The organism is Pseudonocardia sp. Ae505_Ps2 (assembly GCF_001932425.1).
GTDB lineage: Bacteria > Actinomycetota > Actinomycetes > Mycobacteriales > Pseudonocardiaceae > Pseudonocardia.
Map to the genome: position 1 here is coordinate 2,942,918 of NZ_MCIP01000001.1, position 55,192 is coordinate 2,998,109.

General features: G+C 75.2%; 53 protein-coding genes and 3 tRNA genes (2 of these 56 cut by a window edge). 26 read left to right on the top strand and 30 right to left on the bottom strand.

All coding sequences use genetic code 11. The features are described 5' to 3' along the window. A protein-coding gene (glpK, locus tag Ae505Ps2_RS14105; protein ID WP_075307793.1) for a glycerol kinase GlpK crosses the window boundary here: on the bottom strand, positions 1 to 13 show its 5' portion. The gene continues 1,505 nt to the left of window position 1, outside the view; only the first 13 of its 1,518 coding nucleotides appear in the window; the start codon lies at positions 11 to 13; its stop codon lies off the left edge, out of view. Between the two features lie 55 nt (positions 14 to 68). Further along, positions 69 to 947 (bottom strand): MIP/aquaporin family protein, encoded by an 879-nt coding sequence (locus tag Ae505Ps2_RS14110; RefSeq protein WP_083695668.1) that lies wholly within the window; start codon positions 945 to 947, stop codon positions 69 to 71. A gap of 176 nt (positions 948 to 1,123) precedes the next feature. Here Ae505Ps2_RS14110 and Ae505Ps2_RS14115 point away from each other — a divergent pair, with 176 nt between their 5' ends. After that, complete coding sequence (locus tag Ae505Ps2_RS14115) at positions 1,124 to 1,882, top strand: IclR family transcriptional regulator C-terminal domain-containing protein (RefSeq protein WP_075553685.1); 759 nt, start codon at positions 1,124 to 1,126, stop codon at positions 1,880 to 1,882. Continuing rightward, entirely contained in the window at positions 1,879 to 3,396 is a 1,518-nt protein-coding gene (glpK, locus tag Ae505Ps2_RS14120; protein ID WP_084786274.1) for a glycerol kinase GlpK, read from the top strand. The genes Ae505Ps2_RS14115 and glpK (Ae505Ps2_RS14120) overlap by 4 nt, the downstream gene beginning before the upstream one ends. A 48-nt stretch (positions 3,397 to 3,444) precedes the next feature. On the opposite strand, the gene Ae505Ps2_RS14125 is transcribed toward glpK (Ae505Ps2_RS14120), so the two are convergent. Further along, a complete protein-coding gene (locus tag Ae505Ps2_RS14125; RefSeq protein WP_075307791.1) occupies positions 3,445 to 3,846 on the bottom strand; it encodes a MarR family transcriptional regulator in 402 nt (133 codons plus the stop codon). Between the two features lie 624 nt (positions 3,847 to 4,470). Continuing rightward, entirely contained in the window at positions 4,471 to 5,943 is a 1,473-nt protein-coding gene (locus tag Ae505Ps2_RS14130; protein ID WP_075307789.1) for a glycosyltransferase, read from the bottom strand. A 119-nt stretch (positions 5,944 to 6,062) separates the two neighbouring features. Here Ae505Ps2_RS14130 and Ae505Ps2_RS14135 point away from each other — a divergent pair, with 119 nt between their 5' ends. Continuing rightward, positions 6,063 to 6,962 carry a hypothetical protein gene (locus tag Ae505Ps2_RS14135; RefSeq protein WP_075307787.1) on the top strand — a complete coding sequence of 300 codons (900 nt, stop codon included), beginning with the start codon at positions 6,063 to 6,065 and terminating at the stop codon, positions 6,960 to 6,962. A 110-nt stretch (positions 6,963 to 7,072) separates the two neighbouring features. Beyond that, on the top strand, positions 7,073 to 8,077 hold the full coding sequence (locus tag Ae505Ps2_RS14140; RefSeq protein WP_075307784.1) for a TerC family protein: 1,005 nt from the start codon (positions 7,073 to 7,075) through the stop codon (positions 8,075 to 8,077). Positions 8,078 to 8,099: 22 nt separating this feature from the next. Here the strand turns inward: Ae505Ps2_RS14140 and Ae505Ps2_RS14145 are convergent, their stop codons facing one another. Next, positions 8,100 to 8,429, bottom strand: a complete 330-nt coding sequence (locus Ae505Ps2_RS14145; protein ID WP_020623433.1) for an antibiotic biosynthesis monooxygenase family protein — start codon at positions 8,427 to 8,429, stop codon at positions 8,100 to 8,102. A gap of 105 nt (positions 8,430 to 8,534) precedes the next feature. Here Ae505Ps2_RS14145 and Ae505Ps2_RS14150 point away from each other — a divergent pair, with 105 nt between their 5' ends. Continuing rightward, positions 8,535 to 9,512 (top strand): transcriptional regulator, encoded by a 978-nt coding sequence (locus Ae505Ps2_RS14150; RefSeq protein WP_075553686.1) that lies wholly within the window; start codon positions 8,535 to 8,537, stop codon positions 9,510 to 9,512. Positions 9,513 to 9,568: 56 nt separating this feature from the next. On the opposite strand, the gene Ae505Ps2_RS14155 is transcribed toward Ae505Ps2_RS14150, so the two are convergent. Both Ae505Ps2_RS14155 and Ae505Ps2_RS14160 read right to left on the bottom strand, forming a co-directional pair. Next, positions 9,569 to 10,528, bottom strand: coding sequence for an asparaginase (locus tag Ae505Ps2_RS14155; protein ID WP_075307780.1), 960 nt, complete (start codon positions 10,526 to 10,528; stop codon positions 9,569 to 9,571). Between the two features lies 1 nt (position 10,529). Beyond that, positions 10,530 to 11,162: a methyltransferase domain-containing protein gene (locus Ae505Ps2_RS14160; protein ID WP_158071458.1), complete on the bottom strand. Its 633-nt coding sequence runs from the start codon at positions 11,160 to 11,162 to the stop codon at positions 10,530 to 10,532. Between the two features lie 193 nt (positions 11,163 to 11,355). Between Ae505Ps2_RS14160 and Ae505Ps2_RS14165 the strand changes: the two genes are divergently transcribed. From Ae505Ps2_RS14165 to Ae505Ps2_RS14195, 7 genes are all read left to right on the top strand, one after another. Next, entirely contained in the window at positions 11,356 to 12,030 is a 675-nt protein-coding gene (locus Ae505Ps2_RS14165) for a GntR family transcriptional regulator (RefSeq protein WP_020626001.1), read from the top strand. Next, the gene (locus tag Ae505Ps2_RS14170) at positions 12,030 to 12,809 is read left to right on the top strand and encodes a 5-oxoprolinase subunit PxpA (RefSeq protein WP_075312188.1); all 780 of its coding nucleotides are present in this window, start codon (positions 12,030 to 12,032) and stop codon (positions 12,807 to 12,809) included. The genes Ae505Ps2_RS14165 and Ae505Ps2_RS14170 overlap by 1 nt, the downstream gene beginning before the upstream one ends. Beyond that, positions 12,806 to 13,453: a carboxyltransferase domain-containing protein gene (locus Ae505Ps2_RS14175; protein WP_158071459.1), complete on the top strand. Its 648-nt coding sequence runs from the start codon at positions 12,806 to 12,808 to the stop codon at positions 13,451 to 13,453. Before Ae505Ps2_RS14170 ends, Ae505Ps2_RS14175 begins: the two co-directional genes overlap by 4 nt. Further along, positions 13,450 to 14,397, top strand: coding sequence for a biotin-dependent carboxyltransferase family protein (locus tag Ae505Ps2_RS14180; RefSeq protein ID WP_084786276.1), 948 nt, complete (start codon positions 13,450 to 13,452; stop codon positions 14,395 to 14,397). The genes Ae505Ps2_RS14175 and Ae505Ps2_RS14180 overlap by 4 nt, the downstream gene beginning before the upstream one ends. An 11-nt stretch (positions 14,398 to 14,408) precedes the next feature. After that, entirely contained in the window at positions 14,409 to 14,882 is a 474-nt protein-coding gene (locus tag Ae505Ps2_RS14185) for a VOC family protein (protein WP_020625850.1), read from the top strand. A gap of 181 nt (positions 14,883 to 15,063) precedes the next feature. Beyond that, positions 15,064 to 16,395 carry an MFS transporter gene (locus tag Ae505Ps2_RS14190; RefSeq protein WP_075553687.1) on the top strand — a complete coding sequence of 444 codons (1,332 nt, stop codon included), beginning with the start codon at positions 15,064 to 15,066 and terminating at the stop codon, positions 16,393 to 16,395. Beyond that, positions 16,392 to 17,201 (top strand): DUF1445 domain-containing protein, encoded by an 810-nt coding sequence (locus tag Ae505Ps2_RS14195; protein ID WP_075553688.1) that lies wholly within the window; start codon positions 16,392 to 16,394, stop codon positions 17,199 to 17,201. Before Ae505Ps2_RS14190 ends, Ae505Ps2_RS14195 begins: the two co-directional genes overlap by 4 nt. A gap of 16 nt (positions 17,202 to 17,217) precedes the next feature. On the opposite strand, the gene Ae505Ps2_RS14200 is transcribed toward Ae505Ps2_RS14195, so the two are convergent. Together Ae505Ps2_RS14200 and Ae505Ps2_RS14205 are read right to left on the bottom strand one after the other, a co-directional pair. Further along, complete coding sequence (locus tag Ae505Ps2_RS14200; RefSeq protein ID WP_255407894.1) at positions 17,218 to 18,666, bottom strand: MFS transporter; 1,449 nt, start codon at positions 18,664 to 18,666, stop codon at positions 17,218 to 17,220. Positions 18,667 to 18,749: 83 nt separating this feature from the next. Next, complete coding sequence (locus tag Ae505Ps2_RS14205) at positions 18,750 to 19,667, bottom strand: alpha/beta hydrolase (protein WP_075307774.1); 918 nt, start codon at positions 19,665 to 19,667, stop codon at positions 18,750 to 18,752. A 91-nt stretch (positions 19,668 to 19,758) separates the two neighbouring features. Between Ae505Ps2_RS14205 and Ae505Ps2_RS14210 the strand changes: the two genes are divergently transcribed. Beyond that, positions 19,759 to 20,181: a MarR family winged helix-turn-helix transcriptional regulator gene (locus Ae505Ps2_RS14210; RefSeq protein ID WP_233147456.1), complete on the top strand. Its 423-nt coding sequence runs from the start codon at positions 19,759 to 19,761 to the stop codon at positions 20,179 to 20,181. A gap of 69 nt (positions 20,182 to 20,250) precedes the next feature. Further along, positions 20,251 to 21,291, top strand: a complete 1,041-nt coding sequence (locus Ae505Ps2_RS14215) for an amidohydrolase family protein (protein ID WP_020625856.1) — start codon at positions 20,251 to 20,253, stop codon at positions 21,289 to 21,291. Positions 21,292 to 21,381: 90 nt separating this feature from the next. Here Ae505Ps2_RS14215 and Ae505Ps2_RS14220 read toward each other — a convergent pair. From Ae505Ps2_RS14220 to orn, 4 genes are all read right to left on the bottom strand, one after another. Next, positions 21,382 to 21,457, bottom strand: a tRNA-Lys gene (locus Ae505Ps2_RS14220). A gap of 24 nt (positions 21,458 to 21,481) precedes the next feature. Continuing rightward, positions 21,482 to 21,554 (bottom strand) — tRNA-Lys (locus Ae505Ps2_RS14225). A gap of 49 nt (positions 21,555 to 21,603) precedes the next feature. Next, positions 21,604 to 21,676 (bottom strand) — tRNA-His (locus Ae505Ps2_RS14230). A 64-nt stretch (positions 21,677 to 21,740) separates the two neighbouring features. Next, positions 21,741 to 22,373: an oligoribonuclease gene (gene orn, locus Ae505Ps2_RS14235; protein ID WP_043280303.1), complete on the bottom strand. Its 633-nt coding sequence runs from the start codon at positions 22,371 to 22,373 to the stop codon at positions 21,741 to 21,743. Positions 22,374 to 22,452: 79 nt separating this feature from the next. On the opposite strand from orn, the gene Ae505Ps2_RS14240 reads away from it, so the two are divergent. Beyond that, a complete protein-coding gene (locus Ae505Ps2_RS14240) occupies positions 22,453 to 24,012 on the top strand; it encodes a helicase HerA-like domain-containing protein (RefSeq protein WP_075553689.1) in 1,560 nt (519 codons plus the stop codon). Here the strand turns inward: Ae505Ps2_RS14240 and Ae505Ps2_RS14245 are convergent. From Ae505Ps2_RS14245 to Ae505Ps2_RS14265, 5 genes are all read right to left on the bottom strand, one after another. Continuing rightward, on the bottom strand, positions 23,975 to 25,663 hold the full coding sequence (locus tag Ae505Ps2_RS14245; RefSeq protein ID WP_075553690.1) for a PH domain-containing protein: 1,689 nt from the start codon (positions 25,661 to 25,663) through the stop codon (positions 23,975 to 23,977). The genes Ae505Ps2_RS14240 and Ae505Ps2_RS14245 overlap by 38 nt on opposite strands. Then, positions 25,660 to 26,211 (bottom strand): PH domain-containing protein, encoded by a 552-nt coding sequence (locus tag Ae505Ps2_RS14250; RefSeq protein ID WP_075307768.1) that lies wholly within the window; start codon positions 26,209 to 26,211, stop codon positions 25,660 to 25,662. Before Ae505Ps2_RS14250 ends, Ae505Ps2_RS14245 begins: the two co-directional genes overlap by 4 nt. 156 nt (positions 26,212 to 26,367) lie before the next feature. Then, entirely contained in the window at positions 26,368 to 28,506 is a 2,139-nt protein-coding gene (locus tag Ae505Ps2_RS34015; protein WP_075307766.1) for a glycosyltransferase family 39 protein, read from the bottom strand. Then, complete coding sequence (locus Ae505Ps2_RS14260; RefSeq protein WP_075329753.1) at positions 28,503 to 29,789, bottom strand: bifunctional glycosyltransferase family 2/GtrA family protein; 1,287 nt, start codon at positions 29,787 to 29,789, stop codon at positions 28,503 to 28,505. Before Ae505Ps2_RS14260 ends, Ae505Ps2_RS34015 begins: the two co-directional genes overlap by 4 nt. Before the next feature lie 83 nt (positions 29,790 to 29,872). Further along, complete coding sequence (locus tag Ae505Ps2_RS14265) at positions 29,873 to 31,981, bottom strand: glycosyltransferase family 39 protein (protein ID WP_249265385.1); 2,109 nt, start codon at positions 31,979 to 31,981, stop codon at positions 29,873 to 29,875. Positions 31,982 to 32,273: 292 nt separating this feature from the next. Here Ae505Ps2_RS14265 and Ae505Ps2_RS14270 point away from each other — a divergent pair, with 292 nt between their 5' ends. Beyond that, a complete protein-coding gene (locus Ae505Ps2_RS14270) occupies positions 32,274 to 32,792 on the top strand; it encodes a GNAT family N-acetyltransferase (RefSeq protein WP_198932139.1) in 519 nt (172 codons plus the stop codon). Next, on the top strand, positions 32,789 to 33,574 hold the full coding sequence (locus Ae505Ps2_RS14275; protein WP_075553692.1) for an HAD family hydrolase: 786 nt from the start codon (positions 32,789 to 32,791) through the stop codon (positions 33,572 to 33,574). The genes Ae505Ps2_RS14270 and Ae505Ps2_RS14275 overlap by 4 nt, the downstream gene beginning before the upstream one ends. Here the strand turns inward: Ae505Ps2_RS14275 and Ae505Ps2_RS14280 are convergent. Then, the gene (locus Ae505Ps2_RS14280) at positions 33,571 to 34,509 is read right to left on the bottom strand and encodes a sucrase ferredoxin (RefSeq protein ID WP_075307758.1); all 939 of its coding nucleotides are present in this window, start codon (positions 34,507 to 34,509) and stop codon (positions 33,571 to 33,573) included. The genes Ae505Ps2_RS14275 and Ae505Ps2_RS14280 overlap by 4 nt on opposite strands. A 53-nt stretch (positions 34,510 to 34,562) precedes the next feature. Next, positions 34,563 to 36,233 carry an AMP-binding protein gene (locus Ae505Ps2_RS14285; protein WP_075307756.1) on the bottom strand — a complete coding sequence of 557 codons (1,671 nt, stop codon included), beginning with the start codon at positions 36,231 to 36,233 and terminating at the stop codon, positions 34,563 to 34,565. A 427-nt stretch (positions 36,234 to 36,660) separates the two neighbouring features. On the opposite strand from Ae505Ps2_RS14285, the gene speG reads away from it, so the two are divergent. Continuing rightward, entirely contained in the window at positions 36,661 to 37,200 is a 540-nt protein-coding gene (gene speG / locus Ae505Ps2_RS14295) for a spermidine N1-acetyltransferase (RefSeq protein ID WP_020626815.1), read from the top strand. Positions 37,201 to 37,565: 365 nt separating this feature from the next. Continuing rightward, positions 37,566 to 38,372 carry a MerR family transcriptional regulator gene (locus tag Ae505Ps2_RS30375; RefSeq protein ID WP_083695676.1) on the top strand — a complete coding sequence of 269 codons (807 nt, stop codon included), beginning with the start codon at positions 37,566 to 37,568 and terminating at the stop codon, positions 38,370 to 38,372. Here the strand turns inward: Ae505Ps2_RS30375 and Ae505Ps2_RS14310 are convergent. Genes Ae505Ps2_RS14310 through Ae505Ps2_RS14325 form a run of 4 tightly spaced genes read right to left on the bottom strand, consistent with a single transcriptional unit; the run spans position 38,358 to position 42,039 of the window. Further along, entirely contained in the window at positions 38,358 to 39,848 is a 1,491-nt protein-coding gene (locus tag Ae505Ps2_RS14310; protein ID WP_075307752.1) for a HAMP domain-containing sensor histidine kinase, read from the bottom strand. The genes Ae505Ps2_RS30375 and Ae505Ps2_RS14310 overlap by 15 nt on opposite strands. Positions 39,849 to 39,852: 4 nt before the next feature. Next, positions 39,853 to 40,593: a response regulator transcription factor gene (locus tag Ae505Ps2_RS14315; protein ID WP_060711037.1), complete on the bottom strand. Its 741-nt coding sequence runs from the start codon at positions 40,591 to 40,593 to the stop codon at positions 39,853 to 39,855. A 52-nt stretch (positions 40,594 to 40,645) separates the two neighbouring features. Then, positions 40,646 to 41,407 (bottom strand): siderophore-interacting protein, encoded by a 762-nt coding sequence (locus Ae505Ps2_RS14320; RefSeq protein ID WP_075307750.1) that lies wholly within the window; start codon positions 41,405 to 41,407, stop codon positions 40,646 to 40,648. A 26-nt stretch (positions 41,408 to 41,433) separates the two neighbouring features. Beyond that, complete coding sequence (locus Ae505Ps2_RS14325) at positions 41,434 to 42,039, bottom strand: TetR/AcrR family transcriptional regulator (RefSeq protein WP_020626810.1); 606 nt, start codon at positions 42,037 to 42,039, stop codon at positions 41,434 to 41,436. 50 nt (positions 42,040 to 42,089) lie between these two features. Here Ae505Ps2_RS14325 and Ae505Ps2_RS14330 point away from each other — a divergent pair, with 50 nt between their 5' ends. Further along, positions 42,090 to 43,061 carry an o-succinylbenzoate synthase gene (locus Ae505Ps2_RS14330; RefSeq protein ID WP_075307748.1) on the top strand — a complete coding sequence of 324 codons (972 nt, stop codon included), beginning with the start codon at positions 42,090 to 42,092 and terminating at the stop codon, positions 43,059 to 43,061. On the opposite strand, the gene Ae505Ps2_RS14335 is transcribed toward Ae505Ps2_RS14330, so the two are convergent. Next, positions 43,048 to 43,659, bottom strand: coding sequence for an MSMEG_1061 family FMN-dependent PPOX-type flavoprotein (locus Ae505Ps2_RS14335; protein WP_075553693.1), 612 nt, complete (start codon positions 43,657 to 43,659; stop codon positions 43,048 to 43,050). The two genes, Ae505Ps2_RS14330 and Ae505Ps2_RS14335, sit on opposite strands and share 14 nt — an antisense overlap. A gap of 74 nt (positions 43,660 to 43,733) precedes the next feature. Between Ae505Ps2_RS14335 and Ae505Ps2_RS14340 the strand changes: the two genes are divergently transcribed. From Ae505Ps2_RS14340 to Ae505Ps2_RS14355, 4 genes are all read left to right on the top strand, one after another. Next, positions 43,734 to 44,687 carry an FAD-dependent oxidoreductase gene (locus Ae505Ps2_RS14340; RefSeq protein WP_075307746.1) on the top strand — a complete coding sequence of 318 codons (954 nt, stop codon included), beginning with the start codon at positions 43,734 to 43,736 and terminating at the stop codon, positions 44,685 to 44,687. A gap of 178 nt (positions 44,688 to 44,865) precedes the next feature. Further along, positions 44,866 to 46,353, top strand: coding sequence for an FAD-linked oxidase C-terminal domain-containing protein (locus tag Ae505Ps2_RS14345; RefSeq protein WP_249265270.1), 1,488 nt, complete (start codon positions 44,866 to 44,868; stop codon positions 46,351 to 46,353). Between the two features lie 59 nt (positions 46,354 to 46,412). Continuing rightward, complete coding sequence (locus tag Ae505Ps2_RS14350) at positions 46,413 to 47,996, top strand: CHAD domain-containing protein (protein ID WP_084786277.1); 1,584 nt, start codon at positions 46,413 to 46,415, stop codon at positions 47,994 to 47,996. A gap of 10 nt (positions 47,997 to 48,006) precedes the next feature. After that, positions 48,007 to 49,041, top strand: coding sequence for a PHP domain-containing protein (locus tag Ae505Ps2_RS14355; RefSeq protein WP_075307742.1), 1,035 nt, complete (start codon positions 48,007 to 48,009; stop codon positions 49,039 to 49,041). 10 nt (positions 49,042 to 49,051) lie between these two features. Here Ae505Ps2_RS14355 and Ae505Ps2_RS14360 read toward each other — a convergent pair whose 3' ends face one another. Next, complete coding sequence (locus Ae505Ps2_RS14360; protein WP_020624207.1) at positions 49,052 to 49,453, bottom strand: cupin domain-containing protein; 402 nt, start codon at positions 49,451 to 49,453, stop codon at positions 49,052 to 49,054. A 375-nt stretch (positions 49,454 to 49,828) separates the two neighbouring features. Between Ae505Ps2_RS14360 and Ae505Ps2_RS14365 the strand changes: the two genes are divergently transcribed. Next, positions 49,829 to 50,776, top strand: a complete 948-nt coding sequence (locus tag Ae505Ps2_RS14365) for a glycoside hydrolase family 16 protein (protein WP_139318784.1) — start codon at positions 49,829 to 49,831, stop codon at positions 50,774 to 50,776. A 67-nt stretch (positions 50,777 to 50,843) separates the two neighbouring features. Here Ae505Ps2_RS14365 and Ae505Ps2_RS14370 read toward each other — a convergent pair whose 3' ends face one another. Continuing rightward, positions 50,844 to 51,854, bottom strand: coding sequence for a carbohydrate kinase (locus Ae505Ps2_RS14370; RefSeq protein WP_075553694.1), 1,011 nt, complete (start codon positions 51,852 to 51,854; stop codon positions 50,844 to 50,846). A 97-nt stretch (positions 51,855 to 51,951) separates the two neighbouring features. Here Ae505Ps2_RS14370 and Ae505Ps2_RS14375 point away from each other — a divergent pair, with 97 nt between their 5' ends. Further along, positions 51,952 to 52,953 carry a GTP-binding protein gene (locus Ae505Ps2_RS14375; protein WP_020625845.1) on the top strand — a complete coding sequence of 334 codons (1,002 nt, stop codon included), beginning with the start codon at positions 51,952 to 51,954 and terminating at the stop codon, positions 52,951 to 52,953. 17 nt (positions 52,954 to 52,970) lie between these two features. On the opposite strand, the gene Ae505Ps2_RS14380 is transcribed toward Ae505Ps2_RS14375, so the two are convergent. From Ae505Ps2_RS14380 to idi, 3 genes are all read right to left on the bottom strand, one after another. Next, positions 52,971 to 53,543 (bottom strand): hypothetical protein, encoded by a 573-nt coding sequence (locus Ae505Ps2_RS14380; protein WP_020625846.1) that lies wholly within the window; start codon positions 53,541 to 53,543, stop codon positions 52,971 to 52,973. A gap of 164 nt (positions 53,544 to 53,707) precedes the next feature. Continuing rightward, positions 53,708 to 54,733: a small ribosomal subunit Rsm22 family protein gene (locus tag Ae505Ps2_RS14385; RefSeq protein ID WP_075553695.1), complete on the bottom strand. Its 1,026-nt coding sequence runs from the start codon at positions 54,731 to 54,733 to the stop codon at positions 53,708 to 53,710. A 24-nt stretch (positions 54,734 to 54,757) separates the two neighbouring features. After that, positions 54,758 to 55,192, bottom strand: the 3' portion of a protein-coding gene (gene idi / locus Ae505Ps2_RS14390) for an isopentenyl-diphosphate Delta-isomerase (protein WP_043281743.1). 105 nt of this gene lie beyond the right edge of the window; the window shows 435 of its 540 coding nt (coding positions 106–540); its start codon lies off the right edge, out of view — the gene reads right to left on this strand; it ends in the stop codon at positions 54,758 to 54,760.

Genomic DNA, 55,192 nt, shown 5'->3' on the forward strand with positions numbered 1-55,192 from the left:
CGAACTCGGCCATGAGTTCTCCTGTGTGTCTCGAGCGGGTGGATCGGGGATGGGAGCGGTGGGTGCGCTCAGCGCATGTCGCCGACCTCCTGCGGAGCGTCCTCGACGGGGATGTACCGGTCGATCAGCAGCTTGAACAGGCCGCCGCCGACGAGAGCACCGATCACCGGCGCGACGATCGGCAGCCACCAGTAGGGCGTGCCGTCGCTCGTCACCCAGGCGGTGTCGTAGCCGGTGATCCAGGAGGCCAGCCGCGGCCCGAAGTCGCGGGCCGGGTTGATGGCGTAGCCGGCGTTCGCACCCCAGGCCATGCCGATGCCCACCACCAGGATGCCGATCATGAACGGGGCCATGTTGGCCAGCGGGCCCTTGTTGCGCGGGTGGACCAGCGCGAAGATCACGAACACCAGGATCGCGGTGCCGACGACCTGGTCGAAGAACGCCGTCGTGATCGTCGTCGGGGTGCCCGGCGAGGTCGAGAAGATGCCCTGGGTCTCGGTCAGGTTCGGGTCGACCGAGCGGATGAAGTCCGCGTAGACGAACCGGACGATCAGCGCCGCGACGAACGCGCCGAGGGTCTGGGCCAGGACGAACGGGGCGACCTTGCGCCACGGGAAGCCCTCGTACACGGCGAAGGCCAGCGTGACGGCCGGGTTGAGGTGTGCACCGGAGATCCGGCCGGCGACGTAGACGCCGAGCATGACGCCGAATCCCCAGGCCCAGGCGATCGAGTCGTGCCCGCCGTTGCTGCCGTCGGGCGTGGTCACGACCTGTGCGACGACGCCGACGCCGAACAGGATCAGGATCATCGTCCCGGCGAACTCGGCACTCAGCTCGCCGAGCAGCGACGGCGCCTTCTCGGCGGTCGCCGGGGTCGCCCGTGTGGTCTCCCGTGTGGTCGTTGCCGCGGGTGCGGGATCGCCCGCGCTGGTCTCGGAGCTCGTCATCGAACCCCCTCCTGGTGAGTCCCCCTCGCGGGACCGGGCGGCCCCGCCATGTGCTGCGCGACGCTAGGAGCGTGCGCGCCGGCGGGCAACGCGATCCGTTCGACGATGCCGAACGTTGCGGGTCGATCGGCCCATGATCGAGTCCGCCGGGCCCCCGGACGGCCTACGATCGCTGCGTGGCACGGGCGATCCAGTCGGTGGAGCGGGCGGCGGCGCTGCTGCGGCTGCTCGGCGGCGCGGGGCGTCCGCTGGCGCTGGCCGAGCTGGCGGCGGCGCTGGACCTGCCGCGCCCGACGGCGCACGGGCTGCTCCGCGCCCTGCGGGAGGAGGGCCTGGTGGCGCAGGAGTCGTCGGGCCGCTACCTGCTGGGCGAGGGGCTGGGGCGGCTGGGCACCCCGTGGGACCGGCACGACCTGCGCGCGCGGGCGATGAACTGGGCCGACGCGCTGGCGGCTGGCACCGGCTGCGCGGTCTACCTGGGCGTGCCGTCCGCCGACGGCGCCGGGGTCGACGTGGTGCACCACGTGTTCCGGCCCGACGACACGCCGCAGCGGTTGCGGACCAACACCACCCAGCCGTTGCACGCGACGGCGTGGGGGCGGTGCTTGCTGGCGTTCGCGCCGGCATCGGTGCGGGCGGTCGAGCCGCTGGCGGCCTGGACCCGGGCGACCGTGACCGACCCGGCGGCGCTGGCCCGCGAGATGACCGCGACGCGGCGGCGCGGCTGGGCGGCCGACGCCGGCGGCTGGGAGCCGGGCGTCGGCGGGCTCGCGGTGCCGGTGCGCAGCGGGGGCGGGCTGACCGTCGCGGCGCTGGGGGTCGGCGCCCCGGTCGAGGAGCTGTTCGCCGCCGACGGCCGCGCCCGGCCGGAGGTCGTCGTCGAGCTGGTCGCCGCGGCCGCCGAGATCGCCGACGGGCTGGAGGGGCTGACGTGAGCGGCCTGTCGGCGGGGGAGCGGGTGGTGGCCGCGATCGACCAGGGGACGACGTCGACGCGCTGCCTGCTGTTCACCCGCTCGGGCCGGATGGTCGCGGTCGCCCAGCGCGAGCACCGGCAGCACTTCCCGAGCCCGGGCCGCGCCGAGCACGACGCGTCGGAGATCTGGCGGGCGGTGACCCGGGTGGTGCCCGCGGCGCTGCGCCGGGCCGGGCTGGGCCCGGAGAACGTCGTCGCGCTCGGTATCGCCAACCAGCGCGAGACGACGGTGATCTGGAACCGGCGCACCGGGGTCCCGCTGGCGCGGGCGATCACCTGGCAGGACACCCGGACCACCGACATCGTCGCCGGGCTCGCCGCCGACACCGACGCCGCCCGCTGGGCCCGGATCAGCGGGCTCGGCCCGGCGACGTACTTCGCCGGACCGCGGCTGCAGTGGCTGCTCGACCATGTGCCGGGCGCGCGCGAGGGCGCGGAACGCGGTGAGGTCCTGTTCGGGACGATGGAGTCCTGGCTGATCTGGAACCTCACCGGCGGCCCCGACGGCGGCGTGCACGTCACCGACGTCACCAACGCCAGCCGCACGATGCTGATGGACCTGCGCACGCTGGAGTGGTCCGACGCGCTGTGCTCGGCGCTGCGGGTGCCGCGGGGCATGCTGCCGACCATCGTCCCGAACGCCCGCGTCTACGGCCGGTGCGCGGGCCTGCTGGACGGGGTGCCGGTGGCCGGTGCGCTCGGCGACCAGCAGGCGGCGCTGGTGGGCCAGACCTGCTTCGCGCCCGGCGAGGCGAAGTGCACCTACGGGACGGGCGCGTTCCTGCTGAAGAACACCGGCTCGCGGATCCCGGGTTCGGAGGCGGGGCTGATCCCGACCGTCGGGTACCTGTTCGGTGGCCACCCGGTCTACGCGCTCGAGGGCTCCATCGCGATGACCGGCTCGCTGGTGCAGTGGTTCCGCGACGCGCTGGGCATGATCTCCACGGCGGCCCGGATCGAGACGCTCGCACTGACCGTCCCGGACAACGGCGGCTGCTACGTCGTCCCCGCCTTCTCCGGTCTCTACGCCCCGCACTGGTACCCCGACGCCCGTGGCGTGATCGTCGGCCTGACCTCCTACATCCACCGCGGACACCTCGCCCGCGCGGTGCTGGAGGCGACCGCGTGGCAGACCCGCGAGGTGCTCGACGCGATGAACGCCGACTCCGGCCTGCCCGTCACCCGCCTGAAGGTCGACGGCGGCATGACCGCGAACCACCTGCTCATGCAGTGCGTCGCCGACGTCCTGGACCTCACGGTGGAACGTCCCCTGGGCTCGGAGGCTGTGTCGCTCGGCGCGGCCTACGCCGCCGGCCTGGCCGTCGGCTACTGGCCGGAACCGGAGGTGCTGCGCCGCAACTGGCATCGGGCGGCCGCCTGGGAGCCGACGATGGACCCCGGCCTGCGCCGCCGCGAGCACGACAACTGGCGCCGCGCGGTGCAGCGGAGCACGGGGTGGGCGCGGTCGGACTGAGCCGCGACGGGCCGCACCCCCGGTGCCGTGTCCCCCGTGCCGCGCGCCTCAGTGCTCCGCGGCCCGCTGCTGATGCCGCCGTCGTCGGACCTGGTCCCGGTGCTCACGGTCGCGCATCTCCTGGGTCCGGCGCACGGCGACGTCGAGGATCCGCCCGGCCACCGGCCGGAACCAGTCGACCCACTCCGCCGGGACGCCGGTCACCATCCGCCGGGCACCGGTGTCGGTGACGTCGCCCCAGAGGATCTCGTGGGCCCGGGTGGTCACCAGGACGAGCAGCCGGCGACCGTCGTCGGGGTCCGGCTCGCGCTCGATCAGGTCGCGCTCCTCCAGCCGCGCGAGCAGCCGGGTTGTCCCCCCGGTGGCGAGTCCCACGGTCTCCGCGACCTCGGCGCCGGTCATGGCACGGCGGGCGAGCAGCAGCTCGGCGAGCACCGTGTACTCGTGCACCGTCAGCCCGAAGCGCTCGGCGACGGAGCGGATCCGGTAGAAGCCGAGCAGCTCCGCTCGGGCGAGGAGCGGTCCGAGCGCCTCCGCGGTCTCGGCTCGCGTCCGCCGGTCCTCCTCCGGCCCGGTGGTGGGGCCGGGGCTCCCCGGAGGGGTCTCCCGCCGAACTCGCTTACCGGGTAAGCGAATTCGGTCGGCCTCCTCACCGGGAGGCGGGGTCGGCGGGGGCTCCGCGCCTGGCCGTTCGGACCCGGCCCCGTGACCGCCGTGATCGCCCTGGCCGCTGTGATCGCCGTGGCCGCCGTGGCCGAGTGTGGCGCCCGGATCCGGCGGTGCCCCGCCGTGCGACGGCCCCGGGGACCCGGTTCTCGGAATTCGCTTACCCGGTAAGCGAGTTCGCGGAACAGGGGTGTCCCTCAGATCCCGGCCGGGTCCGTCGCCTGCCGTGGAGTGGTCCGTGCCGGTGGAATGGTTCGTGGCGGTGGAATGGTCCGTGTCGCGCTGCACGGGCGAAGCGGTAGCAGCCCGGTCGGACCGCCGCGGCGGATTCCGCGTGAGCGGTTCGCGATCGTGGCGCCGCTCGGCGGGTGAACGCCTAGGTGTAGGCCCGGACGGCGTGACGTGCCCTCAGCGCCCCTGCCGCGGGGTGATGACCCAGGTCCGGTCGCCCGTGAGCTCGCGCAGCTGCGCGACCCGGGCGACGACGTTGCGCAGCTCGACGTAGAGCGGGGAGAGCAGCAGGTACCCCAGGAACCAGCCGGGCCGGCGCAGCTCCGGCGGCGCCGCCCGCCAGGCGAGCAGCGTCTGGCCCGGGCCGACGGCGAGGGTGTAGACCGTCGTCGCGAGCAGCAGCGGCACGACATCGCCGGGGCCGTGGTGGTGCAGGCCGAACGCCAGCACCGGCACCATCGCCAGGGTCACCCACGGGCACAGCTCCCGCCAGCCGAGCAGGAACAGCAGTCCGAGCCGGGCGCGCGCGGGCAGCCCGCGGGTGCGCAGCGCGGTGCGCAGGTGCCGGCGCGAGACCTGGAACCAGCCCTGTGCCCAGCGCAGCCGCTGGTGCCACCAGGCGCGCACGGTCAGCGGGGCGAGCTCGCGCGAGAGCAGGCCCGGGTCGACGACGCAGCGCCGCCCGGCCAGCAGCGCGCGGACCGATGCGTCGATGTCCTCGGTCAGCATCTGTGCCTGCATCCGGGTCGCGCGCAACGCCTCGGTCCGCCAGTACCCGTTGGAGCCGCAGAACAGGCCGAACCCGAACAGCCCGGCCCGCCCGGGGTGGCTCACGCCGTAGATGCAGGTGAACTCCACCGAGACCGTCCGGGCGACCCAGGACGCCGTGCCGTTGCGGACGCTGCAGTGCCCCTGCACGACGTCGGCACCGTGCGACAGCGCCCGCCAGGCCCGGCGCAGCGCGTCGGGTGCCGGGTGGTGGTCGGCGTCGAGGATGCCGGTGACCTCGCCGTCGGCGGCCCGCAGCGCCGCGTTGACGTTCTGTGCCTTCGTGGTGGAGTCCGCCACCTCGACGACGACCAGCCGCGGGTCGGCCGCGGCGAGGGTCCGCAGCTGCGCCTCCACCGGCTGCGGCCCGGGGGTGTTGTAGGCGACGACGACGGTCAGCGGACCGGGATAGTCCTGGGCCAGGGCGTGCGAGACGGTGTCGAGGATGGTCCCGGCCTCGTTCGGCAGGTACGCCGGGACGACCAGCACCGCGGGCGGCCACGGCGCGGCGGGTGCTGCCGGGGGACGGTACGGGCGCAGTGCGCGCAGGCCCTCCAGCCACACCGTCGTCGCCGTCATGACCAGTGCCGCGACGACGACCAGGTACGCCGGCCTGGTCAGGTCGGTCCCGAGCCGCCAGGCCGCGTCCAGTACCAGCAGCGGGAGACCGACCCCGGCCGCGGTCGTCGCGAGGATCTGGACCGGGGTGCGGAGCAGGTCGCGCAGCCGTCGGCGGGCCACGGGCGCCGGCCGGTGCGCCGGGCGCCGGCCGCCGTCGGACGGGACCGGCGGGACCGGCGGGGCCGGCGGAGCAGCCGGTGCGGCGGGGCCGGACGCGGGGAGCGGCGGGTCCGCGGGCCGGTCGTCGAGGGGCGGGGGCATGGCCCGGCCACGCTAGCCGGGAGACACTTTGCGTGATGATCATGTCACGCAGAGTGTGTCCGTGTGGGTGAGCCGGCACTGCTCGGCATCCTCCGATCCTCCCGACTAGCGTCGCGGTCATGAACGACACCGCCGTCGCCGCCGGGCGTCTCGCCCGAGGGCTGGAGCCACTGCACTCCCAGGTCTACTTCGCCGTCGAGGCCGAGCCGGCCTACACCGCCGCGGGGCTGGAACCGGGCCGGATGAGCTACTTCGCCCCGCGCGCCGCGCCCATGGGCGCGGTCGGACCGTCGGTGGTCACCGCGACGTTCTACAACTTCTCCCCGAGGCTGGTCGCGAAGTCGGTCCCGCGGGCCTGGGAGCTGGCGTCCCCCTCGGATCTGCTCGACGTCCGGTTCGCCGTCGCCGACGCCTCGCTGCGCCGCACCCTGGGCGACGACACCGTCGCCTCGCCGGAGATGGCCGAGGCCGCCGGGCTGGCCCGGACCGCGGCCGAGGCCGTCACCCCCGACGGGCGTCCGCTCGCCGCCGGGCACCTCGACGTGCCCTGGCCGACCGCGCCGCACCTGGTCCTCTGGCACGCGTTGTCGATCCTGCGCGAGCACCGCGGCGACGGGCACATCGCGCTGCTGGTCGAGGCCGGGCTGTCCGGGCTGGAGGCCCTGGTCACCGCGACCGCGACGGGCACCGGGTTCACCGTGGCCTTCGCCCGCGGCAGCCGCGGCTGGTCGGCCGCCGAGTGGAACGCCGCCGTCGCCGGACTCGCCGACCGCGGCCTGCTGCAGCCGGCCGACACGGCCGGGGACGACGCCGTCGAACCGGTCCTGACCGAGGAGGGCACGGCGCTGCGCAAGCGGATCGAGAACGACACCCACCACCTCGGCGCCGCGCCGTGGACGGCACTCGGCGCCGACGGGGCCGCGCGGCTCGGTGAGCTCGGCGGGGCGTTCGTCCGGACTGCTCTGGCGAACGGCGCGTTCCCCGCCGAGGGGGTCTTCGCGGCGCGTCCGAAGGGCTGATCGTCGTCCGCGCCCGGCCTCACGACGGGCGCGGTGTCCTGACTGCCCGATATGGTGCGCTCCGCGACCGGCCACCGTGGCCGGCGCGGTGACCTGCAGGAGGACCTCCGGTGCTCGAGATCAGCGGCCTCGAATGGGCCGTCACGATCGGCGTGATCGTCGCGCTGCTCGCGTTGGACCTCGTCCTGGGCTGGCTGCGGCCGCACCGGGTGGGATTCACCGAGGCCACCGCGTGGTCGGTGTTCTACATCGCGATCGCGATCGTGTTCGGGCTGGTGTTCGCGACGATGCACGGCTGGGACTTCGGCACCCAGTACTTCACCGGCTACATCGTCGAGAAGAGCCTGTCGGTCGACAACCTGTTCGTCTTCGTCGTGATCATGACGACGTTCGCGGTCCCGGAGGAGCACCAGCACAAGGTGCTGACCTTCGGCATCGTGCTCGCCCTGATCATGCGTGCGATCTTCATCGCGGTCGGGGCGACGCTGCTCAACCTGTTCTCGTTCATGTTCCTGGTCTTCGGTCTGCTGCTCCTGTGGACCGCGGTGCAGCTCTACCGGCACAAGGACGAGGACCCCGACATCGAGGACAACATGGTCGTGAAGGGCGCGCGCAAGCTCTTCCCGGTCACCGAGGAGTACCACGGCGGGAAGCTGTTCACCCGGGACAACGGCCGCCGGGTCGCGACCCCGATGTTCATCGTGCTGGTCTCGATCGGCGGCATCGACCTGCTGTTCGCGCTGGACTCGATCCCCGCGGTGTTCGGGGTGACGCAGGAGGCGTTCATCGTCTTCACCGCCAACGCCTTCGCGCTGCTCGGTCTGCGGGCGTTGTTCTTCCTGGTCAAGGGCCTGCTGGACCGGCTGGTCTATCTGTCGGCCGGGCTCGCGGTCATCCTCGCGTTCATCGGCGTGAAGCTGATCCTGCACTGGCTGCACGTCGACATCTCACCGGCCGTGCCCGAGATCCCGACCATGGTCAGCCTCGTCGTGATCCTGGGGATCCTCGCGATCGTCACCGTCGCCAGCCTGATCAAGACCAAGGGCGACCCGACGGCGACCGCGCACGCCGGGTCGCTGCGGGCCCGCAAGGAGCGCCCCGAGCAGCACGACTGAGCCGGTCCGGCCGGCCCGGCGCTCAGCCGGGCAGGCCGGCCAGGCCGGGCCCGCCGAGCGGGGTGACCTCGATGTAGTCCGGCGGCGCGGTGAGCAGCGCCAGCACGTCGCCGAGCCCGCTCTCGCCGATGTCGCGGCTCAGGGCCGCCTCCGACGACGCGGCGTCGGACCACATCTCGGTGACCCAGACGACGTCGGGCTCGTCGGGGGTGGCGTTCACGACGTAGGCGAGGCAGCCGGGCTGGGCGGCCATGTCGTCGGCGACCCGCAACAGCGCGCCCGCCAGCTCGGTCCCCTGTCCCTCCAGGGCCACCATCCGCACGTACCGGCCGACCCGCTCGCTCGTGTCCACGGCGGCGACCGTAGACGGCCGGTCCGGGCACCCCGGGGTCGGGGCGGGCTCGCCGACCCGCATCCAGGACAGGAACCGACCGCGATCGGGGGCACACTGGTCGTCGTGATGGGGACATCGGCGCGGCTGCTGCGCCTGCTCGGGCTGCTGCAGGTGCCGCGCGACTGGACGGGGCCCGCCCTGGCCGAGCGCCTGGAGGTCGACGTGCGCACCGTCCGCCGCGACGTCGACAAGCTCCGCACCCTCGGCTACCCGGTGCACTCCACACCCGGGGTGACCGGCGGCTACCGGCTCGGCGCCGGGGCCGCGCTGCCACCCCTGCTGCTCGACGACGACGAGGCCGTCGCCGTCGCGGTCGGGCTGCGGACCGCCGCGGGCGGGTCGGTCTCGGGCATCGAGGAGACCTCGGTCCGGGCCCTGGCCAAGCTGGAGCAGGTCCTGCCGAACCGGCTGCGCCGGCGCGTCGCCGCGCTGGGCACCGCGACCTCGACACTCGCCGCGCGCGGCCCGACCGTCGACGCGGACGTGCTGTCCGCGCTGGCCGCCGCCTGCCGCGACCACGAGGTCCTCCGGTTCGACTACGTCGCGGGGGACGGGACCGAGACCCGTCGCGTCGCCGAGCCGGAAGGGCTCGTGCACACCGGGCGCCGCTGGTACCTCGTCGCCTGGGACACCGGCCGCGACGACCGCCGCACCTTCCGGGTGGACCGGATGCGCCCGAAGCTGCCGGCCGGGCCGCGCTTCACCCCGCGCCCGGAACCGGAGGGCGGGATCGCCGCGTTCGCCCAGCGCGGCATCTCCTCCGGCGCCTACCCGCACCGGGCGCGAATCGTGTTCCACGCCCCGGCGGAGCGGATCGCCGAGCACGTCACCCCGGCGTCGGGGATCGTGACCGACCTGGGCGGGGACCGCTGCGAGCTCGCGGCCGGGGCCTGGACGCTGGAGTCGCTGGCGGTGTGGCTGTGCTTCTTCGGCGTCGACTTCGAGGTGGTCGAACCGGTCGAGCTGGTCGAGCACCTCGGCGCGGTCGCCGCCCGCCTCGGCCGGGCCGCGGACCACGCGCGTACGGGCGGCGCGGGCTGACCCGGTGCCCGCGCAGGAGCGGGGGGCCGGGGTGTCCCCGGAGCGGGGCGGGCGGCTCAGAGCAGCGCGCGGACCGCGCCCACGGGCGTGCCGTGGCCGAGCACGTCGGTCCGGGTCGCCCCGGTGAGCGCGGCCGACCCGGCGCCGAGGGACTCCAGCACCGCGCGGGCGACGACCGGCAGCGGCCGCGGCGACCCGTCCAGCACGGTGACGGCGAACGCCCGCCCGTCGGGCAGCGCCGCGGCCAGCACGCCCTCGGCGCCGTCCTTGGCGACCAGGCCCGGCACCGCGCCGGCGAGCCGGGTCACCGGCCGGTCCGTGCCGCCGACCCACCACGGGTGCGCGCGGACCGCGGCCCCGACCCGCCCCTCGACGGTGTCCGGGGCGGCCGTCGCGAGCGTCGCGAAGGCCCGGGCCAGCCCGGCCGGGGTGCTGCCGAACAGCGGCGCGCCGCAGCCGTCGACGGTGGTGACCCCGACCGGCACCCCGGTCAGCTCGGCGACGGTGTCCCGGACCAGCCGCTGCAGCGGGTGCGCGGGATCGCGGTAGCCGGCCGTCGGCCAGCCCGCGGCCACACAGGCGGCGAGCATCCCGGCGTGCTTGCCCGAGCAGTTCTGCAGCACCGGCGACGGCGACGTCCCCGCCGCGCGGGCGTCCGCGGCGGCCGCCGTCCCCAGCGGCAGGTCCGGGGTGTTGTCCAGGTCGGTCTCGTCGAGTCCGGCGCCGGCGAGGATGCGCCGCACACCGTCGACGTGGTCGGGCTCGCCGGAGTGCGAGGCGCAGGCCAGCGCGAGCAGCTCTCCGTCGAGGTCCAGCCCGGCCCGCAGCATCGCGACCGCCTGCACTGGCTTGAGCGCCGAGCGCGGCAGGAACACCACGTCCGGGTCGCCGTGGCCGGTCACGGTGCCGTCGGGGTGGTGCACCGCCACGGTGCCCAGGTGCACCGACTCGACGGTGCCCTGCCGCTCGACGACGGCCAGCGGGACGGCGGCGGCGACCCCGGGCGGGACGACCATGTCAGCTCGCCGAGCGAGTGTCCTGCCCGCCGAGGGAGTTGAACTGGGGGAGCGGTCGCCGGCACAGGAAGGTGCGGGCGGGCGGCGGGTTGCGCCACTCGGTCGCGGTCTCCACGACCTCGTCGAAGTGGGTGTCGAGCAGGTCGCGCAGCACCCGCACGCGGTTCGGCAGCGCCATCCAGGTGATGATCATGCTCATCACCCCGCCCGGGGTCAGCCGGCGCGCGATCGTCCCCATGACCTGCAGGCGCAGGGTCTGCGGGAACACCGCCCACGGCAGGGTCGAGACGAACGCGTCGACCTCGGTGATGCCGGCCTCGTCGAGGATCCGGTCCAGGTCGGCGACGTCGCCCTGCACGACCTCCAGCCACGGCTTGTGCCGGCGCAGGTGGGCGACCAGCTCCTCGTCGATCTCGATCGCGAGGTAGCGCGCGTGCGGGCCGAGGCGCTCGCGGATCGGCTCGGCGAGCACGCCCGGCCCCGCCCCCAGCTCGACGACGACGCCGTTCGTGCCGCGCGGCACCACCCCGGCGAGCTGGCGGCACAGCCGCCGCCCGGTCAGGAACGGGGTCGCGAGCTGGTCCATCTTCGAGAACGAGCGCTTGAAGAAGACGGCGTGGTCGGGTCGGGCCATGCGCACCATCGTGGCGGCCGCGGGCTCCGCGGTCATGTCGGGGCGACCCGGGTCACTCCGCCGCGGCCGCGGCGACCGTGTCTCCTGCCGTGTCTCCTGCCGTGTGTTCCTGCTGTGTGTTCTGCGGTGTCGGTCCTGTTAAGCGCGACGGCAGGGGCTTTCGTACACGCTGGATCCACCGTATACAGAACGCATGGCATCGGATGACGCGCTGGTCGACGCCCTGCGTCGCGCGATCGTGGAGGGCGTGTACCCGCCCGGTCACCGGCTGGTGCAGGAGGAGCTCGCAGACCGCTACGGCGTGAGCCGCATCCCGCTGCGGGAGGCGCTGCGCACCCTGGTGGGGGAGGGGCTGCTGCGCAGCGAGCCCGGCCGCGGCACCTTCGTCACCGAGCTGGACCTGGCCGAGATCGACGAGATCTACGACCTGCGCCGGATGGTCGAGCCCAGCTTCGCCCCGCACGTCGCGGAACGGGTGTCGCGGCGCGACGTCGCCCGCTTCGACGGCATGGCCGGTGAGATGGACCGGGTCACCGACACCGGTGCCGCCGCCTGGTCGCGCACCAACCTCGCGTTCCACCTGGACATGTACCGGCTCGCCGGGTTGCCGCTGCGCTACGAGCTGATCTCCCGGCTCTACCACCGCCTGGAGCCCTACTCCCGGTTCTACGTGCACGGCACCGGCGCCTACGACCGTGTGCAGGACGAGCACCGCGGGATGGTCCAGGCACTGGCCGACGGCGACGCCGACGAGCTCCGCCGTCTCGTGCTCGCCCACATCGACGGCGGCCAGGACGGCCTGCACGCGGCCTGGTCGGCCGACCGCGGCGAGCTGTCGGCGTTCTGGGCCGGACGGGACGCGCGGTGATCGCGCTGAACACCGACGTCGGGGAGGGCTTCGGCGCCTGGGTGCCGGACGACCGGCCGCTGCTCGACGTCGTCGACGCCGCCAACGTCGCCTGCGGCTTCCACGCCGGCGACCCGGACGTCATGCGCCGCACCTGCGACGACTGCGCGGCGCGCGGCGTGGCGGTCGGGGCCCACGTCTCCTACCGCGACCTCGCCGGGTTCGGCCGCCGCTTCGTCGACGTCGCCCGCGACACGCTGGTCAACGACGTCGTCTACCAGATCGGCGCGCTCTCGGTGTTCGCCGCGGCGGCCGGCACCCGGGTCGGGTACGTCAAGGCGCACGGCGCGCTCTACCACGCCACCGGCACCCACCCCGACCACGCCGACGCCCTCGTCGAGGCGGTCCGGCTCGTCGACCCGGGCCTGCCGTTGCTGTGTCTGCCCGGCACCGAGGTGTGGGATCGCGCGCTCGCGGCCGGTCTCGGCCCGCGCGCCGAGGCGTTCCTGGACCGCGGCTACACCGCGGCCGGGAGTCTCGTCCCGCGCGGACGGCCCGGTGACCTGGTCCGCGATCCCGCCGAGGCCGCCGCCCGCGCCGTCTCGGTCGCCCGCGACGGGACGGTCACCGCCGTCGACGGGACCGTCGTCAGCGTCCGCCCGCCCGGCGGCGCGGTCGCCGCGCTGTGCGTGCACGGCGACACCCCCGGCGCCGACGCACTGGCCCGCGCCGCCCGCGACGCCCTGTCCGCCGCAGGGATCGGCTGCGGTGCGGCCCCGCTCGCAGGGGCGGCCCGGTGACCGCGCCCGCCGTGCACCGCGCCGGCGACCGGTCCTGGATCGTGGACTGCCTCCCCGGGACCGTGCGCGCGGTCGCCGACGGCGCCGTGACCGACGGCTGGGACGCCTGGGTGACCGACGTCGTCCCGGCCGCGGCCACCGTGCTCGTCGTCGCGCGCCCCGGCACCCGGATGGCCGCGCTGCGCCGCCACCTGCGGACCCTTGCCGTCGGCGCCGCCGCCACCACCGTCACCGATGCGGGCGCCCCCGTCCCCCCGGCCCGGACGGTCGAGGTCGGCGTCCGCTACGACGGCGCCGACCTGCCCGCCGTCGCCGACCGGCTCGGGACCACCCCGGCCGAGGTCGCCCGGGCGCACGCCGCCGCGACCCACCAGGTCGGCTTCTTCGGCTTCGCCCCCGGTTTCGCCTACCTCGACGGGCTCCCCGACGCGCTGCGGCTGCCGCGGCTGTCCACCCCGCGGCCCCGGGTGGAGGCCGGCGTCGTCGCGATCGCCGGGAACCAGACCGTGGTCTACCCGGGCGGGACGCCCGGTGGCTGGCACCAGATCGGCACGACCACGGCGGTCCTCTGGGACGTCGACGCCACCCCGCCCAACCGGCTCGGGCTCGGCGACCGCGTCCGCTTCGTGGAGGTGCCCGCATGACCGCGCTGCTCGACCCGCCCGCCCGCGCCGCCACCGTCCCGCCCGCCGCGGGACCCGGACCCGGCCCGCGGCTGCGGGTGCTCGACGCCCGGCCGGGCGCCAGCGTGCAGGACCCGGGCCGCCCCGGGCTCGCGCATCTCGGCGTCACCGCGTCCGGGCCGGTCGACCGGGCCGCCTTCGCGACGGCGAACCGGCTGGTCGGCAACCGGCCCGGAGAGGCCGCCGTCGAGGTCACCCTGGGCGGTCTCGCGGTCGTCCTCGACGTGCCGCGCTGGGTGGCGGTCACCGGCGCCCCGGTCCCGGTCACCCTCGACGGCCGCCCGGTCGCCGACCCCCGCTGCGTGCGGGTACCGGCCGGAGCGCGGCTGCGGCTCGGCACCCCGCCGCGCGGGCTGCGCAGCTACCTCGCCGTCGGCGGCGGGATCCGACCCGCCCCCGTGCTCGGGTCCCGCGCCCGGGACTCGCTGACCGGGCTCGGCCCGCCCGCCGTCGCCCCGGGCGTCGACCTGCCGCTCGGCCCCGTGCCGGGCGAGCCGCCCGCCGTGCCGGTCGAGCTCGCCGCGCCCCGGCTGCCCGGTCCCGCGACCCGGGTCCGGTTCCACTGGGGCCCCCGCGACGGCGTCCTCGGCCCTGCCGACCGCGCCCTGCTCCGGCGCGCGCCGTGGCGCGTCTCCGGGCACTGCGACCGGGTCGGCATCCGGCTCACCGGCGCCACCCTCGCCGTCGGCGACCGGTCGCTGCCCAGCGAGGGCGTGCCGCTCGGCGCCGTCCAGGTCCCGCCGTCGGGCGAGCCCATCCTGTTCCTCGCCGATCACCCCGTGACCGGCGGCTACCCGGTGGTCGGCGTCGTCGCCGACGCCGACATCGACCTCCTCGGCCAGCTCCGGCCCGGGGACCCCCTGCGTCTGGCCGCCATCCCGTCCGGGCGCGACACCGAAGGATGAGAGGTACCCCTGTGTCCGCACCGACCACGGAATCCGCCGCGATCGTCACCTCCGTGCGCCCGCCGTTCCACCTGGCGATCCCGGTGGACGACATCGAGGCGGCCCGCGAGTTCTACGGCACCCTGCTCGGCTTCCCCCGCGGCCGCTCCGCCGAGCGCTGGACCGACTGGAACGTCGCCGGCCACCAGGTCGTCACCCACCAGGTCGGCGAGCCGTCGGACACCCCGCGCGCGGGCGTCGCCGGCACCAACCCCGTCGACGGCCACGACGTGCCGGTCCCGCACTTCGGGCTCGTGCTGAGCGTCCCGGAGTTCCGCGCACTGGCCGAGCGGCTGACCGCCGCCGGCACGCGGTTCGTCATCGAGCCGTACGTGCGGTTCGAGGGGGAGCCGGGGGAGCAGTGGACGATGTTCTTCCTCGACCCCGCGGGCAACGCGCTCGAGTTCAAGGCCTTCGCCGACCCCGAGCAGCTGTTCGCCGTCTGATCCCCACACGGTCGCGGCCCGTCCCCGGACGGGCCCGCGGCCGGGGTCATCGGCGGGATGCCGCCCGCCGATGACCCGCTGTGCCACCGGTGTCGCCGTCTCGCGCGCGCCGGGTCTGCTCCACCCACCACACCGCGATCACGCCTGCCCGCAGCAGCGGGACCCCCACCGGGAGACACCCATGACCCTATCAAGCGACGCCCCCACCGGGCGGGCCGCCGAGACCCCCTCCACCCCGTCGCCGAGCTCGGCCCGGTCCCGCCGCGCGGCGCTCGCCGCCGCGTCCGGGACCGCCGTCGAGTACTACGAGTTCGGCGTCTACGGCTACCTCGCCGTCGTCATCGGGCCGCTGTTCTTCCCCAGCGCCGACCCGGTCGCCTCACTGCTGTCGACGCTCGCGGTGTTCGGCAGCGCGTTCCTCATGCGCCCGCTCGGCGGCATCGTCCTCGGCCGGCTCGGCGACCGCCTGGGCCGCAAGCCGGTCCTGGTGTTCACGATCACCGGGATGGGCACCGCGACCGCCCTGGTCGGGCTGCTGCCGACCGCGGCCACCGCCGGCCTGCTCGCCCCCGCCCTGCTGGTCCTGGCCCGGCTCGCCCAGGGCTTCTTAGCCGGCGGTGAGGTGACCGGGTCGGCCACCTACCTCGCCGAGTCCTCCCCGGCGGGCCGACGCGGCTTCTTCGGGTCCTTCACGCCGGTCGGGGTCGCCCTCGGTGGCGGCACCGCGGCGTTGGTCGCGGGGGTCACCTCGACCCTGCTGACCGCCGAGCAGCTGAGCGCGTTCGGCTGGCGGATCCCGTTCCTGCTCGCGCTGCCGCTGGTGGTGCTCACCCTGATCGCCCGGCACCGGCTGGAGGACTCCGAGGAGTTCGAGCACAGCCGCGCGGCGGGCGAGCTGCCCAAGGCCCCGGTGCAGGAGGTGCTCACCCACCACCGGCGCGCGCTGGTGACCGTGCTGCTGCTGGCCACCGGGTCGAACGCGGGCTACTGGATCGGCCTGATCTTCATGAATATCTACCTGACCTCGGAGCTGGGCTACCCGAAGTCGAGCACGTTCTGGCTGATGGCCGCGATCGGGCTGTTCGTGGCGTGCCTGATGCCGCTCGCCGGAGCGCTGTCGGACCGCTACGGCCGCAAGAAGCTCATCGTCGCCGGGTTCCTCGGCTACTCCGTGCTGATCCTCCCGACGATGGCGTTGATGGGCACCGGCGACTTCACCCTGGCCGTCCTCGGCATGTTCCTGCTGGCCCTGCCGATGCCGGTCGTGCAGGCCGTCACCTACCCGACCTACGCCGAGCAGTTCCCGACCCGGGTCCGCTACACCGGCCTGTCCCTGGCCTTCAACGGCGGGACGATCATCGGCGGCGGTCTCACCCCGTTCCTCGCGACCTGGCTGACCTCGGTCACCGGCGACCCGCTCGCACCCGGCTACCTGCTGATGGTCGCGACGGTCGTCGCACTGCTGACCCTGCTCACCGTCCGCGAGACCGCCCGCCGGGAGCTGGCCCGATGACCGCCGCGACGACGGCGCCCGCCACCCCGGCCGAGCTGCGGGCACTGGCCGCCGCCGGGGGCTGGACCGGGCCCACCGCGGGCCTGTTCGGCGGGTACCAGCAGGCCAACCTGGTGGTGGTCCCGCAGGCGACGGCGTACGACTTCCTGCTCTTCTGCGTGCGGAACCCGACGCCGTGCCCGCTGCTCGGTGTCGGCGACACCGGCGACCCGGTCGTCACCGTCGGGGACACCTGGGTCGACGTCCGCACCGACTTCCCGCGCTACCGGACCTGGCTCCACGGCGTCGAGGACGGCGAGCCGACCGACCTGCGCGACCGGTGGCGCGCGGACTCGGTGGCGTTCCTGCTCGGGTGCAGCCACACCTTCGAGGAGCCCCTGGAACGGGCCGGGGTCCCGGTGCGGCGCAACCCGCGCTCGTCCGCGCCCGCGGTGTACGTCACGACCTGCCCGACCGTGCCGGCGGGCCGGGTGCACGGACCGCTGGTGGTGAGCATGCGCGCGGTGCCCGCCGCGCTCGTCGACCGGGCCGTCGAGGTGACGGCGCGCTACCCGACCGGGCACGGCGCGCCGGTGCACGTCGGGGACCCCGCCGCGATCGGGATCGCCGACCTGGCCCGGCCGGACTTCGGGCCGGAGCCGGTGGTCGAGGAGGGTGACGTGCCGGTCTTCTGGGCCTGCGGGGTCACCCCGCAGCTGGCCCTGCCCGGCTGCGGTGCCGAGTACGTGTTCACCCACGCGGCCGGGCACATGGTCGTGCTGGACCACTCCGTCGACGCCGCCGCGGGCGCCGCTCCGCACGGATGACGCCGCCGTCCCCCGCTCAGGCCGCGCGGGCGGGGGACGACGGTGCCGCGGGGAACAGTGCCGCGACCCGGGCCGCGGACGCCTGCGCCCGCGCCGTGGTCCCCAGCACACCGAGCACCACGACCACGACGGTCAGCGGCACCACGACCGCCCACGCCGTCGCCACCCCGGCGGCGGTGCTCGCCGCGGTGGCGACCACGGTCCCGCTGATCGCGACGCCGAACGACTGCCCGGCCTGCCTGCTGGTCGAGGCCACCGCCGCGGCGACGCCGGCCCGCTCGGGCGGCATCCCGTTCACCGCCGTGTTCGTGATCGGCGGGTTGAGCAGTGCGAACCCGCAGCCGAACACCCCGTGCGCGACGAGCACGAGCCACAGCGGGGTGGCGGGGGAGAGCTGGGAGAAGGTCAGCGCGACCGCCACCATCGCCGTCCCGCCGAGGACGAGCGGCAGCCGGGCCCCGCGCGCGGCGACCATCCGCCCGGCCAGCGGCGCGACCACCGTCGTCGCGACGGCGGCCGGCAGCAGCGTCAGCCCGGCCTGCAGGGCGCTGAGCCCCCGCACGTCCTGCAGGTAGAGCGCGGACAGGAACAGCAGCGAGCCGAACGCCGCGAACGCGCAGACCGCGATCACCGTCGCCGAGGTGAACGGGGCGCTCCGGAAGAACCGCAGCTCCACCAGGGGCTCGGGGTGCCGCCGCTCCCAGACGACCAGCAGGACCAGCGCGCCGACGGCCAGCGCCGCCAGCCCGAGCACCCCCGCCGACGACCAGCCCAGCCGCGGCCCCTCGATCACCGCCGCCACCGTCGACCCGAGCAGCGCCACCACCAGGAGCTGCCCCACCGGGTCGGCCCGCCGCGGACGGGCGGCCCGCGACTCCGGGACGAGCCGCGCCGTCAGGACCCACGCCGCCAGCACCACGGGGATGTTCACCCAGAAGATCGCCCGCCAGCCGACGGTGTCCACGAGGAGCCCGCCGAGCACCGGGCCGAGGCCCAGCGAGATGCCGACCATCGCGCCCCACACCCCGATCGCGCGGGCCCGCTCCCGGACGTCGGTGAAGACGTTGGTGATGATCGACATGGCGACCGGGTTGAGCATCGCGCCGCCGAGCGCCTGCACCACCCGCGCCCCGATCAGCCAGCCGACCGTCGGAGCCAGGCTGCACAGCAGCGACCCGATGCCGAACACGACGAGCCCGGTCCGGAAGACGCGGCGGCGCCCGACCCGGTCCGCCGTCGCGCCGGCCAGCATCAGGAAGCAGGCCAGGACGACGGTGTAGGCGTCGACGGTCCACTGCAGCTCGGTGATCGAGGCGTGCAGGTCCGCGACGAGCGCGGGCAGTGCCACGTTGACGATCGTGACGTCCATCGAGACGATCAGGATGCTGGTGCAGAGCACGGTCAGGATCAGCAGCCGGTGCCGGCGTCCGGCGGGACCGGCCGGCACGACGACGTCGTTCCCCACGGCATCTCCTTGTCCGGAGCTAACGAACTGGGAGCGACGATAGCCTGCCCCGCGGTGCCGGGTGCGGCGGTCGGGCCCGATGCCTACAGGTGGGTGGAGTAGAAGCCGGCGAGCCGGTCGACCGCGGCGTCGACGTAGGTGGGCTCGTCGTACATCTCGTAGTGGCCCGCCCCGTCGACCACCATGAGGTCCACGGGGTTCGGGGCCGTCTCCCAGAGCCGCATGCCGGCCTCGGAGGAGCCGGTGGTGCCGACGCGGCCGGCCAGGACGACCTGCAGGGGTTGGGTCATGAGCGGGTCGACCAGGTGGAACGCGTCGTACCCGAGCAGCAGGGAGTCCCCCCGCGCGAGGCGACGGTTCGTCGAGTACTCGCTCCCGCCCCGTCCGGTGCGGTAGTACCGGATCGCCTGTGTCGTGTCGATGTCGTCCACTCCGAGCGCGGCGGCCTCCTCGGCGTTGTCGGGGAGCCACTTCTCGCGGGTGAGGTGTCCTGCGCGGTTCTCGGCCGAACGGGCGTCCGCCATGGCGTCGAGTGCGGCGACGGGGCCGTCGGACGCGCCGCGGCGGAACGCGGTGCCGATGTCCACGGGGACGACCACGCCCACGGCCCTGATGCGGTGGTCGGTGCGGGCGGTGTGGACGGCGTACCCGCCACCGGCGCAGATGCCGAGCACGCCGATGCGCCGGGGGTCGATCCCGGCCGTGGTGTCCAGTGCGTCGAGCGCGTAGCTGATGTCCTCGCCCCGCCGGTACGGGTCCTCGAGGTCGCGCGGCTCGCCACCACTGCGCCCCTGGTGGGCCGGGTCGAGGACGAGCGCGGCGATGCCGCGGTCGGCGAGGCGGCGGGCGTACTCGGCGCCGATCTGCTCCTTGACGCTGCTGCCCGGGGTCGACAGCACCACGGCAGGCCGGGGAGTCGACCCGTCGGTGCCGGGGGGCAGGTGGAGATCGGCGGCGAGCCGGATGGGCCCGCGCGGGATCGTGATGTGCTGCAGTGGCACGGGAGCCCCTCCGTCTAGGGTCGACAGCGGTCGAAGTTCGACATGCAGGTAGTTCGACTTCGACTCTGTTCGACATCGTACGGAATGGGAGGTGCTCGTGTCGGTCGACGCCGCGCAGCTGTGGTCGCTGAACCATCGGCTGCTGACCGTCGTGCTGGAGGAGTGCGTCGCCGACCTGGCGGAGCTGGGCCTGGAGACGAAGGAGTTCTTCGTCCTCGCCGAGGTCGCCACGTCCCCCTACCCGGCCCAGCTCGCCGCGACGCTGGTCATCCCGAAGGCGAGCGTGACGGCGTACGTGCGCACCCTGGTCGGCCTCGGTTACCTGCGCCGGGAGATCGACGACGCCGACCTGCGCCGCCACCGGCTCGTCCTGACCGCCGAGGGGGAGGCCGCCCGCGACCGGGCCCTCGCCGCGCTGGCGCGGGAGTTCGACCGCAGGCTCGCGCGGATCCCGCCGCAGGACCGGGCCGAGCTGGCGCGGATCCTGCTCGCCCTGCTCGGGCCGGTGGGGTAGACCGCCGGGCCGGGACCTCGCAGGATCTCTCGTCGTGGGCCGGCAGCCCCGTGGCCCGCTAGCCTCGACGTGCCAGGCACGATCGACCCGTCCGGGACGGAGGCCGCGATGCGGATCATCGCGCTCGAGGAGCACTTCCTGGATCTCGACGTCGCGCGGGCGAGCAGGCCCGAGGCCGAGCGGCTCAGCCCCGGCTCCACCGCGGCGTACGCCCCCGGGACGGGGTACCCCTACACCCCGGCGCCCGAGGTTCTCCTCGATCTGGGCGAGGGGCGGATCGCCGACATGGACGCTCACGGCATCTCCGTGCAGGTCCTGTCCACCCTCTCCACCCAGCAGCTGCCCGCCGACGTCGCCGTGGAGCTCGTCCGGAAGGTCAACGACCGCACGGCGGCGGCCGTCGCGGCGCACCCGGACCGCTTCGCCGCCTTCGCCGCGCTGCCGACGGCCGTGCCGGAGGCCGCCGCCGACGAGCTCGCCCGCGCCGTCGGTGAGCTCGGGTTCGTCGGATCCATGATCAACGGCCGGACCGGGGGCGGGTTCCTCGACGAGCCCCGGTTCGACCCCGTCCTGCGGCGGTCGGCGGAGCTGAGGGTGCCCATCTATCTGCACCCGGGCGTCCCGCCGGTCGAGACCTCCCGGTCGAACTACGAGGGCGGGCTCGACCCGATCGTCACGGCCCGGCTGCAGACGAGCGCCTGGGGCTGGCACGTCGAGACGGGGACCCACTTCCTCCATCTGGTCCTCGCCGGGGTGTTCGACCGGTACCCGGACCTGCAGCTCGTCCTCGGCCACTGGGGCGAGATGGTCCCCTTCTACCTCGAACGGATCGAGGAGGCCCTCCCGCAGCGGATCACCCACCTGGACCGTCCGGTCGGGGACTACTTCCGGGAGAACGTCCACATCACCCCGAGCGGGATGTTCAACCAGGCCCAGCTCCGGTTCTGCGTCGAGACGGTCGGGGTGGACCGGATCATGTTCAGCGTCGACTACCCGATGCTGGGCAACGACGGCGCCCGGGCGTTCCTCCGCGAGGCGGACCTGCCCCCGCTCGCGATGGAGAAGATCGCCCACCTCAACGCCGAACGGCTGCTGGGGCTGCCGGGATGAGCACGGCCGGGAACCGTCGGCACCATGAGCTGCAGGGGACAGGACGAGCTGTGGGGGTAGGACGATGACGTCCTACCCCCACAGAATCGGTGGTGCGCCGTCAGGGACTTGAACCCCGAACCCGCTGGTTAAGAGCCAGCTGCTCTGCCAATTGAGCTAACGGCGCGTGCTATTCGGTTGTGATCGTGCGTGCGCCGTCAGGGACTCGAACCCCGAACCCGCTGGTTAAGAGCCAGCTGCTCTGCCAATTGAGCTAACGGCGCATGTGTACTTGTCCGTCGCACGGCTCTGCTGCTGCAGAATCGGCGACCGGGTGAGTGACGGGACTTGAACCCGCGGCCCCCTGGACCACAACCAGGTGCTCTACCAACTGAGCTACACCCACCATCGCGATCTCCCGGACTCCCGGAAGCGCTGGAGAAACTATAGACCGGGGTCCGCGGGAGCCCTCAGCCGGGGGTCGTACCGGTCTGCGGGGGTGCCGCGACGTGCGCGACCGCGGCCGCCGCGGCCTGCGCCTGCTCGGTCGTCGGACCGGGCGGGGCCACGAACAGCGCCTGCCGGTAGTAGGCCAGCTCGCGGATCGACTCGCGGATGTCGGCGAGCGCGCGGTGCGCGAGGCCCTTCTCCGGCTTGGCGTAGAACACCCGGGGGAACCAGCGCCGCGCCAGCTCCTTCACCGAGCTGACGTCGATCATCCGGTAGTGCAGGTACCCGTCGAGCTCGGTCATGTCCCGGGCGATGAAGCCCCGGTCGGTGGCGATCGAGTTGCCGGCCAGCGGCGCGGACCGGGCGTCCGGGACGTGGGTGCGGACGTAGTCGAGCACCATCTTCTCGGCCTGCTCGACCGTGACCGTCGCGCGCCGGACCTCCTCGGTCAGCCCGGACCGGGCGTGCATGTCGCGCACGACGTCGGGCATCGCGTCGAGCTTCGCGTCGTCGCAGGCGATGACGACGTCCACGCCCTCGCCGAGAATGTTCAGGTCGCCGTCGGTGACCAGGGCTGCGATCTCGATGAGGGCGTCGGACCCCAGATCGAGCCCGGTCATCTCGCAGTCGATCCACACCAGCCGATCGGTCATCGTCACAGCCTAGGTGACATCGGTGCGACGGGCGCGAGCCTCGCCCACCACCGTCGGGGGTGTGCCCTAGGCTCGCGCCGTGGCTGACGACACACCCGCTCGCACCATCGCCGCCGGATACGCCACCGACGGACCCGCGCTGGAGCTCGGCACCGTCCTCGTCGACGGCGTGTGCGACCCGCAGGCCAGGGTCCGGATCCCGCTCGCGACGCTGAACCGGCACGGCCTGGTGGCCGGGGCGACCGGCACCGGCAAGACGAAGACGCTGCAGGCGCTGGCCGGGCAGCTCTCCGACGCCGGGGTCCCGGTCCTGCTCGCCGACGTCAAGGGCGACCTGTCCGGCATGGCCCGGCCGGGTGAGCCGAACGACAAGGTCACCGCTCGCGCGACCGACACGGGCGACGACTGGGTCCCGACCGCGTACCCGGTGCAGTTCCTGTCCCTGGGCGACGGCGGCGTCGCCGTCCCGGTGCGGGCGACGCTGACCCAGTTCGGCCCGATCCTGCTGGCGAAGGTGCTCGGCCTCAACGCCACCCAGGAGTCCACCCTCGGCCTGATCTTCCACTGGGCCGACCAGCGCGGGCTGCCGCTGCTCGACACCAAGGACCTGCGCGCGGTCATCACGCACCTCACCTCCGACGAGGGCAAGGCCGACCTCAAGGGCATCGGCGGGGTCTCCCCGGCGACGGCCGGGGTCATCCTGCGGGCGCTGGTCAACCTGGAGGCCCAGGGCGGCGAGGAGTTCTTCGGCGAGCCCGAGTTCGAACCCGCGGACCTGATGCGTCAGGTCGACGGGAAGGGTGTCGTCACCCTGCTGGAGCTGGCCGAACGCGCCGCGAACCCGGTGCTGTTCTCCACGTTCCTGATGTGGCTGCTCGCCGAGCTGTACGAGGAGCTGCCCGAGGCGGGCGACCTGGACCGGCCCAAGCTGGCGTTCTTCTTCGATGAGGCGCACCTGCTGTTCACCGACGCCTCGAAGGCGTTCCTCGACCGCATCGAGCAGACCGTCAAGCTCATCCGGTCCAAGGGCGTCGGGGTGTTCTTCTGCACCCAGCTGCCCACCGACGTGCCGAACGAGGTGCTGTCCCAGCTGGGCGCGCGGATCCAGCACGCGCTGCGGGCCTTCACCCCGGACGACCAGAAGGCGCTGTCGCGCACGGTGCGGACCTATCCGAAGTCCGAGGTCTACGACCTGGAGTCGGTGCTGACCTCGCTGGGCACCGGTGAGGCGATCGTCACGGTGCTGTCCGAGCGCGGCGCGCCGACACCGGTCGCCTGGACCCGGCTGCGGGCCCCGCGCTCGCTGATGGCCGCCCTGCCGGTCGACGACGTCCGCGTCGACGCCGCCGCCTCGCCGTTGCAGGCGAAGTACGGACAGATGGTGGACCGCGAGTCGGCCTACGAGAAGCTCACCGCGAGCATCGCGGCCGGGCCGGGTGGCGAGGCGACGCCGGTCGGGGCGCCCGCCCCTGCTCCGGAACCGGGCCAGGCCCCGCCGCCCCCGCCGCAGGACTCGTCGGGCGGCGGGATCTTCTCCAAGATCGGGGACTTCCTGCAGTCACCGACCGGTCGTCAGCTCACCACCACGGTGACCCGCGAGATCACCCGCAGTCTGTTCGGGACCCGCCGGCGTCGCTGACCCGCGGCGGGACCCGGAACGGCGCGACCGGGTCCGGGGTGACCGCGGCCATGAGCGCGCCGGCGTCGGCGGGGTCCAGGTCCAGCACCTGCACCGAGCCGCCGCCCGCGGCGGTGGTCGCCTCCAGCGTCAGCACCCCGGCGCGGCGCTGGAACAGGCTCTGCCGTATCCGCCAGCCGATGACGCCGTCGCGGCGCAGCGCGGTCGTGGTGCGCAGCAGTGACCCGTGTCGGGCGACGAGGTAGTGCTCGTCGAGTCGGTGGCCCAGGGCGCGGTAGCGGTCCAGCGCGAGCGGTACGGCCACCACGACCAGCGCTGCGCTGATCACCATCGGCCCGACCACGACCGGCCACACCGCGGCGTCGAACCAGGCGAACACCCCGAGGGCGGCGGCCGGGACGAGCGCAGGGCCGACCGCGCGCACCAGGCGCCGGGTCCGGGCCCGCGGCGGGTGCGCCCGCAGGGGGCCGTCCGTGACCGGGCCGGTCGCGCGGGTGGCCGTCGCGGCGACCGTGTGGGCGTGCGCGCGGCGCACCGGCGGGCCGAGCGCGCCGCTGCCGGAGTCGGCGTCGTCGCCGGCCAGGCCGACGGCCAGTGCCCCGGCCTGATCGCCGCCACCCAGGGCCCGCACCAGTAGCGGCTCGGACACCGTCACCCCGCGCAGCCGCTGCTCGGACACCGACAGCGAGCGCTTGGTCAGCAGGCCGCGGCGCACCCGCAGCGTGCCGTCGGGCTCGCGGCTGAGCCGGTAGTCCCACCAGCGTTCGACGAACAGCACGATGCTGCCGACGACCATGACCAGCAGCAGGGCACCGACCGCGACGAGCACCGTCGCCCAGACCGGCGCGGTCGACAGTTCCCCGGCGACGGTGTCGGCACCGGGCAGCGAGCGCGGGTCGAGACCGGTCTCGTTCAGCAGGTTCCAGCCCGCGCCGGCCAGCGCGCCGATCGCGGCCAGCGAGCTGACCGTCAGCGGGGCGTAGCGCAGCGAGGACCAGTCGATCCGGTCGAGCTCCTCGCCGGCGGGCTCCTCCTGGTCCGCCGGGCCGCCGGCGGAGCCGTTCCCGTCGGCATCCCTCCCGTCGACCCCGACGGGCGCCGTCCCGGTCCCGCCGGGGTCGCTCCCGGTGGCGGCCGTCGCCGGGCCGGCCGCCGCCGTGGCGGGCCGGGCGAGCAGTTCGCGGCGCAGCCGTTCGGCCTCGTCGGTGGTGACGGCGTCGAGGTCGAGGCCCGCGTCCGACCTGCTCTGCCCGGAGCCGACCTTCACCACCGACAGCCCGACGATCCGGTGCAACAGCGGTGCGGTCAGGTCGACGGTGCGGATCCGGTCCCGCGGCACCGAGCGGCGCTGCCGGATCAGCAGCCCGCTGTGCAGCTCGACCCGCTCGTCGGTGATCCGGTAGCGGGTCGTGCGCCACCGCACGACACCCGCCGCGACGGTGACGACGACCGCCGCCCCCGCGATCCAGACCTGGGTCGAGTTGCCGCTGCCCGCACCGAACAGGACGAGCACGACCAGCGCGGGGGCCAGGCGCAGCAGCGCGGTGGCCGGGCCGACGAGCAACATCTGGACCGGCAGCCGTCGCCACTCGACCTCGTCGGGGGGCGTGCCGGTGCCGGTGCCCGTGGCGGGTGCGTCGGGCTCGGTCACGTCGCGTCCCCGCTGTGCCGCCCGGTCGTCTCGGTGAGCCGTCGGGCGAGCTCGGCGGCGGCGTCGGCGTCGAGCCCGGCGATGCGGACCGGGCCGCGGGCCGACGCGGTCGTGACGGTCACCGTCGCCCGGCCCAGCGCCTGCTGCAGCGGCCCGTGCTCGGTGTCGACCGTCTGCACCCGGGGGATCGGCGCGATCCGCCACTCCCGGACCAGCCAGCCGGACCGGGTGTAGACGGCGTCCTCGGTCACCTCCCAGCGGTGCAGCCGGTACCGCAGACCGGGTACGACGAGCGTCCCGACCAGCAGCCACAGCACGGTCAGCACCCCGGTCGCGATCAGCAGCCCGTGCCAGGGGACCGCGGGCAGCAGGAACCACGCGACGACCTGGCCCACGAGCAGCACGAGAGGGACCGGCACCGCCGAGAGCCGCCACCACCAGATCGCGCGGGGGTCCAGCCGGTTCGCGGGTGGGCGCAACGGGAGCGGCAGCGCGTCGGTCGGGATCCCGGGTCCGGGGTCGCCGGTGCGGGGGCCGGTGGCGGTCATGGCCCCACTCTGCCGAACGGAGCGCGCCGGGAGCATCCGCGCGCGCCGTCGGGGCAGCACACTGTGGCCGAAAGTGGGGTGCAGCCGAGTGGCACACCAGCTGCACCCGTCGACCGGTGACGGGTACCTGGTGTGCCACTCGGCGGGCGACGACGGTCAGTGGGCCTGCGCGGACAGGTCGTAGACCGTGGTGCCGTCGACGGTCGTCGCGGTGTAGTGCTGCGCGACCCAGGCGGTGATCTCCGCCCCGGTGCCGCGAGCGCCGCCGGGGCCGCCCCGCTGGCCGCCGCTGACGAAGTACCGGATGTCGCCGTTCGCGACGTACTGCCGGAACTGGTCCAGGGTGGGGGAGGGGTCGCTGCCGGAGAAGCCGCCGATCGCCATGACCGCGGTGTCCCCGCCCGCGGCGAGCATCATCGACGCCGCGCCCTGGGAGCCGATCGTCGCCGCGGCCCAGCGGGCCGGACCCGCGTCCCGCAGCAGCGCGACGAGCTGCGGGCCGGTCCGCTCGGTCCCCGGACCACCGCCGAACATCCCGCCCGGCCCACCCGCACCGGTCTGTCCCGCACCGGTCTGTCCGGTACCGGGTTGCGCGGCACCGTCCGGGAGACCCCCACCGGCGTCGGCCGGGGCCCCGGTGGCCCCGGGCGCGGCGGTCCCGGCACCGTCGGCCCGGTCGCGATCGCCCCGCCCGTCGCGGAACCCGCCCGGGCCCCGGTCGGCCCCGGCGACCTCCGGCCCCGCGGTCGGGATGGAGCCCTCGTGCGGGGTCGCCACGGTCTGGACGGCGTAGGCCGCCGGCGCGGCCACACCGCTCAGGACCGCGACGCCGACCGCCACGGCGAGCCACCGCCGTCCCCGCGCGGGGGCCAGCAGCGCCGCACCGGACACGACGCCCGCCACCAGCACCACCCAGCGCAGCCAGGGCAGGAACTGCGGCGACCAGCCGAGCAGCACGAATGTCCAGACCGCGGTCCCGACGGTGGCGACGGCGAGCACCCCGCGGACCCACCGGAGGTCACGGTGTCCGAGCAGCTCGCGACCGCCGACCGCGATCAGCGCCGCGATCCCCGGCGCCAGCGCCACCGTGTAGTACGGGTGGACGATCCCCTCCATGAACGACAGCACCAGCACCGTCACCAGCGTCCAGCCGCCCCACACGAGCAGCGAGCCGCGGACGGCGTCGATGCGCGGTGCGCGGCCACGCAGCACCAGCGCCGCGACGAGCAGCAGCAGCGCCGCCGGGAGCAGCCAGGAGACCTGGGTGCCGAACGACGTCCCGAACATCCGCAGGAACCCGGCCTGACCGCCGAAGACCGCGCCGCCGGGGCCACCCGGGGGCATGCCGCCACCGCCGGGGGCACCACCCGGGAACGCACCGCCCGGGAACGCGCCGCCGGGGAACGCACCGGCCGCGGCGTCGCGCGCGGTGTCACCGCCCCGGCCACCCTCGCCGCCGACGATCCGGCCCAGCCCGTTGTAGCCGAAGGCCAGGCCGAGCGGGGTGTTGTCCCCGGACCCGCCGATGTACGGGCGGGCGTCGACCGGCCACAGCGCGACGGCGAGCAGCCACCAGCCGGCGCCGACGACGATCCCGGCACCCCCGACGAGCAGCTGCCACACCCGTCGCCACGGACGGCCGGGCGCGGCCCACAGCCAGGCCAGGGCCAGACCGGGCAGCACCAGGAACGCCTGCAGCGACTTGGCGAGGAACGCGAACCCCAGCACCAGCCCGACCGCGGCGATCCACCGGGTCCGGCCGTCCTCCAGACCCCGGACCAGCAGGTACGCCGCCAGGACGAGCAGCAGCGTGAGCATCGCGTCGGGGTTGTCGAAACGGAACATCAGCGCCGCGACGGGCGTGAGCGCCAGCAGCGCCCCGGCCAGCAGCCCGGCGCCGTGCCCGGACACCCGGCGGACCGCGGCGTACAGCAGCCCGACCGCGGCGACGCCCATCAGCGCCTGCGGCACCAGCAGGCTCCAGGACGAGAACCCGAAGATCCGTGCGGAGATCTCCATCGGCCACAGCGATGCGGGCGGTTTGTCGACGGTGATCGCGTTCTCCGGGTCGAGGGACCCGAAGAAGAACGCCGTCCAGTCGTTCGCCCCGGCCTGCACCGCGGCGGCGTAGAAGGAGTTGGCCCAGCCCGAGGCGGCCAGGTTCCACAGGTAGAGCGCGCCCGTCGCGACGAGCAGCGCGACGACCGAGACGGGTCGTGTCCAGCGGCGTGGACCGTCGGACGGGGGCGGAGGAGCGTCGGACCGGGTGGGGAACCGGTCGAGGGTGCTGGTCACGCGGCGGTCGCCTTCTCGAGCTGGGAGGGGGTGGACCGGGTGCGGAACACCCAGGACCGGAACAGGACGAAGCGCAGCACCGTCGCGACCAGGTTGGCCGCGACGATCACCGCGGCCTCGACGGCCAGGTGCGCGCCGGGGGCGAGGGCGCCGAGCACAGCGAGGGCGCCGGTGGTCAGGACGAGGCCGAGCGCGAACACGATGAGACCCTGGAACTGGTGGGTGACCGCGCGGTCCCGACCACGGACGCCGAAGGTGAACCGCCGGTTCAGCGCGGTGTTGGCGACCGCGCAGACCAGCAGCGCGACGACGTTCGCCGCGATCGGTCCGAGCGTCCCGCGCAGCGCGAGGAACAGCAGCAGGTTCGCCACCGTCGACGCGACGCCGATCGCGGCGAAGCGGGCCAGCTGGAACGGCATCGCCCGCGGCACCCCGGGGACCTCCGGCGGGGCCAGCGGCGCCCGCCCGAGCTGCGCGCGGACCTCGGCCAGCGGTAGCGCACCCGTCGCCAGTGCCCGGCCGACCCGCCACACGCCCTTCAGGTCCGCGACGGCCGTCGCCACGATGTCCACACTGGAGTTCGGGTCGTCGACCCAGTCGACGGGCACCTCGTGGATGCGCAGCCCGGACCGTTCGGCCAGCACCAGCAGCTCGGTGTCGAAGAACCAGGCGGTGTCCTCGACCAGCGGCAGCAGCCGCCGGGCCACGTCGGAGCGGATCGCCTTGAACCCGCACTGGGCGTCGGAGAAGCGGGCCGAGAGCGCGCCGCGCAGGATCAGGTTGTAGCTGCGCGAGATGAACTCCCGCTTCGGTCCGCGCACCACCCGTGACCCGCGACCCAGCCGGGTCCCGATCGCCAGGTCGGAGTGCCCGGACACGAGCGGGGCGACCAGCGGGAGCAGCGCGCCGAGGTCGGTGGAGAGGTCGACGTCGCAGTAGGCGAGCACGTCGGCGTCGGAACCGGACCAGACGTGGCGCAGCGCGCGGCCGCGGCCCTTCTGGTCCAGGCGCACCGTGGTGACCTCGGCGATCTCGGCGGCGAGGCGCTGCGCGATCTGCGGGGTGGCGTCGGTGCTGGCGTTGTCGGCGACGGTGATCCGGAACGTGTAGGGGAACCCGGAGGAGAGGAACTCGTGCAGGCGCCGCACCGAGGACTCCAGGTCGCGCTCCTCGTTGAAGACGGGGACGACGATGTCGAGCACGGTCCGGTCGCGGTCGGACGGACGCGCTCCGGGGCGTCCCGGGTGGGTGCCGGTTGCGGGGCCGGTGACGACTGTGGTCATGGGGTCGACGATCGGGTCCCGGGCTGTCGTGGTTGTGTGATCGACCTGTGCGTCGGCTGTGAGCCGGGCGTCCTGTCGTCGGGTCACGACGCGCCCAGGTCGTAGAGGGTGACGCCGTCGACCGTGCGGGCCGGGAACGTCGCCGCGACCCACTCGGCGATGAGGCGCGCGTCGTCGCTGCCGCCGGAGGCGGTGGAGATCATCCCGGTGCCCGCGGAGCCGATGAACCAGTGGATCCGGTGCTGCGCCACCATCTGCTGGAACTGCGCGGGCGTCGGGTAGGGGTCGGTGCCGTTGAACCCGCCGACGGCGAGCACCGGTGCCCCCGACGCGAGCTGGTAGCCCGCCGCCTGCATTGAGCTCACCGTGGCCGCGGCCCAGGTGAAATCGCCCGCGCCCGCCGAGATCAACCCCGTGACCTGCGACGACGGCGTGGGCGCGCCGAGGATGCCCCCGGGGCCGCCGCCGCGCCCGCCGGCACCGCCCGGACCCCGGGTGGGTCCGCCACCGGCCCACCGGGCGCCCGGCCCACCCGGCCCGCCCGGCCCGCCCGCCGTCGCGGCACCCGGTGCGCCCGCGGACGCACCGGACCCGGCCCCGGCCCCGGTCGCGCTGGCGCCCGCGGCCGCTCCGCTCTGCCCGGCCGCGCCCGCAGCCGCTCCGCCCGGTCCGGTCGCGCCCGGTGTCCCGGCGGCCCCACCGGTGATGGCTCCGGCCGCGCCGGACGCGCCGCCCGGGACGCCGGAGCCGGCCCACGGCCCGCGCATCGTGCCGTGACCACCCCGGCCCCCGCCCGGGCCGGACGCGTAGCCCGCCGGGCCGGAGCTCGGGATCGCCCCGGTGTGCGGCGTCGCCGCCGTCGCCAGCGCCCAGGCGGTCGTCCCGCCGGCGCCGGCCAGCAGCGCCGCGGTGAGCACCCCGGCCGCGAGCACCCGCGGCATCCGGTGCACCCCGAGCAGCGCGAACGCCGCGCCGAGCCCGACGACGAGCACCGCGGGGCGCAGCCACCAGAGCCATTCCGCGGGCAGCAGCTCGAACGCCCACACCGCCGTCGCCGCGACCGCAGCGGCCAGCCACCACCGGGCGGCCGCGGACGCACGGTCGTGCCACAGCGTCGCCCCGCCGATCCCGACCAGCGCGGCGACCGCCGGGGCGAGCGCGACGGTGTAGTAGCTGTGCACGATCCCGGCCATCAGGCTGAAGGTCAGCCCGGTGACCAGCAGCCAGCCGCCCCACAGCACGGTCGCGGCGCGCAGCGGGTCGGTGCGCGGTGCCCGCCGGGTCCGCCACAGCAGCACCCCGAGCAGCACCAGCGCCGCGGGCAGCAGCCAGGACGCCTCCCGGCCCATCTCCGAGCCGAACAGCCGCAGCAGCCCGGTCTCGCCCCAGCCACCGGCGCGTCCGCCCGCGCCTCCGCCGACGGAGCCGACCTCGTCGCCGGTGAGCCGCCCGACGCCGTTGTAGCCGAGGACCAGCTCCAGCACGCTGTTGCCCTGGGAGCCGCCGATCCAGGGCCGGTCCGCGGCGGGCCACAGCTCCACGACCAGTACCCACCAGCCCGCCGAGACCAGCAGCGCGGCCCCGGCGGCGAGCAGCGCCCGGATCCGCGGCCACCAGGCGAGCGGGGCGGCGAGCAGCCACACCGCGGTGAACGCCGGCAGCACCAGGAAGGCCTGCAGCATCTTGGTGAGGAAGCCGTAGCCGACCAGCAGGCCGACGAGCACCAGCCACCGGGTGCGACCCTGCTCGACCGCCCGGGTGAGGGCGTAGGCGGCGCCGGTCAGGACGAGCACGAGCATCGCGTCGGGGTTGTCGAAGCGGAACATCAGCACCGCCACCGGGGTGAGCGCGAGCGCGGCCCCGGCGAGCAGACCGGCCCCCGGCCCGGCGATCCGCCGGACCGTGGCGTGCAGCAACGCGACCGCGCCGACGCCCATCAGCGCCTGGGGCACCAGCACGCTCCAGCTCGACAGCCCGAACAGCCGCACCGCCAGCCCGATCGGCCACAGCGCCCCCGGCGCCTTGTCCACGGTGATGCCGCCGGCCGCGTCGGAGGCGCCGAAGAACCACGCCGACCAGCTCTGCCCACCGGCCTGCGCGGCCGCGGCGTAGAACGCGTTGGCCCAGCCCGAGGCCGACAGCCCCCACAGGTACAGCGCGGCCGTCGCGGCGAGCAGCACCGCGAGCGGCAGGTGCCGCCACCGGCGGGTCGGCGGGGGAGACGGGGTGGGGGCGGGCCGGGGCCGGGACAGGGTGCTCGTCACCCGGGCGACGCTGCTCCGCCGCGCTGTGCGGAGCCGGTGATCGACCTGTGAACCTCCTGTGCCGGTCCACCCCCGGTCCGTCGATCAGTACATGAGCGCGGTTCGTCCGCGCTGCGACAGCCCTCACGTACTGATCGACGTCGGGACGCCGGCATCCCAGCGGCGGTTGCGGCGGGCCGGTGCCGCGCGGGGTGGGCGGGCCCGGGGGAGGATCGACGGCGTGCCGATCTCCGCCCCGCTCCCGGCGTCGGTCCCGGCGGGCCCGCGGCTGGTGCTCCCCGGCTGGACCCCGGAGGTCGCCGCGGCCGTCGTCGCCGGGGTCCGGCGCGCCGACTGGGCGCCGGACTTCCCCGCCGAGGGCGACCGGATCGTCGCCCGGCTGCTCGCCCGCGACCCGGGCGGGCCGGGCTGGGGCGAGCTCGGCCACCGGCTGCTCGTCGAACGCGACGGCGGCACGGTCGTCGGCGGTGCGGGGCTGTTCCCCGCCCCCGACGACGGCCCGGCCGCCGTCGAGCTCGGCTACGGCGTGGTGCCGTCGCGGCGCGGCCGCGGCTACGCCGTCGAGGCCGCCGGCCTGTTGCTCGCCCTGGCCCGCTCGGCCGGGGCGTCGCCGCTGGTCGCGGGCGTCGAGCCCGGCAACCGGGCGTCGGAGCGGGTGCTGGAGCGGATCGGGATGCGTCCCACCGGGACCCGCGACGGCGTCGCCCGGTTCCGGCTCGACGTAGGGTCGGGGACGTGATCCGGCTGGTCGCGCTCGACATCGACGGCACCATCGTCCACGGGCGCAGGCCCCCGAGCCCCGCGGTCCTCGACGCGATCGCGCTCGCCAGGACCCGGGCCGAGGTGATGCTGTGCACCGGCCGGACCGTCGTCGGCGTGGCCGGTGCGCTGGACGCGATCGGGCTGCGCGACGGCGTCACCCTGACCTCCAACGGCGCGGTCGAGATGGAGACCGCGACCCGCCGGGTGCTGACGATGGAGCGGCTCGCCCCCGAGGCCGTGACCGCCGCCATCGACACGATGACCGAGCTGTTCCCGGGGGCGGTGTTCGCCTGCGAGCACGTCGGCGTCGGGCAGCGGGTCAGCGCCCCGTTCCCCGACGGCGTGCTCGCCGGCACCGTCACCGAGGTCGGCCGCGCCGCTCTGCTCGACGAGCCGACACCCAAGCTGGTCATGTACTGGCCGGGGCACGACCCGGCGGAGACCGCGGCCCGCGCCTCCCGGCTCCGGGTACCCGGCACCGAGCCGACGCTCGACCACGAGCTGCCGTGGGTGACGCTGGTGCCGGCCGGGGTGTCCAAGGCGTCCGGGCTCGCGCGGGTCGCGGCCCGGCTCGGTGTCGACCGCTGCGAGGTCCTCGCCGTCGGTGACGGCGACAACGACCGCGCGATGCTGCGCTGGGCGGGCCGCGGGATCGCGATGGGGCAGGCCCCGCCGGACGTGCACGCCGACGCCGACGAGTCCACCGACACCGTCGAGCAGGACGGCCTGGCCCGCGCCCTGGAGCGTGTGTTCGGCTAGTGCTCGACGGGGGTGCCGGCGACCAGCGGTGTCGCCGCCTCCAGGGCCGCCCCGCAGGACGGCGGCCGCGGCGGCAGCGTCGTGTCGGTCGTGACCGGCACCGTCCAGCTCCGGCCGTCGCGGGAGCGCACGGTGACCAGGTGCCCGTCCGGGCGCTCGCCGTCACCACCCACGCTCGGACCGGCGGCGTCGACCAGCAGCGCCGTGGCGTCCCCGATCCCGGTGTGCTCGCGCACGGCGAGCTCGGCGAGTTGGCCGACCGGGTCCAGCCCGGTGTGCCCGCGACAGCACCACGGGTCCACGCCGCCGCCGGCCGCGGCCTTCAGCGCGGCCAGCGCGCCGCCGGTGTCGAGGCGGCCGTAGGCGTAGCCGGTGGGCAGCACCAGCGCGGTCGGCGCGAACCGGTGCCCGCCGAGATGGGTGCACTCCCACACGTCGGCGCCCTCGGCGGCCAGGTCCCCGGCGAGCGCGCGGCCACGGACGGCGCAGCAGACGTCACGCCTGCCGTGCGCGCACACCAGCATCACCGGGTCGAGCACCGGTGTGCCCGCGCCCGGGTCGAGGTCGATGCCGGCGAGGTCGTCGGTGCTGCGCACGGTGCGCGACCACGCCCGTGAGCCGCCCGGGGTGAGGTCGGCGACGTAGACGGTGCGGGCACCGTCGGCGTCGCAGCGGCCCTCGCGGCCGGGGCGGCGGATCAGCAGCAGGATGACGTCGTCGGCGCGGAGCCGGTCGAACAGCGCGGACACGGCCGGGTCCGGGTGGTCGGCGACCTTCCGCGGCCAGGCGCCGATGTGCTCGACGGCGACGAGGCGACGCACGTGCGGCGCGGTGCCGGTCATCGGCTCGCCGAGCGCCTCGCTCAGCCCGGAACAGCCCGCGACGGGCGCCCCGGCGGGACCGCCGGGTGCGCCACGTGTCGCGGTGACCGTCATCGGGCCATCTTAGGGAAGGTTTGCCTGAGTTCAACCCGGACCGCCCGGACGGGTCACTCCCGGCCGGGCAGCTCGGCGCGCAGCACCTTCCCGGTCTGGTTGCGCGGCAGCTCGTCGAGGAAGTGCACGTCCCGCGGTGCGGCGAACTTCTCCAGGTCGGACTTCACCCGGCTGCGGATCGCGTCCGCGGTGACGTCGGCACCCGGCTCCAGCACCACCCAGGCGGCGAACCGCTGGCCGTACTCGTCGTCGTCCACCCCGAGGACGCAGGCCTCGCGCACCCCGTCCATCCCGGAGATGAGCTCCTCCACCGGGCCGGGGTGCAGGTTCTCCCCGCCCGAGACGATCATGTCGTCGGCCCGACCGGTGAGGAACAGCCGTCCGTGCTCGTCGAGGTGCCCGACGTCGCCGGTCCCCAGCAGCCCGTCGTGCTCCTCCAGGCCCTCCTCGCCGCCGGTGTAGCCCTCGAACGGCAGGTCGTTGCCGACGAACACCCGCCCGTCGACGCCTGCCGGGGCGGGCTGGTCGTCCTCGTCGAGGATGACCAGGGTGGTCCCGGCCGGGGCGCGGCCCGCCGTGCCGGGGGCGTCGCGCAGGTCCTCCGGTCCGGCGATCGAGACCCAGGAGACCTCGGTGGATCCGTAGAGGTTGTAGAGGCAGTCGCCGAAGCGGTCCATGAACCGGTTGGCCTGCCCGCCGGGCAGCGCCGACCCGGAGACGGCCACGATCCGCGGGCCCGCCGGGTCGTCCCGGCCGTCGCCCCAGCCCTCGGCGCCGGACTCCAGGACGCGCTGGAGCATCACCGGCACCGCGAACACCGTGGTGCACCGGCGCTCGCGCACCGCGGCGAGGAACCCCTCCGGGGTGAACTTGCGGCGCAGCACGACGGTCGCGCCGTGCAGCGAGGCGAGCAGCAGCCCGGCGTTGCCCCAGGTGTGGAACAGCGGAGCGGCGATGTGCGTCGGCTCGCCCGCGCGCAGCGGGATCGCCGAGAGGATCGACGCCGCCGGGGCGAGGGTCGACGGGTGCGGCCGCTTGGCGCCCTTCGGCGTCCCGGTGGTGCCGGAGGTCAGCACGATCTGCTTGGACGGCTCCGGCTTGAACGGCAGCTCGCCCGGTCCGCCCCGCTCCACCATCGCGTCGAGGTCGTCGAGCACCCGGTCGCCGGCCGGACGCGGCCCGTCGGGGGTGGAGGTGAGCACGACGCGCGGTCCGGGCGGGACGATGTCGAGGAAGTCCGGGTCGGCGACGAGCGTGTGCAGCTTCTGCTGCTCCTGCACCCCGCGCAGCTGCTCGGCGGAGAGCCCGGTGTTGACCAGTACGACGTCGGCGCCGACCTTGCCCGCCGCCACCATCGCCTCGATCGGTGCGCGGGCGTTGCGGCACAGCACCCCGACCGGGGCGCCCGGTCCGGCGCCCGAGTCGAGCAGGGCCAGCGCGAGGCGGTCGGTGCGTTCCTCCAGCTCGGCGTAGGTGGTGACCCCGTCGTCGTCGACGACGGCGAGCCGGTACGGGTGGCGGGCCGCCCCGACGGCGAACGCCGCGGTGATGCTGTTGCCGTAGCGCACCAGTGCCCGGCCCATCCCGTACAGCTTCCCGGGGCCGAGCGGGCGGACGACTCCCGAGCGGGTCAGGGCCACGGCGGCGCGGGCGGTGCCGCTGCCCAGCTCGTAGGCGGTGCGGGCGGTGCCGGAGAGGTTCTGGAGCAGCGGGGAGCCAGCCATGCGGCGCAGTCTGGCAGGGCGACCCGCCGGGCCGTCGGGTCCGGTGGGGGGATCTGTGTCAGAGGTCACTGAGTATGTCCGTCATGTTTCGTAGGGTGAAGACGATGTGTCCTTCGGTGGCCCACAGGTCGCCGAACTCCACCACACACCGTCGGGGATCCTGATGCGCCTGTACCTGCCCACGCACACGTCCGCTTCCGGCCGCACGCTGGTCCGTGCGGGACGTCCGACCAAGTCGATGCCCGGGTTCGGCGGCATCGCCGGCGTCTGCCGCTGCGGTGCGGCCCGCCCCGCCGACTCGCGCAGCCTGCCGTGGCGCGACTGTCCGTCGTGTACGCCGCAGCGGGCCCGGGTCGGGCGCTGAGCGCACCGGCCTCGTAGGTTCCCGGGGCGACGGGCACGGTGCCCGTCGACCGCGGAGGCCCCCATGAGCACGACCACCCCCGAGATGCGGCTGCGCGCCCTGGAGCGGGAGGACCTGCCGTTCGTCCACGGGCTGTCGAACGACTCCGGGATCATGTCGTACTGGTTCGAGGAGCCCTTCGAGTCGCTCGTCGAGCTGCAGGAGATCTTCGCCCGGCACGTGCACGACAACCGCGAGCGGCGGTTCATCATCGACTGCGCGGGTGAGCGGGCCGGTCTGGTCGAGCTGGTGGAGATCGACTACATCCACCGCAACGCCGAGTTCCAGATCATCGTCGCCCCCGCCTTCCAGGGCCGGGGACTCGCCGCCCGCGCCACCGCCGGGGCCCTCGACTACGCCTTCGGCGTGCTGAACCTGCACAAGGTCTACCTGGTCGTCGACATCGAGAACACCCGCGCCGTGCGTGCCTACGAGCGCACCGGCTTCGTCGTCGAGGGGGAGCTGCGCGAGGAGTACTTCGCCAGCGGTCGCTACCACGACGCCTACCGGATGGCGGTGCTGCAGCGCGACCATCTCGGCCGCACCGTCGACGGACCGCAGTGAGTAGACGGGCCGCACCGAGCTGACCGGACCGGCCGGCAGGGAGGGGGACCCGTCGGCCGGCCCGGCGTGCACCGGCCGCGGGCATGCGACCGGAGTCGGGCGCGTCGACCTTGATGACGACGACACCCGAGAACACTACTATCTCGACACGTATTCGTGTCAACGTTCGCCATGGTGCTCCTGTGACCAGCGGGAATCGGGTGCTGGCCGGTGTCGGACCGATGTCGCGGTGCGGATCGGCCGACCGATGACATCGTTGATCGTCGGCGAGTGCCCGCGACCGTCGTCGCGGTGGGTAACGGGGTGGTTGCGGTCCGCTCGTCGTCACCGTGCGCGCCCGGCCGTCGCGAGTAGGATCTGCCCCGATGTCCGGAACCCCGACGGCCGGGGACGAGTTCCCGATCGACACACTCGCCGCACGTGCCGGTATGACCGTCCGCAACGTGCGCGCCCACCTGTCCCGCGGCCTGCTGCAGCCGGGGGAGATGCGCGGGCGCACCGCCTGGTACGGCCCGGTCCACCTGGCCCGGCTGGAGCTGATCGCGGGTCTGCAGCGGCGCGGGTTCTCCCTCGCCGCGATCGGCGTGCTGATCAACCAGACCCCTTCCAGCAGCGCGGAGGAGGCGCTGCGCCTCTACCGCGGCATGCTCGCGCCGTGGCAGCCGGAGGAGGCGGTCGAGCTCGCCGAGGAGGACCTGGCCGAGTGGGCCGGCGCCTGGACGTCCCCGGAGTTCGTCGAGCGGCTGGCCGCGTCCGGGCTGATCGAGCGCACCGGCCCGGGTCGGCTGCGTGTGCTCAACCCGTCGATGGTCCGGTCCGGGGCGCACGCCGTCGCGCTCGGGCTGGCACCGGAGGCGGTGCAGCAGGTCGGCGAGGAGCTGCTGTCCCGCACCCGGGAGATCGCCGAGATCTTCGTCGAGCTGTTCCGCGAGCAGGTCTGGGCGGCGCACGTCGCGGCCGGGCTGCCCCGGCACGGCGTCGCGGACCTGCGCACGGCGGTCGAGGCCCTGCAGCCGGTCGCCACCCAGTCCCTGCTCGGTGCCTTCCGCCAGACGATGCAGCAGGCGATGGACGACTTCATCCGCCGGCTGTCCATCGACCTCGCCCCGGCCGACCTGCGCGCCGACCCCGAAGCCGACTCCGAGGCAGCCCAACCGTCAGCGGACCGGTAGCTCGACGGTGAACACCGTCCGGCCGGGGGCGCTGTCGACCCCGACCGTCCCGTCGTGGGCGGCGACGACCGCCGCCACGATCGCCAGGCCCAGCCCGGTGCTGGGGGTGTCGTTCCCGGCGCGGGTGCGCCCCTCCGCGCCGCGGGCGAACCGCTCGAACACCCGGGGCAGCACGTCCGGGGCGATGCCGGGGCCGTCGTCGGCGACCTGCAGCCGGACCCGGCCGGGGACGGGGTGGCCGAGGGTGACGGTGACCGTCGTGCCGGGCGGGGTGTGGGTGCGGGCGTTCGCGAACAGGTTGGTGACCACCTGGGCGAGGCGGTGGGCGTCGCCGGTGACGGTGACCGGCTCGTCGGGCAGCTGCGGGAACCAGCGGTGGTCGCGGCCCGCCACGTGGGCGTCCCCGACGGCGTCGAGGACCAGCCGCGTGAGGTCCACCTCGGCGCGCTCCAGCGGCCGGCCCGCGTCGAGCCGGGCGAGCAGCAGCAGGTCCTCGACCAGCGTGGACATGCGTTCGGCCTGCGAGCTGATCCGGGCCAGCGCGTGGGTGGTCCGCTCCGGGACCGGCTCGCGCTCGCGGCGCGACAGCTCGGCGTAGCCGCGGATCGCCGTCAGCGGGGTGCGCAGCTCGTGGCTGGCGTCGGCGACGAAACGGCGCAGCCGCGTCTCGGACTCCTGGCGGGCGGCGAGTGCGCCCTCGACGTTGTCGAGCATGTGGTTGAGCGCGGTGCCGACCTGCCCGACCTCGGTGCGCGGGTCGGGGTCGGGGACGCGTGCGGCGAGGTGCACCTCGCCCCGGTCCAGCGGCAGGTTCCCGACCTGTGCGGCGACGCCGGCGACGCGTTCGAGCGGGCGCAGCGCGCGCCGCACCAGCACGGCCGCCGCGCTGCCCGTGAGCACCACGGCCCCGCCCAGCACGACGAGCTCGATGACGACGAGCCTGCTCACGGTGGCACCGGCGTTGTCCGGCTGCGCGATCAGGTAGGTCGTCGTCCCCTCGGTCCAGCCGATCGCCCGGTAGTCGCCCAGCGACAGCGTCACGTCGCGGGCGGTGGTGTCGGCGGGCACCGAGCGCAGCGCGGCCAGGTCGGCCTCGGGGACGGCGGTGGTGGTCCCGCCCCGCTGGGCCAGGCGGGCGCTCACGACGCGGCCGTCGTCCAGCACCGCCCCGATCGCGTTCGTGCCGGGGCCCGGGCCGAGGAACATCCCCCCGGGCGGGCCCCCGCCCTGGCCGCCCGGCGTGGGGGTGCCGTCGTCGTGGGTGAGCCGGCCGGGGGCGCGCCCGGTCTGCTGGGCGACGAAGCCCTCCAGGGAGAAGGACAGCTCGCGGTCCTGCCGGGTGGACAGGTAGCGGTCGAGCGAGAGGGTCGTCGCGACGCCGATCGCCACGCACGCCACCGTGAACAGCAGCAGCACCGTGCCGACGAGCCGGGCCCGCAGCGAGCGGACCTGACCGGAGACGCGGGTGACGACCATCGGGTCAGTCCGCGGCGGGTCGCAGCACGTAGCCCGCGCCGCGCACCGTGTGGATCATCGGCCGGCGACCGGCGTCGATCTTCTTGCGCAGGTAGGAGACGTAGAGCTCGACCACGTTGGACTGGCCGCCGAAGTCGTAGTTCCACACCCGGTCGAGGATCTGGGCCTTCGACAGCACCCGGCGGGGGTTGCGCATGAGGTAGCGCAGCAGCTCGAACTCCGTCGCGGTCAGTTCCACCGGCTCGCCGGCGCGGGACACCTCGTGCGCGTCCTCGTCGAGCACCAGGTCGCCCACCACCAGCTCCGAGGAGCGCTGGGCGGCGGCCATCCCCGCGCGGCGCAGCAGCCCGCGCAGCCGTGCGACCAGCTCCTCCAGCGAGAACGGCTTGGTGACGTAGTCGTCGCCACCCGCGGTGAGGCCGGCGACCCGGTCCTCGACGGCGTCGCGCGCGGTCAGGAACAGCACCGGCACCTCGGGGGTGTCGGCGCGGACCCGGCGCAGCACCTCGAAGCCGTCGACGTCGGGCAGCATCACGTCGAGCACGATCGCGTCCGGGCGGAAGTCGCGGGCGTGACGCACCGCGGACATCCCGTCGGCGGCGGCGCGGACCTCCCAGCCCTCGTAGCGCAGGGCCATCGAGAGCAGGTCCGACAACGTGGGCTCGTCGTCCACGACGAGCACCCGGATCGGGCCGCCGTCGGCGCGGCGCAGCGGGTCGGCGTCCCGGTCCATCACCTCGGTCATGCTAGGAGCACACCGCACGGACCTGTGCGGCGGCTGTGTGTCCGCTGTCGGTTCACCGCGCGCGCCAGTACCCCGTGGCGTAGACGGCGCGCCGGTCGAACCCCCGTTCGTCGAGCAGGTGCGCGCGCAGCTCCTTCACCGCGGCGGACTCCCCGGACAGCCACGCCTGGCCGCGGCCGTCGGGCAGCTCGGCGGCCCGCACCGCCGCGACCAGCGGCTCACCCGCCGGGGCGGCGCCGCGGTGCACCCAGGTGACGGCGACGTCGCCGGGCAGGGTCTGCTCCTCGCCGGCGTCGGCGACCTCGGCGACGACCCGGACCGGCACCCCGGGGGCGGCCTCGGCGAGGGTCTCGCACACGGTCGCGATGGCGGGCAGGGCTGACTCGTCGCCGATCACGAGGTGGTGCGCGGCGGCCGGGTCCGGCTCCCAGCGCCCGCCGGGCTCGGACACCCCGACCCAGTCCCCGGGGGCGGCCGACACGGCCCAGGCGGCGGCCGGCCCGTGCCCGGCGTGGACGACGAAGTCGACGTCGAGCTCACCGTGGCCGCCGGCGTCGGGGGCGAAGCGGCGCACCGTGTAGGTGCGGATCGCGGGGCGGGCCTCACCGGCTGGCCAGACCGGGCCGCCGGTCGAGGCGCGCGGCACGGCGGGCCGTTCCTGGCCCTCGACCGGGAAGAACATCTTGATCCGGCGGTCCGGGCCGTGCCCGGGGAACCCGGCCAGCTCCTCGCCGGTCAGGGTCACCCGGACCATGCGGGGGGTGACCCGCTCGGTGCGGGCCACCTGCAGCAGGCGTGGTGCGGTCGTGCTCATGGCCGGGAATTGTCCCGGACGCGCGCTCAGGTCCGGTCGCCGAGGCCCGCCAGGCCGGTCCAGACCAGGTCCATCAGGTACTCGGTGGCCTGGTCCGCGGTGACCGCCTCGTCCTGGCCGCGCCAGACGGCGAGCCGCTCGCAGGCCCCGACGATCACCTGCGCCCAGCCGGTCAGCCGGGTCGGCTCGGTGCCGGGGACCTGCGCGGCGAGCAGAGCGGCGATGAAGTCGGTCTGCTGGGCGCGGATCTCCTCCAGCGCGGTGTCGGTGACCCCGGCCTCGGAGCAGAACAGCTGCCAGGCCGGCGCCCGCCGGTCCAGGTAGTGGAAGAAGGCCAGCGTCCCGCCCCGCAGCATCGCCTCCGGCGAGTCCGCGGCCCCCGCCGCCTGCGCGACGACGTCGAGCAGCTCGGCCCGGGCCCGCGCGATCGCGGCCAGCAGCAGGCCCTCCTTGGACCCGAAGTGGGTGTAGAGCACCGGCTTGGTGACACCCACCCGCTCAGCGACCTGCTCCATCGAGACCTCGGCGTAGCCCCGCTCGCCGAAGACGGCGACGGCCGCGTCGACGATCTGACGCTCGCGCTCCGCCCTGGGCACGCGGCGGCGGGGGCCGGGTACGGTCTGCGCGGTCACGCCGGAGACTTTACCCTCAGTAAGTTACTGACGGTAGGAAGTGAGCGGGAATGGACGTCTACTCCCTGCCGATGACCACCCGGTTCCGCGGCATCACCGTGCGCGAGGGCCTGCTGCTGTCCGGCCCGGCCGGCTGGGGCGAGTTCTGCCCCTTCCCCGAGTACGACGACCGCGAGGCCGTCGCGTGGCTGGCCGCGGCTCGCGAGGCGGCCGGGACGGGCTGGCCGGAACCGGTGCGCGACCGGGTGCCGGTCAACTGCACCGTGCCCGCCGTCGGGCCCGAGCAGGCCCAGCGGATCGTGCGCGCCTCCGGCTGCACCACCGCGAAGGTCAAGGTCGCCGACCCGGGTGCTCCGCTGTCCGAGGACCTCGAGCGCGTCGCCGCCGTCCGCGACGCGCTCGGCCCCGCCGGGCTGGTCCGGGTGGACGCCAACGCCGCCTGGGACGTCGCGACGGCCGTCGCCGCGATCGGCGAGCTCGACCGGGCCGCCGGGGGCCTGGAGTACGTCGAGCAGCCCTGCTGGGAGGTCGACGACCTCGCCGCCGTCCGCCGGGCGGTGGACGTGCCGATCGCCGCGGACGAGTCGATCCGCCGCGCCGAGGACCCGATGCGGGTGGTGCGGGCCGGAGCGGCCGACGTCGTCGTGCTGAAGGTGTCGCCGCTGGGCGGGGTGCGCCGGGCCCTGCGGATCGCCGAGGAGGTCGGGCTGCCGGTCGTGGTGTCCTCGGCGGTGGAGTCGAGCGTCGGTCTCGCCGCCGGGCTCGCGCTGGCCGGGGCGCTGCCGGAGCTGCACCACGCCTGCGGGCTCGGGACGGTCTCGCTGCTGGCCGCCGACGTCGTCGCCGAGCCGTACGTCCCCGAGCGGGGGTTCCTGCCCGTGCCGCGGGTCGCGCCCGAGCCGGTGCACCGGGCCGGGGTCGCGGCCGATGCCGACCGCGCCGCCTGGTGGCGCGACCGGCACGACCGCGTCGCCGCGCTGCTCGACGCCGCGGCCGGGGCCGACCGGGTCAGTACTGGTTGACCCGGCTGTCGCGGCGCATGGCCGCGTCGATCACCCGCGCCGGGCCGGGCATCCGGTACTGGCCCGTCACCAGCTTCCCGGCGCTGGGCACCGCGCCCCGGTCCGGCCAGGTCGCGGTGTCCCACAGCGACGAGCGCAGGAACGCCTTCGCGCAGTGCAGGAACAGCTCGTCGACCTCGACGACGATCGCCACCTCGGGCGTCGAGCCCTTCACGGTGAGCCGCTCGGCGAAGTCCGGCCGGTACACGATCCGGGCCCGTCCGTTGATCCGCACGGTGTCGTTGGACCCCGGCACGACGACGATCATCCCGACCCGCGGGTCGTGCAGGATGTTGCGCATCGAGTCGAGCCTGCGGTTCCCCTTGCGGTCGGCGAAGGCGACCGTGTGCTCGTCGAGCACCAGCAGGCAGCCCGCCGGGTCGCCCCGGGGCGAGACGTCGACGCCGTCCGGCCCGGTCGTCGCCAGCAGGAAGAACGGCGACGCCGCCAGGAACTCCGCGGTCACCGGGTCGATGCGCTCACGCGCCTTGTCCCGGATGAACGCGGGCACCTCGCCGATGATCTCGCGGAGTCTGGCCTCGTCGGTCACGTGTTCCATCGCATCCCCTTCGCTCTTAGGTCACCCTAACCGTGAACATGCTTCACTGGCGACCCCCGCCTAGGGTCCCGGGGATGGGCGTGATCGTGATCGGGGCCGGCATCGCCGGGGTGACCTGCGCCGCGGAGCTGGCGGCCCGCGGTGTCGACGTGACGGTGTACGAGCGGTCCCGCGAGGTCGGAGGACGGCTGGCGGTGCACCGCCACGGGGGCCGCCCCGCCGACATCGGTGCCGCCTACTTCACCGTCTCCGACGACCGGTTCGACGCCCGCGTCCGACGCTGGCGCGACGACGGCCTGGTCCGCGGGTGGACCGACACCCTCGCGGTGTTCGACGGCGCCACCCGGGGCCCGGACAGCCCCGGCCCGCTGCGGTTCGCGGCACCGGCCGGGCTGCGGTCGCTGGTCACCGACACCGCCCGCGGCCTGGACGTCCGTACCGGTCGGACCGTCGAGCGGGTCCTCCCCGGCCCGGACGGCCCGACCGTCGACGGCGAGCGCGCCGACGCCGTCGTCCTGGCGATGCCCGACCCGCAGGCGGCCCGGCTGCTCGACCCGGACACCCCCGCGGGCGCCGCCGTCGCCGGGCGGGTGTGGAACCCGGTGCTCGCCCTGACCGCCGGGTTCGCCGGCCGGGACTGGCCGCGGCTGCCCGCGGCGTTCGTCAACGACCACCCCGTCCTGTCCCTCGTCGCCGACGACGGCGACCGCCGCGGCGACGACGCGCCGGTGCTCGTCGCGCACTCCACCGGTGACCTCGCGCGCGCCCACGACGCCGATCCCGCCGGCGCGGTGCCCGCGATGACCGCCGCGGTCCGTGAGCTGCTGGACATCACCGCCGCGCCGGAGTGGACGCACGTGCACCGCTGGCGCTTCGCCGCCCCCGCCGCGCAGCGCGAGCAGACCTTCCACCTCGGCGACGACGGCGTCGCCCTGGCCGGGGACGGCTGGGGCCGGTCCCGGGTGCAGACGGCTTGGCTGTCCGGGTTGGAGCTGGCGGAGGAGCTCACGGGGCGCCTGGGCCGCTGAACCCGCACGCACCGCCCCAGGCCCGCCACGCCCCGTCGCCGAGATGCGGCTCAGGGCTGTCGCGGCGGGCAGCCCTGAGCCGCATCTCGACGAACTTCGACGAGCCCCGACAGGTCCCGGGGAGGGTGGGTAGTGGCGGGCCCTGGCCGCGTGGGCGTCGGCGACCTACCGTCGGGTCATGCCCGACCGCGTCACCGCCGCCGCCCCCGTCGTCGTCGCGCCGGAGGGGCGGCCCTTCGGCGGGTCCACCGCGCCCGTGGAGCTGGACGCCTCCGGCCCGGACGCCGCGGGGCGCGCGGTGCTCGCCGAGCTGGCGGCCGCGCTCGACGCCGACCGGGTCCTGACCGACCCCGACGTCGTGCGTCCCTACGTGCACGACGAGGCCGAGTGGGCCGAGTACGGCACGCCGCTGTGCGTGGTGCGGGCGCGGACCACCGCCGACGTCGCCGCGACCGTGCGGGCCTGCGCCGCGCACCGGGTGCCGGTCGTCGCGCGGGGCGCGGGCACCGGGCTGTCCGGCGGGGCGAACGCCGTCGACGGCTGCGTGCTGGTCAGCCTGGAACGGATGACCGCGATCCGGGAGATCTCGGCGGGGGAGCGGCTCGCCGTCGTCGAACCGGGGGTGGTCAACGACGACCTGCGCGCCGCCTGCGCGGAGCAGGGCCTCTGGTACCCGCCGGACCCGGCGTCGGCGCCCTGGTCGACGATCGGCGGCAACGTCGCGACCAACGCGGGCGGGCTGTGCTGCGTCAAGTACGGCGTCACCCGCGACTACGTGCTCGCCCTGGAGGTCGTCACCGCCACCGGTGAGGTCGTGCGGGTCGGGCGGCGCCCCGCGAAGGGCGTCGTCGGCTACGACCTGGCCGGGCTGATGGTCGGCTCGGAGGGGACGCTCGGGATCATCACCGAGATCACCGTGAAGCTGCGCCCGGCCCGCCCGGCCGCGCCGCGCACCGTCGTCGGGTTCTTCGACTCCCTCGCCGACTGCGGGGCCGCGGTCGCCGCCGTCACCGAGCAGGGGCTGCAGCCCGCGGTGTTCGAGCTGGTCGACCGGGAGTGCCTGGCCGCGGTCAACGCCTGGCGCAACGCCGGGCTGCCCGAGGGGGCCGCCGCGTTGCTGCTCGCCCAGACCGACCTGCCCGAGCCCGCCGCGACCGCCGAGGCCGACGCGATCCTCGCGGCCTTCGAGCAGCACGGCGCGACCGAGGCGATGGCCGCGACCGACGCGACCGAGTCCGAGGCGCTGTTCGCCGCCCGCCGGATGGCCTACCCGGCGCTGGAGCAGCTCGGGATGGGCATGCTGACCGAGGACGTCTGCGTCCCCCGCCCCCGGATGGCGGAGATGCTCGCCCGGATCGAGGACATCGGCCGCCGCCACGCGGTCCGGATCGCGACCGTCGCGCACGCCGGCGACGGGAACCTGCACCCGCTGATGCTCACCCCGCACGACGACCCGGACGCCCGGGAGCGCACCCGCGCCGCGTTCGACGAGATCATCGACGCGGCCGTCGAACTGGGTGGGACGGTCACCGGGGAGCACGGCGTCGGCCTGCTCAAGCGCGACGGCATGGAACGCGAGCTGGGCCCCGGGGTGCTGGCCCTGCAGCGCTCGGTGAAGGCCGCGCTCGACCCGGACGGCATCCTGAACCCGGGCAAGGCGGTCTGAACCGCGGGTGTCGCCCGGATGGCCGCGCGTGGTCGCCGGGAGAGCGGGAACACTCTTCGATGAGCACCACCGACCCGGCCCTCGTCCCCTCCGCCCTCGCGCTGACCTACCGCGGTCCGTCGCACACCGGTGCGCCGCGCCTGACCGGCGTCGCCGGGGTCGCCGAGGTCGTGCCGGTGGTCGAGGCCGAGGTCCGAGAGGTGGGACGGGTCGACACCGCGGACCTGCGGCTGGTCGCCGCGGGCATCGAGCTCGTCGTCGAACACACCGTGCCCGACCGCGCGTCGGCGGTGCCGCCGTCCACGACCTGGGTGCTGCGCCTGCCCGACGCCGACGAGCCGCTGCGCGTGCCGCTGCCCGCGAGCGAGGTCGAGGGAGTTACCGGTGAGCGCGCCGTCCCGGACGGTGTCGACGCCCTGGTCCGCGGGGTCCGCGGCGACGCACCACTCGTCCCGGTCGGTCGGGTGCACGTGACCCGCCGGGTCGACCGGCTGCGCGACGCGACCGGGACGGACCTCGCCACGCTGGCCCGCGAGCAGGTCGACATCGCGCTGCTCGGGGAGGTCGCGACCGTCGAGAGCTGGACCGAGGCCGTCGTGGAGCCGGGGGCGGCCGACACCGCCGGGCTCCGGCAGCTGGACGAGGCACTGCGCGACACCGGACTCGTGCGTGCACCGCGCGGCGCGCACGCCCGGCTCGCCGCGCTGCTCGCCGCCGCCGCGCCCGCCGACCCGCCGCGCCGCACCGGCCGGAAGGGCAGCGCCGGGGCACTGCTCCTGCGCTACCTCGGCGACCAGGTCGACACCCTGGCCGCCCGCGAGGCCGACCTGCGTGCCGACCGGCCCGACGCCGTCCACCAGATGCGCATCGCCGCCCGCCGGCTCCGCAGCGCGCTGCGCACCTTCGGCGGGCTCCTGGAGGGGCCGCGGGTCGGGCACCTCGTCGGCGAGCTGCGCTGGCTCGGCCGGGCCCTGGCCGGAGAGCGCGACGCCGAGGTGCAGGAGGAACGCCTGACCGCCCGGCTGGCCGCGCTGGAGCCCGAGCTGCTGCTGGGACCGGTGCAGGCCGCGGTCACCCGGCACTTCGCCCGTACCCGCGCCGAGACCGGGGCCGCCGTGCTGGAGGTCGTCGACGGCGAGCGCTACGCCGCACTGCAGGGTGCCCTGCGCCGGTTGCTCGCCGACCCGCCGTTGTCGCGCCGGGCCCGCAGGCCCGCCGCGACGGTCGTCCCGGCGATGGTGGGGCGCACGGCCCGCAAGCTGGAGCGGCGGATGGAGCGGGCGCTGGCCGACCTCGACGCCGGCCACGTCGCCCCCGAGTCGCTGCACGACGCCCGCAAGACCGGCAAGCAGCTCCGCTACGCCACCGAGGTCGCCCGGCCCAGCGTCGGGAAGGAGGCGCGGGCGTTCGCGAAGCGGCTCAAGAAGGTCTCCGACGTGCTCGGCGAGCACCAGGACGCCGTCGTCTCCCGCGAGACCCTGCGGACCCTCGGGGCCCGCGCCGGCGCGGAGCACGGCAACGGGTTCACCTTCGGTGTGCTGCACGGCCGGGACACCGCGACCATGCTCGACCTCGAGCGCAGGCTGCCCACGGTGTGGGAGACGGCGTGGACGCGGCGCGCCCGCCGGTGGATGCGCCGCTAGCCTGCGCGGCGTGAGAGACGCCGTCGCCGACCTGCGCCGGATCGCGTTCCTGCTCGAACGCGCGCAGGAGTCGACCTACCGGGTCCGCGCGTTCCGCACCGCGGCCGCCGCCCTGCGCGGCCGCAGCGCCGAGGAGCTGGCCCGGCTGCACGCCGCGGGCGGCCTGACCGACCTCAAGGGCGTCGGCGAGGTGACCGCGCGCTGCGTGGGGGAGTCGGTCGCCGGGGAGGAGCCGGTCTACCTGCGACGGCTGGAGGACGCCGTCGCCCGCGCCGACGCCACCGGGATCCCCCTGGCGGAGGCGGCGCTGCGGCTGCGCGAGTCCCTGCGCGGGGACTGCCACAGCCACACCGACGCCTCCGACGGCGGCTCCCCGCTCGCCGAGATGGCCGAGACCGCGATCGGGCTGGGCCACGACTACCTCGTGATCACCGACCACTCGCCGCGCCTGACCGTCGCCAACGGGCTGTCGGCGGACCGGCTGCGCCGCCAGGTCGAGCAGATCGCGGAGCTCGACGAGCGGATCGCCGCGTCCGGGTCGGACTTCCGGGTGCTCACCGGCATCGAGGTGGACATCCTCGACGACGGCGCCCTCGACCAGTCCGAGGACCTGCTCGCCTCGCTCGACGTGGTGGTGGCCAGCGTGCACTCGAAGCTGCGGATGCCCCGCGACGAGATGACCGAGCGGATGCTCACCGCCGTCGCGAACCCGCACGTCGACGTGCTCGGGCACTGCACCGGGCGGATGGTCACCGGCCGCCGGAAGCGCCCGGAGTCGGAGTTCGACGCGCCCGCGGTGTTCGCCGCCTGCGCCGCGAACGGGGTCGCGGTCGAGATCAACTCCCGGCCGGAACGCCTGGACCCGCCGAAGCGGCTGCTGCGCCTGGCCGTCGAGGCGGGGTGCGAGTTCACGATCGACACCGACGCGCACGCCCCCGGGCAGCTCGACTGGCTCGACCACGGCTGCGCCCGCGCCGTCGCCTGCGGGGTGGACCCGGAGCGGATCCGCAACACCCGCGACCGGGCCGGCCTGCTGCGCCGCTGAGCCCGTCCCCTCAGCGCAGCTCGAAGTCGGCGACGTCGAAGCCGGGGGAGACGACGCAGCTGACCAGGACCGGCCCCGGCCCGACCGGCTCCGCCCGCTGCCACACCCCGGCCGGGACCTCCTGCTGCGGGCTTCCCGGCCCGAGCCGCAACCGGGCCGCGGGGACGGGGTCCGGCCCGTCGCCACCGAGGACCAGGTCGGCCTCCGGGCCCGAGTGCCGGCACCACAGCTCGGTGGACCGGACGCGGTGCCAGCGGCCGGGGGCGTCGAACAGGTAGAGGATCGCCGTCGCCGAGGGGCGCGGACCGTACGGGGTTTCGACGACGACCGGCGAGGTCCAGGTCCGCCGGTACCAGCCGCCCTCCGGGTGCGGGGCGAGGTCCAGCGCGACGGCGAGGTCGGGACGTGTCACGCCGCCACTGTGGCAGGCGGACGCACGGTCCGTCCCCGGGTCCCCACCTCGTGGCGCCCCGGGGGCATCGGCCCCTGGGGCGCGTCGCACCCCTGGTGCGGTCGCCGCACCCGTCGCGGCGGGTGCGGGAGTCCCCGCCGGGGTGCGACACCTCCGTCCGCGGGGCGCCCCGCGCGGCGACGGGTGCCACACCCGCCGTCGCACACCGGCCGGTCACCCGACGTCACCGGTGCCCGCAGGAGGATCACCTTCCGTGCACGGGCGACCGCATCACACCCGTGCGCGCGCCCCCCGGACGGGTGGTTCGACTGGTGCTCCTCACCCACCGCACGTGAGATGGGACCGCAGGTGACCGAGTGACAGGAGTGATCCACGGTGCGGACCAGGACCAGGACGACGGTGGCGATGCTGGCCGCGACGCTCGCACTCTCGGCGGTCACCACGGCCGGGGCGTCGTCGGCGTCGGCGGCACCCGCCGGTCCGGCGGGCGTCGTGACCCGGACCGTCGCCGACCCCGCGGCACCCCCGGCGTCGTCGCACTGCACCGAGACCGCGGCACAGAAGCTCGGCTGGGGCGCCCCCACCCGCGAGTCCGACTTCGACGGCACCACGGTCCCTCCGGACTGGCATCCCTACGGTCCCGAGCCCGGCCACAACAAGAAGGGCACCCGCACCCCGGAGGCGGTCACCGTCGCCGACGGGGCGATGAGCATCTCCGCCGACGCCGACGGCAACACCGGCGCCGTCAGCTGGCACCCCGGCCAGCGCTACGGCCGGTGGGAGGCCTGCGTGAAGTCGGACGAGGGACAGGGCGGGATCAACGCGCTGCTGCTGCTCTGGCCGGTCGCCGAGGACTTCCCGGTGGGCGGCGAGATCGACTGGATGGAGATCATGGACGACTCCCGCCAGAAGACCAGCTTCTTCCTGCACTACGGACCCGACAACGACCAGGACTACGGGTCGGTCAAGCACGACTCGACGCAGTGGTCGGCCTACGCGCTGGAGTGGACCCCGGAGAAGATCACCGGGTACGTGAACGGGAAGGAGTGGTACTCCAACACCGACACCGACCAGTTCCCGCCCCGCGCGATGAACATGACCATGCAGCTCGACTACTTCGGCAACGCCGGCGGCCCGACCGCCATGCACATGGACTGGGCCCGGCAGTGGGCGCTGCCGCAGAGCAGCGCGGCCACGCTGAGTCTGCCGCCCGGCTCGGCCGCGACCGGGCAGCCCCGCGACTTCCCGGGCCGGAAGCCGCGCGAGCTGTCCGGGTCCGAACAGCAGGCGCAGACCGCGATGCTCGCCCGCGAGCAGCGCTGAGGCCGGACCGCGGAGCCGGACCGCGGGGTCGGAGTGCGGCGTCGGATCGTGGCGTCGGACCGCGGTGTCAGATGGCGGCGTCGAGCTCCGCCCGGGTGGGCGGGTTCGCGCCGTGCCGCGAACAGGTGATCGCCGACGCCGCGACGGCCTCGGTCAGCACGGCCTCCAGCGTCGGCCGGTCGATGCGGTAGAGGTCGTCGCGGGCGGTCGCGCCGAGCAGCCCGCGTCGGTGCAGTCCGGCGAGCAGCGCGGCGGAGAAGCTGTCCCCGGCCCCCACCGTGTCGACGACCTCGACGGTGCGGCCGGGCAGCACCAGGTGCAGCCCCGACGACGTCCCGGCCAGCACCCCGTCCGCCCCGAGGGTGACCACGACGACCGCCGGGCCCAGCTCGAGCCACTCGCCGACGACGTCGCCGGGCTTGCGGCCCGGGTGCAGCCAGGCCAGGTCCTCCTCGCTGACCTTCACCACGTCGGCCACGCCCAGCAGCTCGTGCACACCGGGCAGGACCTCCTCCGGTGAGCCCATCAGCATCGGCCGGAAGTTCGGGTCGTAGCTGACCGTCGCGGTGTCCACGGCGGAGGCGAGCAGCTCGCGCAGCGCATCGTGGCCGGGCGCGGTGGTCAGCGCCAGCGATCCCGAGTGGACGGCGACGACGGGGCCGGTCGGGCCGTCGTCGAGGGCGCCGGCGAGCTCGTCGTCGGTCCACTGCCAGTCCGCGGTGCCCGCGATCCGGAAGTCGTAGGACGCCTGCCCGTCGGCGGCCAGCTCCACGATCGCCAGCGACGACGGCTCGGCCGCCTCGACCGAGTGCGACAGGTCGACCCCGTTGTCGGCGAGGTGGGCGCGCAGCTTGCGGCCCAGCAGGTCGTCGGCGAGGCGGGCCAGCATCCGGGCCGGCACGTCGAGGCGGGACAGTCCGACCGCGACGTTCGCCGGGCTGCCACCGGGCGCGAACTGCCAGTACTGCTCGGCGGAGGTGCGATCCGCCTGCGTCGGCGCGGGGACGATGTCGACGAGTGCTTCTCCGGCGACGGCGATCACTCCGCGTCGCGGGCGTCCGGCGGCTGTGTCGGGCATGGCGGCACTGTAGTGGTCCGATCGGGGGCTCCGGTGGGGTCCGTGACGGGTCACGCCCGCGCACGGTGCGTCGACACGCTCGTGGTAGGCATGACGGATGCCCCGGAAGATCCCGGTCGTGGTGCTGGCCGGATTCCTCGGAGCCGGCAAGACGACGCTGCTGAACCACCTCCTCGCCGCGGGCGGGGACGCGCGGATCGGCGTGGTCGTCAACGACTTCGGGTCGGTCGGCATCGATGCGATGCGCGTGGCCGGACAGGCCGGCGACGTCGTCGGGCTCGGCAACGGCTGCCTGTGCTGCGAGGTCGGCGAGGGTGGCGTCTCCTCGGTGCTGGAGACGCTGACCCGCCGCCGCGACGAGATCGACGTCGTCGTCATCGAGGCCAGCGGCATCGCCGAGCCCGGGACCCTGGTCCAGCTCGTGCTCGACGCACTCGGCCAGCACCTGAGCTTCGGCGGGCTCGTCGTGGTCGTCGACGCCGCGGAGTTCGAGACCTCGCGGCGCCGTCACCCCCAGCTCGACAAGCACGTCGCGATGGCCGACCTCGTCGTCCTGAACAAGATCGACAGGGTGGGGCCTGGGCCGCTCTGGCGGGTCCGCAGGCTGTGCCGCGAGGCGAACCCGCGGGCGCCGATCGTCCCGGTCCGCGACGGCGCGGTGGACCCGGCGCTGCTGTTCGACATCGAGATCGTGCCGGGACGGCAGCTGATGCTCGGCGAGCGCGTCGACGAGCCGCACGCCCAGCACCTGCACGCCGGCTACCAGAGCCTGACGTTCCTCAGCGACGAACCGCTCGACGCCGCCCGCCTGCAGGACCTGCTCGACGCCAGGCCGTCCGGGCTGTACCGGATCAAGGGCTCGGTGCGCTTCGCCGCCGCCCCGGCCCGGGAACGCTGGGACCTCCACACCGTCGGCCGGTACGTGCGGTTCCACCGGACCCGGTGGGACGTCGACGAGCCCCGGCGCACCACCCTGGTCCTGATCGGCACCGGTCTCGACTCCGACGCGCTGCAGCGGTCACTGCGGGCCTGCGTCGCGACCGACGCCGACCGCCGCGACGCCGACGCCCTGCTCCCGGTCGCCCGCTACGCGGTCTGACGGCCCCGGGGGAGTGCTCAGACCGAGGTGAGGTCCGGGCCCGTCGCCGGCTCGGCCAGCTGGGTCAGGGCCTCGGCGGCCCAGGCCTCCCCACCGGCGACGGCGGTCCACAGCAAAACACCGAGGCTGCGGGACGGGTCGATCCGGCCCGCCTGCCACGACGGCGTCGCCGCGAGCCGCTCGGCACGCGCGCAGAGCTGCCAGGAAGCGGCGTCGGACTCGGTGATGTCGCGGGCGAAGCGGGTGTGCCCGGTGCGGGCACGGTAGGCCCGGACCGGGTCGGTGACCGCGTGGATGATCGACAGCACCCCGATCACCAGCCCGAGCGCGAGGGGCAGACAGACGAGGAACGCGAGCGCTGACCGGGACCAGCTGTTCTCGCCCACGGTGAGGGCCACCACGACGGCCGCGACGACGGCGGTGCCGGTCAGCGCGCCGGCCGGGAGCCGGGTGTAGACGAGGTCGCCCGCGTCGTCGACGACGTAGTCGGTGCCGGCGATCAGGGCCGGGTCGTACACGCGGTACCCGGTACGTGTGCGGACGAGGGTGGGCAGGCGGTCGGCGGGAGCGCCGGCGACGAAGTCGTTCATGGTCGTGCTCGATCTGTGAGAATGCTGCTGCTCGCGGCCCACCTGATGGCCGTCTCGCCCGGTCAGTCGCCCACGATGCCGGTCCGTGTTACGGATTCACAACGTTCCTCGGCGCGTTCCGTCTGTGATGTTCGCCTCCGCCACTTGCGAGCAACCTGCGAGGCTCACTCGGGTGGCCAGGCGTCGCCCCACGCCGTGTCACGGGCGTGCCGGAACAGCTCCCGACGACTGCGCGGGACGGGGGTGTCCCGCAGCGTCCCGTCCGACTCGCAGACACGCAGCGTCACCAGACCCTTGCGGGTCTGCGGGTGCCGGACCACGCGGCCCGGGGCCCGGCCGACGCTCCCGTCGTCGTCGTCGTCGTCGCCGCCGTCACGCACGCCGACGACGTAGGAGAACTTCTCGTCCTCGTGCCCCAGCGAGCCGGCCTTCAGCACCCGGTGCCGCGAGCTGCGTCCGACGCGGACGGCGAAGTGGCACCAGTCGTCGCCGGTCACCGGGCAGGCCCCGTCGTGCGGGCAGGGCGCGGCGACGGTGAGGCCCGCGGCGAGCAGGCGGGCGCGGGCGTCGAGGATGCGCGCGTGCCCGGCCGGCGTCCCCGGTTCGACGAGCACGACGACCCGCGCGGCCCGGGCGGCGGCGTCGACGACGGCGTCGCGCACCGGTGCCGGCAGCTCACCGAGCAGGTAGCAGGCGGTCAGCAGGTCGGTCTCCGGCAGCACCGGGGCGGTGCCGAGCACCGCGGCCTCCCAGCGGGCCGCCCGCAGCAGCGGCGCCGGCGCACCGGAGGCGAGCCTGCGGCCCAGCGCCCGGGCCGGCGTGGCGGCCTCCAGCACCGTGGCCCGCTCCAGCGACGGCCACACCTGTGCCGCCGCCCACACCGCGGCGCCGGTCCCGCCGCCGAGGTCGAGCAGCGACGCCGGCTCGGGCGCCCGCGCGGCCGCCCGCTCCAGCACGTCGAGGACCGCCGCGTACGTGGCGGGCATCCGGTACGCGGCGTAGGCGGCCGCGTCGTCGTCGGTGCGCAGGATCGGCGCGGTGGGCACCGTGCCGCTGCGGTAGTCGCGGATCAGCCGCTCGACCACCGGCGCGAGCCGGGCGGCGGGGACGCGGTCGAGTGCGTCGTCGAGGGCGGCGGCCAGCGCGTCGGACAGGTCGTGGGACAGCGCGGAGGACGGCTCGGGGACCACCTGCCCATTCCACCAGTCCCGGGTTCAGCCCCGGGCGCCGACCAGCAGCGGGTCGGCCAGCGCGTCGAGCAGCGGGGCCTGCAGCCGGGCCCACGGCGACAGCCCCGAGTCCGGGTCGTCGGCGGCGGCGCGGAAGCGCGACCAGCTCCACCAGGCCAGGTCCTCGACCTCGTCGGGGCGCGGCTCGGGCTCACCGGTGATCCGGGCGACGAACACCGGGCAGAGCTCGTTCTCCTCGATCCCGTCCTGCGACGCGCGGTAGCTGAAGTCCGGCAGCACCATCCGCAGCTCGGTCGCGCGGACGCCCAGCTCGTCGGCCAGCCTGCGGTGCACCGCGTCGGCCATGTCCTCACCGGGTGCGGGATGGCCGCAGCAGGTGTTGGTCCAGACCAGGGGGAAGGCGGTCTTGGTGCGGGCGCGCCGGGTCACCAGCAGCCGGCCGGCGTCGTCGACGCCGTA

Bases quoted from the DNA above. Each gene is read 5' to 3' on its own strand.
- Ae505Ps2_RS14195 (WP_075553688.1), top strand. From the start codon at position 16,392: ATGACCGCCGCGACGACGGCGCCCGCCACCCCGGCCGAGCTGCGGGCA.
- Ae505Ps2_RS14190 (WP_075553687.1), top strand. From the start codon at position 15,064: ATGACCCTATCAAGCGACGCCCCCACCGGGCGGGCCGCCGAGACCCCC.
- Ae505Ps2_RS14285 (WP_075307756.1), bottom strand. From the start codon at position 36,233: ATGGCTGGCTCCCCGCTGCTCCAGAACCTCTCCGGCACCGCCCGCACC.
- Ae505Ps2_RS14310 (WP_075307752.1), bottom strand. From the start codon at position 39,848: ATGGTCGTCACCCGCGTCTCCGGTCAGGTCCGCTCGCTGCGGGCCCGG.
- Ae505Ps2_RS14155 (WP_075307780.1), bottom strand. From the start codon at position 10,528: ATGGTCGTCCCGCCCGGGGTCGCCGCCGCCGTCCCGCTGGCCGTCGTC.
- Ae505Ps2_RS14340 (WP_075307746.1), top strand. From the start codon at position 43,734: ATGGGCGTGATCGTGATCGGGGCCGGCATCGCCGGGGTGACCTGCGCC.
- Ae505Ps2_RS14315 (WP_060711037.1), bottom strand. From the start codon at position 40,593: ATGACCGAGGTGATGGACCGGGACGCCGACCCGCTGCGCCGCGCCGAC.
- orn (WP_043280303.1), bottom strand. From the start codon at position 22,373: ATGACCGATCGGCTGGTGTGGATCGACTGCGAGATGACCGGGCTCGAT.
- Ae505Ps2_RS14380 (WP_020625846.1), bottom strand. From the start codon at position 53,543: ATGAACGACTTCGTCGCCGGCGCTCCCGCCGACCGCCTGCCCACCCTC.
- Ae505Ps2_RS30375 (WP_083695676.1), top strand. From the start codon at position 37,566: ATGTCCGGAACCCCGACGGCCGGGGACGAGTTCCCGATCGACACACTC.
- speG (WP_020626815.1), top strand. From the start codon at position 36,661: ATGAGCACGACCACCCCCGAGATGCGGCTGCGCGCCCTGGAGCGGGAG.
- Ae505Ps2_RS14135 (WP_075307787.1), top strand. From the start codon at position 6,063: ATGAACGACACCGCCGTCGCCGCCGGGCGTCTCGCCCGAGGGCTGGAG.
- Ae505Ps2_RS14345 (WP_249265270.1), top strand. From the start codon at position 44,866: ATGCCCGACCGCGTCACCGCCGCCGCCCCCGTCGTCGTCGCGCCGGAG.
- Ae505Ps2_RS14350 (WP_084786277.1), top strand. From the start codon at position 46,413: ATGAGCACCACCGACCCGGCCCTCGTCCCCTCCGCCCTCGCGCTGACC.
- Ae505Ps2_RS14160 (WP_158071458.1), bottom strand. From the start codon at position 11,162: ATGGCCCGACCCGACCACGCCGTCTTCTTCAAGCGCTCGTTCTCGAAG.
- Ae505Ps2_RS14260 (WP_075329753.1), bottom strand. From the start codon at position 29,789: ATGACCACAGTCGTCACCGGCCCCGCAACCGGCACCCACCCGGGACGC.
- Ae505Ps2_RS14370 (WP_075553694.1), bottom strand. From the start codon at position 51,854: ATGCCCGACACAGCCGCCGGACGCCCGCGACGCGGAGTGATCGCCGTC.
- Ae505Ps2_RS14280 (WP_075307758.1), bottom strand. From the start codon at position 34,509: ATGACGGTCACCGCGACACGTGGCGCACCCGGCGGTCCCGCCGGGGCG.
- Ae505Ps2_RS14250 (WP_075307768.1), bottom strand. From the start codon at position 26,211: ATGACCGCCACCGGCCCCCGCACCGGCGACCCCGGACCCGGGATCCCG.
- Ae505Ps2_RS14330 (WP_075307748.1), top strand. From the start codon at position 42,090: ATGGACGTCTACTCCCTGCCGATGACCACCCGGTTCCGCGGCATCACC.
- Ae505Ps2_RS14320 (WP_075307750.1), bottom strand. From the start codon at position 41,407: ATGAGCACGACCGCACCACGCCTGCTGCAGGTGGCCCGCACCGAGCGG.
- Ae505Ps2_RS14375 (WP_020625845.1), top strand. From the start codon at position 51,952: ATGCCCCGGAAGATCCCGGTCGTGGTGCTGGCCGGATTCCTCGGAGCC.
- Ae505Ps2_RS14130 (WP_075307789.1), bottom strand. From the start codon at position 5,943: ATGCCCCCGCCCCTCGACGACCGGCCCGCGGACCCGCCGCTCCCCGCG.
- Ae505Ps2_RS14110 (WP_083695668.1), bottom strand. From the start codon at position 947: ATGACGAGCTCCGAGACCAGCGCGGGCGATCCCGCACCCGCGGCAACG.
- Ae505Ps2_RS14165 (WP_020626001.1), top strand. From the start codon at position 11,356: ATGGCATCGGATGACGCGCTGGTCGACGCCCTGCGTCGCGCGATCGTG.
- Ae505Ps2_RS14335 (WP_075553693.1), bottom strand. From the start codon at position 43,659: ATGGAACACGTGACCGACGAGGCCAGACTCCGCGAGATCATCGGCGAG.
- Ae505Ps2_RS14180 (WP_084786276.1), top strand. From the start codon at position 13,450: ATGACCGCGCTGCTCGACCCGCCCGCCCGCGCCGCCACCGTCCCGCCC.